We start from the raw sequence: 55,748 nt of genomic DNA on the forward strand, positions 1-55,748 counted from the left end.
GCGCTGGTCGCGCGTGACCACGGCTGTGCGTTTCCCGGCTGCAGTCGTCCGCCCAAGCATTGCGATGCCCACCACATCCACCACTGGGCCGATGGCGGTGACACCCGCATCGACAACGGCGTGTTGCTGTGCCGTCACCACCACACGCTGATCCACCGCAGCGGCTGGGAAGTCACGATCGAGCAGGGCGTGCCGGTCTTCTACGCGCCAACCTGGCTGGACCCGCTGCGAAAACCCAGACGCAACCAGCTCCACACCGCCGCCTGACCCCGACCAGCGAACGCGAGCGGCCCACCACGCCAACCGCCACGGCCGTGCAGCTTGACCACGGCCGTGGCACAGCCATGCCCACAACCCGGCCAGACACAGTCGGAAGCCGCGACAGCGCCAAGAGCGATCTCCCGAAGACAAGCACCGATCCCACTGCGGCTATACGGCACAAACCGCAAAGCCCTCGCCGCCACGCATTACCAACGGCGAAGCGGAGCTGGACAACACCTCATGCCACGCTGTTCAAGCGGTAATTCCCGGAACCCGACCGCCCAAAGCAACCACGCACGATTGCGATTGGGGCTTGACTTTGGGTGCGAGGTGCTACCGTGTTCGGATCGGCCGGGCTCCTTATGCCCGGCTTTTGAAGGCCGATCTGCGCCTCGCAAGGGCCCCGAAGTCAAGCCCCAATCGCAATCGTCGCGAAGCGGCGATGAAATGACCCGGCTCGGTAAAAACGCCCACGCAACCACCCACGCAAGGTGACATCACGCAAGCCAGGTGACCCCTCCGCTGGAACCAGCACTCACCCCGCCGAACCGGACCAGCGTGCTGCGGCGCATGTGAAAGGGCGGCGCCTCCCCCAGAGAACCAGGTCTGGAAGGCGCCGCCCCTCGGCGAACCCGTGGAGCTATTGCAGGGTCAGGTTCCAGGCGTTGATGTAGCCGGTGTCACCGGAGTACACGTCCTGGACCCGCAGCTTCCACGTGCCCGCCGCGACCTCGGACGAGGCGTTGACCGTGTAGGTCGCCACCACGTTGTCGGTGCTGTCCGACGAGGACGAGTTCTTCAGCCGGTAGGCGGTGCCGTCCGGGGCGATCAGGTCGATCACCAGGTCGCCGCGGTAGGTGTGGACGATGTCCACGCCGACCTTGACGGTGGAGGAGGCGTTGCCCGACGCGGAAGAGGTGATCGAGGAGACGCCCGTGCCGAGGTCAGGGATCGCGACGTCGGTCGTGTTCTCCAGGGCGCCGCCGCTGGGCGGGGGCGTCGTGGTGAGCGCGTTGACGGTCTTGGTCGCGTCCGCGAGGCCGGCGCCGCAGCCGCCGGAGCAGGTGCCGGGGAGCGGGCGGGCGTTGTTCTTGATCAGGGTCTTCACGTCGGCCGGCGTGATCGACGGCTTCTTGGCGACCAGCAGTGCCGCGAGGCCCGCGATGTGCGGGGCCGCCATCGATGTGCCCTGGTAGGGCTTGTAGGTCTCGGAGCCGGGGGTGGTGGCGCCGGTGTTCAGCGTCGAGTAGATGCCGTTCTCGGGCGTGGTGATCGTGCCAGGGGTGTCGGTGCCGCGGCGGGTTTCGCCGCCGGGCGCCGCGATGTCGATGCGGGAGCCGTAGTTCGAGTAGAACGCCTTGTTGCCCTCACGGCTGGTGGCCGCGACGGTGATCACGCCGGAGCAGTTGGCCGGGGTGAAGTTGGCGACGTTCATGTTCGAGTTGCCGGCCGCCACGACGACGGTGGTGCCGCGGTTGATCGCGCCGTTGATGGCGTTCTGGTAGGTCGTCGAGCAGGACGACTGACCGCCCAGCGACATGTTGATGACCTTGGCGGGCGTCGGGTTCGCGGGGACGCCGCTCACCGTGCCGCCGGACGCCCAGGTGATCGCGTCGGCGATGTCCGAGGTCGAGCCACCGCACTGCGCGAGGACGCGCAGCGGCTGGATCTTGGCGTCGTAGGCGATGCCCGCGATGCCCTTGCTGTTGTTGGTGGATGCGGCGATGGTGCCGGCCACGTGCGTGCCGTGCCAGGACGAGTTCTGGTCCTGCGCGGGCACCGGGTTGCCGTTGGCGTCGGTGCCGCAGTCGCCGGCCTTCATCCAGTCGCCTTCGTCGGCCGGGTTCGAGTCCCGGCCGCCGCCGTCACGAGCACGCGAGGCGTCGGACACGAAGTCGTAGCCCGCGACGATCCTGGCCGACAGGTCGCTGTGCGCGACGTAGCCGGTGTCGATCACGGCGACGGTCACGCCGGCGCCGGTGGAGCTGGACCACGCGCCGGGCACGTTCATGCCCGCGGTGGCCTCGAACAGGTCCCACTGCCGGGAGTAGTCGGTGTCGTTCGGGTCGGCCAGCGGCTGCATCAGCAGGTCCGGCTCGACGTAGGCGACATCGGGGTCGGCCTTGAAGGCCTGGATGGTCGAGTCGGCGTTCGAGGTCTTCGAGCCGAGGTCGACGACGACCGCACCACTGGCCATGCGGCGGTGCAGCGACTTGCCCTTCTGACGAACATCGTCCGAGGCAGCGGAGTCGGACGAGGCTTCGGCGGTGCCCGGCTTGTAGCCGACGATCAGCCGCTCGAAGGGGCGGTTCACCTGGGTCGAGTCCGGCTGGGACTGGACCGGGGACGGAGCGGCGTTGACTGGTGAGACAACGCTGAGCACGGCGGCGGAGACTGCCGCGGCGCACAGGCTCGTGCGTCGCAATCCGTTCACGAGACAGGGTCCTTCCACACAGGGCCTTCGCATGCCGTGGAGGGCGTCAGGGTTCTGAACCGGCTGCGGAGGTGACGAGGACCGTAAGTCGGGCCACACCTGCGAAAACAGGTCCAGCGGAGTCCGAATAACGACACTGGCGTGTTCACGACAGGAGCATTGCGCTGAATGGCGCACAATATGGCCGTGTTCGGACACCTGGGCGTCTCACCAGAGCTATCTGCCGTATACGAACTGCTGGTAACAGGAGGCAGCCGTACCACCGAAGAGATCGGCGTCGCGCCCGAGCTGCTCTCGCAGTTGCACGACCTCGGTGTCGTCCGTCACCTGCCCGGCGACGTGTGGCAGGCCGTCGCACCCGACCTCGCCGTGGAGGCGCTCATCGCGGCGCGCGAGGAGCAGAACCGCAGGGCCCGCGCCGACGTCGGCCCGCTGATGGAGCTCTACCTGCGCAACCGCGACGAGGAACAGGGAGACAACGCCTTCGTCGAGGTCGTGACCGGCGTCGGCGCGGTCCGCGAGCTGTGGAACACGCTGCTGAACGGCGCCCGCGAAGAGGTGTGCGTGCTCGACCAGCCACCGTACGTGACGCCGCTGGGCGAGCACGTCGCGCTGGAGGACGCGACCCGCCAGCGCGACGTGCAGTGGCGCGTCGTCTACGACAGGTCCGCGGTGGACCTGCCCGGCCGCGTCACCGAGATCATCGAACTGGTCGCGGCCGGCGAACGGGCCCGCGTCACGCCGACGCTGCCGTTCAAGCTCGCCGTGATCGACACGCACGCCGCCGTGCTGCCGGTCGCGAACGGCGACGTGGTCGACAAGGTGCTGCTGATCCGCCCCTCCGCGCTGCTGGACGTGCTGCGGTCGACGTTCGAGCTGTACTGGGACAAGGGAATCCCGTTCAGTCCGGGTGGGATCTACGCAGCGGCGGCCGATGTGGACCCGAACCTGCTCGGGCTGCTCGCGGCGGGACTGACCGACGAGTCGATCGCGCGGCAGCTGGGCCTGGCGCCGCGCACCGTGCAGCGGCGGGTGCGGCAGCTGATGGACCGGTGCGGCGCGCAGACCCGGTTCCAGGCCGGGGTTCAGGCCATGCGGCGAGGATGGCTCTAGACCGCGCAAAGTCGAGTGCAACCTTCGGTGATCTTGTGGCGTCTCCTGATGTGCAAGCAACAACTCGCCATTGGGGGATCAATGCGCAAGGTAATGGCGGCTGCCCTGACGGGCCTCGCTCTCGTCGGTCTCGCGGGCACCGCGTCCGCTCAGGCCGGCCAGGCCGACTACCCGTGGCCGCCGAAGGACGTCACGCCGGTCCACAAGACCAAGGCGGAACTGCAGAAGCAGGCCGACGGGTTCAGCGCACGGCAGGAGAAGACCTACCCGCGTGCCTTCCGGGGCGCGCAGAACGTCGAGCCGGGCCCGTGGGGCGGCGAGGCGGCGGGCGTGTTCGACGACATGCAGTACATGGGCAACACGGTGACGTTCACCTACCAGGGCCAGAACGTCATGACGTACACGCAGGTCAACGCGCCCGGTCAGCACGCGTGGTCGCCGAAGGAGTACTGCGAGAAGTACGCCGAGTGCACCGCCACCGTGAGCGACCACAAGGGTGGCGTGACCGTGTTCGCCAAGGACGAGCGGTACGGCATCGTGGAGGCGCGGAACTTCCGCCCGAACGGTGAGGTGGTCTGGGTCCAGAGCTGGACGCCGGGTACCGAGGCGCAGCTGGCGGTTCTCGCGACCGACCGCGCCTTCACCTTCACCAGGTAACACAAGCGGCACAACAGGAACGGGCGCTGCTGGTCATGGAGTCACCAGCAGCGCCCGTTTGTCAGCTGGCGACCTTGCGCGCGGCCACCAGCTGCCCGTCCGCGAACCCCTCGACGCGCACCTCGGTCCCGGTCGCGCTCAACGTCGCGGTGTGCGCGCCGTCGGTCACGTCCAGCGAGGTGGCCGGGCGGCCGTCGACGTAGATGTCCACCCGGTCGAGGTTCACGGTGTCCAGTGAGACGGTCGTCCCGGCGACCGCCACTCCCAGGCGCCGCACCGGCATCGCGGCGAGCAGCGAACCCGCACGAGCCAGCAGATCCACGTTGCCCTGCAACAGATCCGCCCGCGTGACCTTGTGCTGGTGCGTCGGCCGCACGCCCAGGTCCTCCACGGGCGTACCGGCGAGCTTGCCCACGCGCAAGGTGCGGCGGATCGACACGCGCATGTTCGCCTTGTTGGGCAACGGCTTGTACGGCGTCTCCGGGTCGCCCGGCGCCGGGATCTTCAGCAGCGTCGACAGCAGTCCGTGCGTCCACACGTTCGCGCCGCCCGCACCGGTGTTGTCGTCCACGCCGAGGATCGGGCCCAGCTCGTGGTCGGCCCAGCCCGCGGCGAAGATGTCGGTGGCGGAGTAGCACCGCGCGTCGGTGATCAGCACGACCGGGCCGTGATACGTCTGCCCCACCGCGTTCGCGCCGTCGACCGGCGTGATGGTGTGGGCGCAGGAGAACGCCTGCCCGGTCTCGGTCGACGAGTCGAGCGACGGGAACCACGGGCCGAGGTCGATCTGGTTGGTCGGGTTGTCCGCGTGCCTGCGGCAGATCCGCAGGTTCAGCGGCGTGCTCAGGAACTGCACGGGTTCCGGGTCGATGCGGCGCGGCGTCATCGTCTGCAGCAGGAACTCCGCGGCGAAGATGTGGCCGCCGCCGTTGTCGCGCACGTCGACGATGAGCCCGTTCTGCGGCAGCAGAGCCGCGAGCCGCACGAACTCCGCGAGGAACGCCTCGGGGTCGTCGACGCTGAACGTGAAGATCCGCAGGTGGCCGAACTCCCCGGACGGCGTGGTGACCGGACGCGCGCGGAACACGCCGGGCATGGTCGTCGGGACGTCCTGCGCCGCCATCGCGACGGCACCACCGGCCGCCTCCGCCTGCACGACCTTGGGCGCGTGCAACAACTTCTTGGCGCGGGCCTTCTCGTCGGAGTCGAGGTCGACGCCCTGCGCGGCCGCGGCGGGCGACAGCGAGTCGGCGTCGGTCATCGGCGGCAGGTTGTCGGTCACCTGCCAGTCGACGCGGATGTCGTGGGACTCACCGCTCTCGTCGCGGTAGCTGACGACGACCCAGTCCTCGTCGGGCGGGAGCTGGATCACCAAGGGGCGCAACGTGAGCGACTCGAGGCCGCGGGCGAGGTTCGCGGCGGTGTTGCTGCCCGCGAAGATCGCGCCGTTCAACGCGACGGCGCGGGCGATCGGCGTGCCGTTCCAGTGCGTGACCTCGGCGCCGACGGCGAGACCGTCGAAGCCCGCGACCGTGCGGGCCACGAGGTACTGCTCGGTGCCGTCCTGGGCGAAGCAGCGCTCCAGCTGGAACGGCAGGAAGGCGATCTTGCCCGCGAACGGTGCGGGCAGCAGGTAGTTCGTGTGCAGGTCGCGCACCGAGTGGAAGGTGCTCGACAGCTCGCGGTGGAACTGCCACTCGGGCTCGGCCGTGGCGTCGGTCTGCCGTTCGAGTCTGGCTCTCAGGACCCTGAGTCTTTGCACGGGGTTCACCGCGTGCATGGCGACTTTGAGCGGCAGGTGCGCGTAGTTCTGTTCCAGCAGGATCAGCGCCTGGTCGACGATGAGCTTGCGCTGGGCCAGGGTGAGACTGCCCGCGGTGGCGAGGAACTCGGCGAGTCCGACGGAGTTTGCGACGTTCGGGTGAGCGGTTGCGGTCATGGTGGGGCCTCCTTGCCAAGTAGAGGCTTTCCAGGCCGCCCGGATACACCTTTTTCACCCGTTCGGCCGCTAACCGGAGCAGTTTCCGCGACGACAACTGGAGTAAAGGGAGGCCGGCGATGAGTCCTCGCACCCTCGAACTGCGCATTCACGGGGTCAACAACACGCCCCCTGACGCCATGCTGGCCCTTCCCGACCACGCCGTCGAGCAGTTCCGCGGCGACCGGTTCGGCAGCTTCTGGCGGCCGAAGCCGGACAAGGCCGCCGAACTGCCACCGGACCACCCCGGACGCGTTCCCGATGACGTGCGGCGCGAGGCGTACTCGTGGGGCGGCATGGCGCGCAGCAGCCCCGGCGTGCCGGGCAGCGGGGTGCCGTCCACGTTCGCGAACGCGGTGGGGCGCATCGGATGGGCGTTGCTGCTGCCGTTCGGGCTCGCGAACGTCGCCTACTGGTCGCGCAGGCTCCCGGACGACTCGGTCCCGACCACGAAGCGGATGGTGTGGTGGAACGCCGGGCGCGGTGCGGCCAGCACGCGGCTGTTCGGGCTCGGGCTCACGGTGCTGCTGGTGCTCGCGGTGTGCGAGGTGGCGATCGACCTGTACGCGGTCCAGTGCTCGTTGCCGGGCACCACCTGCAAGCGGCTGCCGGAGTTCATGGACCTGCTCGGCGATCCCCCACGGCACGTCCGGGTGCTCGCCGCGTCGGCTGTCCCGGTGTTGCTGCTCCTGGGTCTGCTGGCGCTGACGTCGTTGTCCCGCAGCAGGTACGAGATGACGGCGATGCGCCGCCCGCCCGTGCGACGGCCCGGCGTGATGCTCAGCAGGTCGTCGATGTGGGAGGGCAGCCCGCGGATCCGCCGGCTCACCCGGCTGCACCTCGCGGCGGGGTGTTGCGTCGTGACACTGGTGACGAGCGCCCAGCAGTCGCAGCACGCGGTCTTCCTGACACTGACCGTGCTCGCCGGCGCTCTGCTGGCGGTCGTCATGGCCCGCGTGGTCGTGACGGCGACGGACTGCCCGGACGTGCCGTCGACCGAGAAGGGCGGCCTGTGGTCGTGGCTGCTGGTGGTCTCGGCGGTGCTCGTGCTGGTGGCGCACGGGTTCGCGCTCTATGCGATCGCGCCGGAGTTCACCGGGCCGCTGTGGCTGTCGTCGTGGGGCCCGCCGGTCGTCACGGTGGCGCTGCTCGGGTCCGTGCTGGCGGCGTGGTCGTGGCGGCGCAACGACGCCAAGGGCCCGCTGGTGTTCCTCGTGCTGTTCGTGGCGTTCATGGTTGCCACGTACTGGTTCTCGCTCGCCTGGATCGGCGCCGCGGTGGCGGGCGGTGCGCTCGGGTGGCGGGCGCGGCCGCGGCGCGGTGACGAGTGGCAGGCCTGGCGCGGAGCCGGACCCGGTGTGCTGCTGGGGTTGTCGCTGACCACGTCGGTGATGCTGTCGACGGTCCTGGTGCTGACGTTCCGCGGCTGGATCGGGACTGGACTGCGGGTGCCGTCGTTCTACCCGTGGTTCAGCGCGGCCTTCGCCGTGGCGCTGGTTCCGCTGGTGCTGCTGATCCTCGCGCAGGCCCTGACGTTGCTGAAGCGGCTGGTGAAACCCGCCGTTCTGGACGACGACGCCGAGGTTCTCGTCGTGCGGGTGCGGCACGTCGTGGCCGTCACGCACCGGGCCGAGAACGTGGTCGGCGTGCTGTCGACTCTCGGCGTGCTCGCGCTGGTGCTGACGTGCTACCTGACGTTCGCGGCGCCGTCGTGGTCCGGGTGGTCGGGCGTGACGTGGGTGGTGGGCAAGGGCGACTGGGTCACCGGGCTCGCCGGGGTCGCGGTGATCGGATCGTTCGTGGGCGCGGGCATGCTGACCAACCGCCGCCCGCTCGGTCTGCTGTGGGACCTGATGTGCTTCCTGCCGCGCACGGCCCACCCGTTCGCGCCGCCCTGCTACGCGGAGCGCGCGGTGCCGGAGATCGCCGACCGGACCCGCGAGTTCCTGGACTCCTCGCCGGAGCACCGGGTGGTGCTGTCGGCGCACAGCCTGGGCGCGGTGCTGGCCGTCGCGGCGCTGTACGCGTTGCCGGAAGGATATTTGCGCCGGGTGCAGCTGCTGACGTACGGCGTGCAGCTGCGGCCGTACTTCGGGCGGATCTTCCCCGAGCTGCTGGGTCCGGCGGTGCTCGGAACACCGGAAGTGCGTGCGGCAGCGATGTTCTCGTGCGACCCGTGGCGGCGAAAGCCTGGTACGACACCGGATCGCGGGCTGTCCGTCCTGCTGGGACCGAGCTGGATCAACCTGTGGCGCCGCACCGACTACCTCGGTTTTCCGGTGCACGGCTGGGAGTCCAACCCGCTCGACCGTCGCGCGGGCGAGACCAACGGTTCTCTGGACAACGTGCAGACCCACGGCGGCTATCACCTGTGCGCGGCTTACCAGGAGGCCTTCCGCGACCTCGTCTCAATTGATCTGAACCAGTCACCCGGTGGTGAACGTGGAGGGGGTGGGAACCTGGACCGCAGTTGACTTGAGGAGAACCATGCGCACGACCGTCGCGGCCCTCGTGGGTGCCGCACTGCTCACCGGACTGACCGCCTGTTCCGGCGAGGCCCCCGCACCGAAGGCACCCGAGATCAAGCCGGTGGCCGAGACCGAGGTCGCGGGCCCTGCCGCGACCGGCGACCAGCCGAAGGGCATCACCTACGACGTGCAGCGGATTCCGTTGGGCGCCAAGCTCTCCACCGGCTCGTCCGTCGCCAATGGACAGACGACGGTCGAGCTGAAGGTGTCCGGCCTGCTGCCGAACACGAAGTACGGCTCGCACGTGCACACCAAGCCGTGCGGCGCCAAGCCCGCCGACTCCGGTCCGCACTACCAGAACGAGAAGGACCCGGTCACGCCGAGCGTCGACCCCAAGTACGCCAACGCCGCGAACGAGATCTGGCTCGACTTCACCACCGACGCACAGGGTGCCGCGACCGGCACGGCGAGGGTGAACTGGGAGTTCCGCAAGGGCGAGGCGAACGCGGTCATCATCCACGCCGCGCACACCAGCACCGAGCACGGCAAGGCGGGCACCGCGGGCGACCGCCTCGCCTGCTTGACGGCCCGGTTCTAACAGGGCCAGGTCAGGGCCACACCCCCAGTGAGATGTGGCCCTGACACAGGCTCCAGGACCGCCGCGCGCACGAGGTTGAGCACCTCGTATCGGGGTCCCGCGCGGCGGACCAGCCCGCGCACGCTCAACGCGCGCACGGCGTCCTCGTCGTCCCACTCGCCCTGATCGGCCAGCCGCACCAGCGCGACGCGCTCCCGCAGGTCCAATGTGGACAGCGAGAGCCGCAGCGAGTCGCGCAGGTGCGCCGAGGTCGGGTCGAGCGGGGTGGACCGCAGCCGGTCCAGCAGGTGCTGCGGCGAGTAGACCATGAACCACCCTGCGGCGAACTCCAGCGCCGACGGCAGCCCGTCGAGCTCGTGCACCAGGCCGATCAGCGCGGCGTGGTTCGCGGGCTCCTGCCGGAACGCCGGCCGCACGCGGCGCACGTTCGTCACGAGCAGGCGCACCGCGGCGTCGTCGGCGAGCGGGGCCAGCGGGAAGACGTGCTCGCCCGGCGTCCCGGTGGGGGCGAGCGAGGTGACGATGATCCGCAGCCTCGGGTGGCTCTCCAGCAGCCGGGTGTCGGGGACGTGGTCGGTGACGAGCACGGTGTCCTGGTCGTCGTCGACGGCCGGAGTGCGCGTGGCCGGCAGCCACACCACCGACCAGCCGAGCCGGACGTGCAGCTCCCCCACCACCTCCAGCGCGAGCCGCGTCTTGCCCACTCCGCTGACACCGGTGATCGTCACCAGGCGCCTGCCGTCGGCGAACAGGTCGCCGAGCGCGGCGGTCTCGGGCTCGCGGCCCACGATCGCCGACGACGGCGCGGGCGGCGGCACCGACACCGGTCCCGCCGGCCGCCCACCCGCCTCCCGCAGGGTCGCGCGGCTGTCGTCGTCGAGCCGCAGCCCGTCCGCGAGCAACCGGATCGTCTCGGCGCGCGGCGATCGCGTGCGGCCGCACTCCAGGTCGCGGATGGCCCGCACGCTCACCATCGCGAAGTCGGCCAGCTGCTGCTGGGTGAGGCCGACGCGGATGCGGTACGTGCGCAGCAGTTCCCCGAACTCCCTCATGCCCGTTTCCCTCCCTCTCGCCACGAGTCTCTGACCGGCGGGGCGGCGGAACATGGGGGCTGGTCCCCCATATTCACGTCCCGGCGCAAAACTGGGGGCGAGGCCCCCATGTGCTCCGCGGGCGCACGTGCGAGGTTCTGCCGGTGACCTCACCGGCCAGGACCAGCACCGGCGAGAGCTGGACGGCCGCTTTCGCCCACGCGTTGCGCCCGCTGATCGACGCCGCCCGTGCCGAGATCGCGCCGCCGTTCGACGCCTCGTTCGCCGAGCAGCTCGGCAGGCGGCTGGTGGCGATCGCGGCGCGCACGCTCGTGCTGGAGATGCACAGGGCGCGCGGCACGCTGGCCGGCGACACGGGCGCGGAGCGGTTCACCTCGTTCACGCGGACGGTGGACCTGGAGGCGTTGTCCGCCCGCTACCCGGTGCTGGCCCGGCTGCTCGCGCAGGCCTGTGAGCAGGCCGTGTCCGCGCACCACGAGCTGTCGTCGCGGTTCACCCGCGACCGGGCGGAGATCGTGCGGACGATCTTCGACGGCCTCGATCCCGGTGCGCTGGTGTCCATCGAGACCGGTCGCGGGGATCCGCACCAGCAGGGCCGCACGGTCGCGGTGCTGACGTTCGCCTCGGGCGTCCGGCTGGTCTACCGGCCGCGCCCGGTCGAGTTGCACGTGCGCTTCGCCGCCCAGCTGGCATGGCTTTCCACGCGAACCGGAATCGGCTTCCGGTCACCGCGGCTGCTGGTCCGCGACGGGTACGGATGGCTCGAGTTCGTGAGCCACGAGCCGTGCGCGGACGTGGCCGGGGTCGCCGAGTTCTACCGGCGGCTGGGGGCGTTGCTGGCCCTGCTCTACGCGGTCGACGGCACGGACATGCACTACGAGAACCTCATCGCGTGCGGTGACCAGCCGGTGCTGGTCGACGTGGAGACGCTGTTCCACCCCACGCCGTCGTCGTCCGACGACCCGGCCGCGCTGGCGTTGGTGCGATCGGTGCACCGCACGGCGCTGCTCCCCCACGTGCTGCTGGGCGACAACGGGGCCGTGGACGTGTCCGGGGTGGGCGGTGATCACGGCGTGCCGTCGCCGCAGGACGCCGTCGACTGGGCCGATGCCGGGACGGACCGCATGCGGCTCGTGCGGCGGCCTCGCGAGTCGCCGGGGGCGTTCAACCGGCCGGTGCTGGGCGGGGTGCCGGCCGAGCCCGCCGACTACCAGGATTCGCTGCAGGCCGGGTTCCGCGCGGGCTACGACGCGATCATGGCTCATCGCGACGAACTGCTGCGACTGGTCCGTGCGTGCGCCGACGACGAGGTGCGGTTCGTGGCGCGCGCGACGCGTCAGTACGCCGTGCTGCTCGACGAGTCGACGCACCCGACGGTGCTCGTCAACGCGATGGACCGCGATCTGGCGTTCGGGGTGCTGGTCGCCGGTGACCCGTTGCTCGACCGGCTGGTGCCGTTCGAGGTCGCCGACCTGTGGCGCGGTGACGTGCCGCTGTTCACGTGCCGGCCGGGGTCGCGCGACGTGTGGACCACGTCCGGGCTCCGGCTGCCCGGCCTGCTGCCGGAGGCGGGACTGCACGCCGTCGAACGCAAGATCGCGGCGATGAGCGAGGTCGACCGGCACGACCAGCAGTGGGTCATCGCGGCGGCACTGGCGTCCCGGCCGCGGCCCGTCTCGCACCACAGCGGCGTCCCGTTGCCCGGCCACGTCGCCGCGGTAGATCCGGACCCGGCACGGCTGCTGGTGGCCGCGTGCGGGATCGCCGACCAGATCCTCGCGCACGCCGTGACGGGCAGGAACCGGGTGAACTGGCTCGGGCTCGAGCTGATCGACGACCGGCACTGGGCGGTGCAGCCGCTCGGCGCCGGTCTGACCACCGGCTACACGGGGGTCGCGCTGTTCCTGGCCGAGCTGGGCGCGTTGACCGGGGCGGCCAGGTACTTCGACTTCGCCAGGGACGCCGTCCGGCCGCTGCGGCCGTTGCTGGCGTCGTTCGAGTCCTCGCCGGAGCTGGTCGCGGCGGTGGGCGGCGGACTGCACGGGCTGGGCGGGATCTGCTACGGCCTGGCGCGCCTGACGCCGTTGCTCGGCCTCGACCCCGGCCTGCTCTCGACGGCCGTGGCGTTGATGCCGGTGGAGGACACGTCGTTCAGCGTCGTGGACGGTGTCGCCGGGTCGCTCGCCGCGATGCTGGCCGTCGGCACACCCGAGTCGCTGGCTCTGGCCGGCCACTACGCGACGGTCCTACGTGGTGCGATTTGCCGGACGAATGGCTTCGCCCGCGGCCATGCGGGAATCGGATGGGCTCTGCGGCGTTACGCGGCAGCGGTGCCGGACGAGTCATCAGATGTGGCAGGACGAGCGTTCCTGGAGAGCGACGTGATCGACCCGACCGACACCGGCTGGTGCTCCGGTCTGGCCGGCGTCGCCCTCGCCCGCGACGACGAGAGCCTGGGTGGCGTGCTCGCGTCCAGGGAACCGTTGCGGGACATGAGTCTGTGCCACGGCGAACTGGGCGTCGTCGAAGCGTTGTCCGCCCACCACCCCGGCGCCGCGACCCGCCGCACGGCGCTGTTGCTGGGAGCACTGGACGAGCACGGCGCCCGCTGCGCCACCCCTGGCGGTGTCCCGTCCCCCGGCCTGCTCACCGGGCTCGCCGGCATCGGTCACGGCCTGCTGCGCCAAGGCTTTCCGATCCCGTCGATCCTGCTGATGGAACCTGTCACCGACACCTGAGGAGTGCCCTAGATGAACGAGTCCCTGCACCGCCCGGCCGCCCTGCCGGAACCGGTCGAGCACGTGATCGGGGAGATGCAGCTCACCGGAAGATCGACGGCCGGCGCGAGAGCACGTGCCCTGGCGGGACTGACACTCGCGGTGGGTGCCTTCACGGCCATCACGCCCACGCTGGCGGAAACGACCGTCAGCGTGGTCTGAGCTTTTCCCAGCGGCGCGGGGGCCGGGCAATCGGCCCGGTCCCCGCGCCGAATACGCCTGAGCAGCCGACACGGACGACGTCACCTGCCGGTTAAGGTCCTGCCATGCAGACCCGAGCGCCCCACGTGGTCGGCCGCGATCGCGAGGTCACGGCTCTGGCGGGAGCACTCGGACGCATCCGCGACGGCAGGGGCGGCGCGATCTTCCTGACCGGTGAGGCCGGCATCGGCAAGTCGCGGCTCGCCCGGTACGCGGCGGGCCAGGCCTACGACAGGGGCATCAGGGTCCTGAAGGGGCGCGGCACGACCATCGGCCCGATGGTGCCGTTCCGCCCGATCGCGGAAGCCCTGCTCGCCCTGTTCCGCGGCGAACCGCCCGACGACGCCGCGCTGGGGCCCTACAAACCCGTGCTGGGCACGCTGATCCCCGAGTGGCACGACAGCCGCTCGACGACGGAATCGGTCGTGGTGCTGGCGGAAGCGGTGCTCCGGCTGCTCGCGAGCGTCGCGCGGAAGACCCCGTGCCTGCTCGTGCTGGAGGACCTGCACGACGCCGACGCCGAGACGCTCGCGGTGATCGAGTACCTGGCGGACAACCTCGAGGACCAGCCGGTCGGGCTGCTCGCCACGATCCGCACCGAGCCCGGCCACGCGCTGGAGCTCGTCCACCGGATCGTGCAGCGCGGCGCGGCCACCCGGCTCGACCTGCACCGCCTGACCCGGCAGGAGGTCCGGCAGATGACGGCCGCCTGCCTGGAGAGCGAGCAGATCCCGCAGGAACTGTGCGCTCGCTTGTGGACGGACAGCGCAGGAAACCCGTTCCTCATCGAGGAACTGCTGCACGGCATGGTGAGCAGCGGCCTGCTCGTCTCCGGCACGCGGGGCTGGCAGGTGGTCGGTGAGCTGAAGCTGCCGGTGCCGGCGGCGTTCGTGCGCAGCGTCGCGCACCGGACCGACCGGCTGGGGCCGCAGGGCAGGGAGGTGCTGTCCATCGCGGCGGTCCTGGGTCACCGGTTCCCGCTCTCCGTGGTGCAACGGGTCACCGGCACCGACGACCGCCAGCTGCTCAGCCATCTGCACGCCGGGGTGGCCGCACAGCTCGTGACGCCCGACGAGCCTGCGCCGGACTGGTACGCGTTCCGCCACCCGCTCACCGCGGACGCGTTGCTCGCCCAGCTGACGCCGGCCGAACGTGCGGATCTGTCCCGGCGCACCGCCGACGCGATCGAGGAGTTGCATCCCGGTCTCGCGGGCGACTGGTGCCCGCTCGTCGCGAAACTCAGGCTCGACGCCGGATCGCCCGACCGGGCGGGCCTGCTGTTCGCCGAGGCCGGCACGCGGGCCCTGGCGGGCGGCGCGGCGGGATCGGCCGTCACGGTGCTGGACCGGGCACAGCGGCTGCTCACCGGCGAGGCGCGCGCCGACGTCCTCGACGCCCTCATCCCGGCGCTGGCCGAGACGGGCGAGTTCGAACGCGCTTTCGAACTGGAGCGGGAGATCGCGGATCTCCGCGGACTGGACGGTGTGCGCCGCGCGAAGCTCCACATGCGACTCGCGCGCGTCGCCCACCTCGCGGGCCGGTTCACCGACGGTGTGGAGCAGGTGCGCGTCGCGCGCACGTTGCTCGGCCAGGACGCGCCGGACGAGCTGACCGCGCAGCTGGACGTCAACTCGGCGTACCTCACGCTGAACATCCCGAGCGCCGACCGGATCGAGTCGGCGGCCTGTCTCGCCCGGCGGGCGGCGGAAGCGGCGGCCAGGGCAGATCTCCCCGACGTCGCCTGCGAGGCGTGGCAGCTGCTCGGGATCATCGCGCGCGAACAGGACATCGACGAGGCCAACAGGTGCTTCGACTCCGCACGCGCACTCGCGGACGCGCACCAGCTGCCGATCCAGCGCATCTACGCGCTGGTCCGTCTGGCGGGCAACGACTGGCTCGCGTCGGGCGACACGGCTGCGCTGGGCCGGGTGCACGACGAGGCGTGCCGGGCGGGCGCGATCACCGTGGCGTACAACGTGAACGCCATCATGGCGCTGCAACACGTCCTGACGGGCGACTACGAGCGGGCGGAACGGGAGATCGACAGCTGCCTGGAGGCCACCGGGCGGCTGAAGTTCCACGTGCTGACCCGCTACCTGCTGATGGTGAAGGCGACGCTCGCCGGGCACCGCGGCAACCGGGCTGAAACCGATGACGCCACGAGGAAGTTCGAGGCGGTGGCGAAGGGCGGCGCGCAGGAAGTCCCGCTGTGCCACGGACTTGCGCGCGCGTTCTGCGCCCTGCTGGAGGAGGACCACGCGCTGGCGGTGCGGGAGCTCGACGTCGCCGAGGCGAAGGAGTCGCAGAACCCCACCACGTTCCACCTGTCCGGCACGCACGGCCTCCGGGTGCTGCTCGCGGTGCTGGACGGCCGCTTCGGCTGGTCGGAGTACACCGTGCTGGTGAAGTCGAGTGCCGCCGGGATGCGCTGGAACCGCCAGTTCGCCGACCTCGCCCACGCCGTCCTGCTCGGCCGCGACGGCCGCCGCGCCGAGGCGCTGGACGCGTTCGAACGCGCCCAGGACGCCGCCGCCCCCTACCCGATGGCCCGGCACCTGGGGCTGCGGCTGATCGCGCGGGAGGCCGCGGAGTGGGGCGATCCGGTGACGTGGCTGCGTGCCGCAGAGGAGCACTTCCACCAGGCGGGGATTCCCGCGGTGGCGTCGGCGTGCCGGGGACTGCTCCGGCAGGCGGGAGTGCCGGTGCAGCAGCGCCGCACGGGCACGGACCAGGTGCCGAAACAGCTGCGCGGGCACGGCGTGACGGTGCGGGAGTTCGAGGTCTTCGTGCTGCTCGCCGACCGGATGGGCAACAAGGCCATCGGCACCCGCCTGCACATCTCGCCGCGCACGGTGGAGAAGCACGTGGCGTCGCTGATCGCGAAGACCGGTCAGCCGGACCGGGAGTCCCTGTCGGCGTACGCGGCGGCACTGGGCCGCTGACGTTCCCGCTCCGGCCGGGCGCCATACCCTCCGCGGGTTTGGGTCCACCACCGCCGGGTAGCCGTCGATCGACCACGTTCACGACCAAAACACAGAGGTGAGTTCGATGGTCGACGTCACCACCCGCACGCGGGTCCAGCAAGCCGCACTCGTCGTCGCAGCGGTGTTCGCGCTGGTCGGCGTACTCGGCTTCATCCCGGGCATCACCACGGACTACGACCAGATGACCTTCGCGGGTCACGAGTCCGGTGCGATGCTGCTCGGTATTTTCATGGTGTCGATCCTGCACAACATCGTGCACCTGCTGTTCGGCGTCGTGGGCTTCCTGGCCGCACGCACGGCCGCCGGCGCACGGGCGTTCCTCATCGGCGGCGGCGCGATCTACCTCGTGCTGTGGCTGTACGGGCTGGTGATCGACAAGATGAGCAGCGCCAACTTCGTGCCGCTCAACAGCGCGGACGACTGGCTGCACTTCGTCCTCGGCCTCGGCATGATCGGACTGGGGGTCGCGCTTGGCAAGCGTGCCGCAGTGCGCTGACACCGTTGGCGTAGAAGAAGAGTTCCTGCTCGTCGACACGGCGTCCGGACGTACCTCGGTGCGAGCGGACGCCGTGCTGGCGCGCGTCGGGGACACCGACCTCACGAAGTTCCACGCGGAGCTGGCGGCCACGCAGGTGGAGGCCGCGACCGGGCCGTGCACGGGTGTCGCCGAGCTCGGCGAGGCGCTCCGGCAGGCCCGCGCCACGCTCGCGAAGGCGGCGGAGGAGATCGGTGTCGGGCTGATGTCCCGCGGCACACCGGTGAAACCGTCGCTGCAGCCCATCGTGTCTCCCGGCAACCCGCGGTTCCGCCGCGTTCTCGACACCTACTCGGGCGTCGTCGAGCACTACGAGGCCTGCGGGTGCCACGTCCACGTCGGCGTACCCGACCGGGAAACGGGTGTGCGCGTTCTCAACCACCTCCGGCCGTGGCTGCCGACGTTGCTGGCGCTGTCGGCGAACTCCCCCGACCACGGCTACGCGAGCTGGCGGATGGTGCAGCAGTCCCGCTTTCCCGGTTCCGGGGTCGCACCGGTGTTCGCGAACGCCGCCGACCACGACGCGCACGTGGCCCGCATGGTCGCGTGCGGAACCCTGGTGGACCGCGCGCAGTCGTTCTGGCTCGCCCGCCTGTCGCCGAGGTGGCCGACCGTCGAGTTCCGCGTGGCGGACGCGGCGGCCACCGTCGACGACGCGGTGCTGCAGGCGGCCCTGTCGCGCGCTCTCGTCCACACGGCGGCCGTGGCCGACGAATCACCCCCGGTGCGCGACGAAGTGTGCGCGGCAGCCGTCTGGACGGCTTCCCGGTACGGCCTGGACGGCGCCGGGGTCGATCCGTGGCGGGAGCGCCTGGTGCCCGCGACCGCGCTGCTCGACCGGCTGCTGGAGCACGTCACACCGGCGCTGACGGAACGCGGCGAGCTCTCGCTGGTGCATGACCTGCTCGACCGGCGGGTATGAGACCGTGGTGAAGCTTCCCTCGCCCCGCGGGCCGTTGTCCGAGACCGTCGTCGCCGCCCTGAGCGGTGAGCCGGACGGTCGCCCGATCCCGTTCACCGACGCCGACCCGTACGGCGAGGACCTCACCATCGCGCTGCACACGATGTACGAGCTGCACTACTGCGGCTTCGACGGCGTGCACCCGGCGTGGGAGTGGGATCCGGAGCTGCTGAAGCTGCGCGCTCACGCCGAAACGGCGTTCCTGGCCGCGCTGCGGTCCGATGTGGACGGCGGGGACGACCTGGCGGCGGCGCTGGAGGGGTTGCTGGTCGAGCACGTCCCCGGCAGCGGTGTGTCGCACCACCTGCGGGACAACGGGACCTGGGACGAGATGCGCGAGTACTTCGCGCATCGTTCGGTGTACCACCACAAGGAGGCCGACCCGCACGCCTGGGTCATCCCCCGGCTGCGCGGCAGCGCGAAGGCGGCTCTGGTCGCGGTGGAGTTCGACGAGTTCGGCGGCGGCCGGGCCGATCGCATGCACTCGCGCCTGTACGCCGACCTGCTCGACGGCGCCGGGATGTCCTCGGAGTACCTGCACTACCTCGACGACGTGCCCGCACCCGCCATCGCGATCGTCAACATGATGTCGCTGTTCGGCCTGCACCGGTCGTTGCGCGGCGCCCTGGTCGGCCACTTCGCCGCCGCCGAGATCACCACCGCCCCCAGTGCCCAGCGGATGGCCCAGGCGCTCCAGCGCCTCGGCGCCGACCCGCGCTGCGTCGAGTTCTACACCGAGCACATCGAGGCCGATGCCGTGCACGAGCAGATCATGCGCCGTGACGTCATCGGCTCACTGTTGGACCAGCACCCGGAACTGCGGGCGGACGTGGTGTTCGGCATCCAGGCGACGGAACTGCTCGAAGCCCGCCTCGCCGCTCACCTGCTGTCGTCGTGGGCTGCGGGCGAGTCGTCGCTGCGGACGCGCCTGCGGTGGCTGGTGTCGCAGAACGGGTAGCGCTTGCTGCGGCGGCACGCGCACACCGCGACCACGAACCGGTCGCTGGTGTGCGTCACGCCGTCGTCGGTGACGAGCTCGACCGGTCCCTCAACGAGCACCGGCCCGTTCGGCACCACCGTCACCCTGCGCCGGTTCTGGCCGGTCACCGCGGATCACCACCAGTTCCTCGTGTCGCTGACCGGGTTCGATCAGGCCGTGCCGTTCCAGGAAACCGATCCTGCCGTTCATGACGGGCCCGAAGGGCACATTGCGGCGTTGCACGATGGAGGCCTTCAGGCCGTTGTCCCGCAGCTGCCGCAACGTCGTGTCCACTCCGCACAGTGCTGAATGGACCATCAGCAGGACGCCACCCGGCACCAGGAGGTCGGACATCCTGGCGCACAGCGGGTCCAGCAGCTGCCGTCCGTCCAGTCCCGCGTCCCACGCCCGTGCGGACCCTCGCGCCGCGCACGGGCTGGCGGCCGGCACGTACGGCGGATTCGCGAGCACGAGGTCGAAACGCTCGTCCGCCACGACCTCCAGCGCGTTGCCCAGCCGCACGCGCAACGGCAACCGTTGCAGTGCCGCGTTGACCCGCGCGGTCCACACGGCGCGCCGCGACACGTCCACGCCGGTCACCTCGGCGGCTCCGGCGCGGATCGCCGCGATGGCCAGCGCTCCCGTGCCGGTGCCGATGTCCAGCACGCGCGCACCGGCCGGAATCGCCGCCGCGTGCATCGCCTCGACGAGAAGCGCGGTGTCGTCCTGGGGCGCGTACACGCCCGGAGCTCGAAGCAGCCTCACCACCGCAGAATCCCCCGCCGCAAGACCTTGAAACACGGCGTTTTCCCGCGGTTGCGGCGGGTACACCGGGATGTGCTGTCCACTGTCTTCCGCCTGCTCGCGAGGGCACGCCACGACCGCGCGCTGCATCCGCGCGGCGTCCAGATGACCGGTGAGCTGACCGGTTCCCCGCCGTTCCCCGCCCACGCCGGCGTGACCGTGCGCCTGTCCAAGGGCGCGGGCACCGGACCGGGAAAGCCCGACGTGCTCGGCATCGCGCTGCGCGTGCCCACCGAGCGGGGCGACTGGGACCTGCTGCTGTCGAGCACGGGCACGGGCGAGCACACGCGGTTGCTGCCGAAGTTCGTGCGGCACTGGCGGGACGCCCGGCTCGGCACCCTGGCGCCGTACCGGTACCGGGGCGAGCTGGTGTGGTTCATGGCCGTTCCGGACGACGGCGAGCTGCCCAGCCGCTTCACCATCCACCTGTCGGGCAAGGACGCCGACTGGCGTGAGGTGGCGGAGGTGACGCTGCACCCGCAGGAGCGCACGGCGACGCCCGTGGCGTTCGACCCGGTGCTCAACCGGCCGCCGGAGATGGAGCCGGCGCCGCGCTGGCTCGCCGCGCTGCGGGAGCAGGCCTACGAGGGGAGCAGGCGCGGCCGCCAGGAGTCATGACTTCAGCTTGTCGTACACCAGGTTCAGGGCATCCGACGCCGCCACGGCGGTGAGCGCGGTCGACACCAGCCGGGTGAGCCGCGGCGCGAACACGAGTCCGGCGGTCAGCCCGCTCGCGATCCACACCCCCGCGCAGAACGGGCACGTGACCAGCTCCCCGACCGCGTGCCGTGCCGCGCTGTCCGACCGGGGGCGCTCCTTGAGCTCCGCGTGCCCCGCCGGTTCCTCGTAGCGGGTGAACGGTGCCCTGAGCGGGCTCGTCACCGCCTCCTTGGTGAGCAACCGGCTCGCCTTGTGCGTCGCGACACCGACGAGTGCGGTGTCGCGCAGCGAGAACCGCTCCGGCAGCCGGACGCCGGTGAGGCGCCCGGCCACCGAGACGGCGCCGGCGAGAGCGGCGTAGGTGCCGATGGCCAGGAGGTATCCGGGCAGCGGCCTGCCCTCGCCGTACGACTGCCAGATCCGCCTCACGCCTTCGAAACCTCCGCGCTCACGGCGTTCGGCCCGTCGTACTGCCGGTCGGGAAGCTTTTCGAGCAGTTCCAGCACGTCGTCTCCCGCACCGTTGTCACGGGCCTTGTCGATCAGCTGCTGTTTGCTCACCGGGTAGTCCACGCCGGCGAGATTCTTCTGGATCTCAATGGGATTCGATTGGCTCATGGCGCGCGGTTACCCGTCACGACTCGGCTGAACCGGGTTCGGTCATCGTCCGCATCATCTTCGCCTTCACCGGATCCGGCGCCACCTTCCCGGCGATCGCCTGGACCTTGTTGCGCAGCGAGCCCGCGACCACGTGGTCGTCGCCCTTCATCAACGCCTCGAAGCCCTGCTGGGCGACCTGTGCGGGATCGTCCTTGTCACCCGTGGCGACCTTGGTGTCCTGCATGCCCGCGCGCTCGAAGAACTCGGTGTCGGTCGGTCCCGGCATCAGCGTCGTGACGCTGACGCCGGTGTCGCGCAGCTCCTCCCGCAGGCCCTGGCCGAACGACGCGAGGAACGCCTTCGACGCCGCGTAGACGGAGTGGAACGGGCCCGGTGCGGTCGCGGCGATCGAGGACGTGAAGAGCACCTTGCCCTCCTTGCGGTCCACCATGTCGCCGATCAGCCGGTGCGCGAGGTGCACCGACGAGCGGACGTTCAGGTCGACGATCTCCAGGTTGTCGGCGAGCGACGTGTCGCGCACGAAGTCACCGCCCACGCCGACACCCGCGTTCACCGCGAGCACGTCCACCGGACGGCCCAACGCGCGCACCCGCGCGACGAGGGATTCCACGCCGTCGTAGGTCCTCAGGTCGGTGCGCACCGGTTCGACGTGCACACCACCGCTGCGCAGCCGCAGTTGCGCGGCCGTGTCGTCGATCCTCTCGTCCTCGGCCGCGACGACGACGTCGAAGCCGTTGTCCGCGAGCACTTTCGCGAGTTCGTAACCTATTCCGCTGGAAGCGCCGGTTACCACGGCAAGCGCATTCACAGGTCTTCTCCTTCCGGTCAACACCCGGATACCCGTGGCCACCAGGTCGATGCGACATCGGCCGAAAGTCCGATGCAACCTCCCCGTCCCGTCCGGTGTCCTTATCGGTAGGTTGGTCGAAACGACATGGGGGACATTCGTGCGCAAAATTGTTCTCGCGCCGCTGTGCGCGCTGGTCACGGTCGCCGTGGCGGCGTGCAGTCCGTCAGGTCCGGAGAAGACCAACCCGGAGCTGGCCCCGCGCGGCACGACGATGACCAAGGTCAAGCCGACCAAGCAGGACCTCATCACGAAGCTCAGCATCTCGGGCAAGGTCGAGATGAACCCGACGTTCGGCCTCGTCGCGCCGGTCGCGGGTCAGGTGCGGTACTTCGACCTGCAGGCACCCAACGGCACGCCGACCAAGCCCACCAGGGTCGCGACGGTGTGGAAGGACGGGGCGCCGAACTACGTCGAGATCCCGGCCGGTGCGACGTTCGGCGGCAGGCTCGTCGACGACAAGGCGACCGTGACGGCGGGCATGCCGATCGCGTCGGCCAAGCACGTCGGCTACGCGATCGTCGGCGACATCGACGGCGCGCAGGCGTACAAGATCAGCGGCGCGCTCACGGACGTGACGGCGCAGATCAAGAACGGTCCCGGCCCGTTCCCGTGCACGGTGCTCGGCACCATCGCCGCGCTGCCGCAGGGCACGATCCCGGAGCGGCCCACGCAGACGCCGGACACCAAGACCCCGCCGGCGGGCCAGACGCAGCAACCGCAGCAGCCCAAGCAGCCCGACCAGCCGCAGCAGCCGAGCTCCTCGACGGGCCTGCGCATCGTGTGCACCGCGCCCGCGGACGTGCAGATGATCAACGGCGCCACCGCGTCGATCGAGGTCACCACCGGCAAGGCCACGCAGGCGCTGGTCGTTCCGGTCGAGGCGGTCGCCGGTCAGCAGGGCAAGGGCAAGGTCGACGTGCTCGGACCCGACGGCTCGCGCCGCACCACCGACGTGACGCTGGGTCTCACCGACGGCAAGGTCATCGAGGTCAAGTCGGGCCTCACCGGTGACGAGGAGCTCGCCGTGCCCGGCCCGAACCTGCCGGAGGGCCAGCAGCAGGGCGGCGACCAGCAGCAGAAGCCGACGGGACCGTGATGACGGCACCGGCGATTCAGGTTCAGGCACCGCTGATCCAGCTCAACGGCATCACGAAAGTCCTGAAGGGACAGGAGGAACCGCGCACGATCCTGTCCGGCGTGGACCTCACCGTCCACCCCGGACAGAGCGTCGCGATCCTCGGCCGGTCCGGCTCCGGCAAGTCGACGCTGCTGTCGCTGATCGGGCTGTTCGACCGTGCCGACGAAGGCCAGTACTTCCTGCACGGCAACGACATCACGAAGCTGCCCGAGCGCAAGGCCGCGGCGTTGCGCAGCGCGGAGTTCGGGTTCGTGTTCCAGCGCTTCTTCCTGCTCAAGCACCTCACCGCGGCGCAGAACGTGGCGATGGCGCTGGTGAACGGCCAGGGCTGGTCGTCGCGGCGCAAGCGCAAGCAGCAGGTGATGGAGGCGCTCGAGCAGGTCGGCATCGCGCACCTCGCGAAGTCCAAGCCCGCCAGGCTCTCCGGTGGCGAGCAGCAGCGCGTGGCGATCGCCCGCGCCCTCGTGCGGCAGCCGCGCGTGATCCTCGCCGACGAGCCGACGGGCGCGCTCGACACCGAGACCGGCAACCTCGTCGTCGAGGTGCTGCTCAACACGACCAGGCAGGGCTGCGGCCTCGTGCTGGTCACGCACGACCACGACCACGCGCGCAAGATGGGCCGCGTGCTGGAGCTGCGCGACGGGCGGTTCAACTGATGTTCTCCGGCAAGCTGCGGTCCGCCCTGGTGATCGGCGGACAGGGCATCCGCGCCCGCAAGCTGCGCACGTTCCTGTCGATGGTGTCGCTGTTCCTGGGCGTGCTCGCGGTCGTGACCGTGCAGGCGGGTGCCGAGATCGCCGAACGCGCGATGCTCACCGACGTCGAGCTCCAGGCCGGCAAGGACGGCACGGTGACGGGCTACATCCCCGGCGAGAAGGGCGCGCCGGGGATCGTCGAGGCCACGCTGAAGGGCCGTGCCGACGCGGTCGCGATGATCAGCTCGAAGGCGATCATCGGCGAGCCCGGCCTGCGGCCGATCAACGAGGGCGGCATGCCGTTCGAGTACGCCAACCGCGGCGGCGACTACCAGGGCCCGATGGTGTACTGCGACGCCGGCGGTGTCTGCCAGGAGCAGAAGCCGCAGGAGAAGAAGCCGGACGGCCAGGCGATCGAGGTCAGCATGGTCGCGCTGACCGGCGACATCCGCCCGTTCAAGCCGTTCCGCCCGGTGTCCGGCACCTGGCTCGACTTCGCCTCGGCCCCGTCGCTCGCCCCGCGGATCGTGCTGAACGAGGAGGCCGCGAAGGGCCTGCGGCAGTACCGCGTCCCCGGCGAGATGATGATCGACGGCGCCACCCACCACGTCACGCCGCAGATCGTCGGTGTCGTGGAGGACGGTTACCCGCAGCCGCGCGTCTACCTGCGCCTCGACGAGCTGCGCACGTGGATGCCCGCCGCGGCGGCCTCCAGCGAGCTCGACCGGTTCCGCGGCGGCGGCACCGGCCTCGAGGTGTACCTGCAGCCCGGTTCGCACGACCTGCAGCAGCTGCTCAAGGCCAAGCTCATCGGCGCGGGCGTCGACCAGAAACAGGTGGAGTTCCGGGTCGTGAACTCCAAGGAGCGCATGGAGTCCGAGCTCAAGATCATGCGGTTGATCTTCCTCGGCATGGCGTTCCTGGTGCTGCTGATCGGTGTCGCGGGCATCCTCAACGTCGGCCTCGCCACGGTCGGCGAACGCGTGGAGGAGTTCGCGCTGCGCCGCGCGGTGGGCATGTCCCGCATGCTGCTCGCGGGCATCGTGCTCGCCGAGACGTTGCTGACCGGCTTGCTGACCGCGGCGCTGGCGATCGGCGCGGGCGCGGCGGGGCTGCAGATCGCGCTCACGTTGTTCGGCCACCGCTTCCCGTCGTTGCAGGGCACCACCTTCCCGTGGGAGGCGGGCGTCGCCGGGGTGATCGCGGGTCTCGTCGCCGGTGTGCTCGGCGGTCTGATCCCGGCGATCAGGGCGGCGCGGATCCCGATCGCCACAGTCATGCGGGCCTAGGAGCAGGAGGCAGGTCCGTCGCCGGCGAAGCCCCGGTCCGCGAGAAGGCGGGCCGGGGCTTCGTATTTGCCGTCAGGCCTGGTTGAACTCGTCGGGGTTCGGGCCGATGCGGCCACCGCGGTCCAGAGTGGACAGAGCGGCCATCTCCTCCTCGGCCAGCTCGAAGTCGAACACCGCGATGTTCTCCCGGATGCGCGACGGCGTCACGGACTTCGGGATCACGATGTTGCCGAGCTGCAGGTGCCACCGCAGCACGACCTGGGCCGCGGACCGCTGGTGGCGCGCGGCGATCTCGGTGACGACCGGGTCGCCGAGCAGCTCGCCGCCCTGGCCGAGCGGCGACCAGGCCTCGGTCTGGATGCCGTGCTCGGCGTGGAACGCGCGCAGGTCGGCCTGCTGCAGGTACGGGTGCAGCTCGATCTGGTTGACCGCGGGCACGACACCGGTCTCGTCGATCAGCCGGCGCAGGTGCGCGGGCTGGAAGTTGGAGACGCCGATCGCGCGGACGCGGCCCTCCTTCTGCAGCTCCACGAACGCCTTCCACGTGTCCACGTAGAGGTCGCGGGCCGGCGTCGGCCAGTGGATCAGGTAGAGGTCGAGCACGTCGAGCCCGAGCTTGCGCAGCGACTCGTCGAACGCGCGCAGCGTCGCGTCGTACCCCTGCTCGGAGTTCCACAGCTTCGTCGTGACGAACAGCTCCTCGCGCGCCACGCCGGACTGGGCGACGGCCGCGCCGGTGCCCGCCTCGTTGCCGTAGATCGCGGCGGTGTCGATGCTGCGGTAGCCCGCCCTGATCGCCTCGCTGACCGCGGGCGTGGCCTCGGCGTCGGGCACCTGCCAGACACCGAAACCGAGCTGGGGCATCTCGACGCCGTTGTTGAGCTTCACGATGTTCACAAGCGATCTTCCTTTTCTGACTTACGGGATCAGCGTCGGCGCGGTGCCGCCGTCGACGCGCAACGCGGCTCCGGTCGTCGCGGACGACAGGTCCGACGCGACGTAGGTGATGAGGTTCGCGACCTCGTGCGGGCGGATCAGGCGGCCCAGCAACAGGGTCGGGCGCTCGGTGCGGACGAACTCCGCCTCGCCGCCGTCGCCGACGCGGTCGCGGATGAACTCCTCGACGCCCGGCGTGAGCGTCGGGCCGGGCAGCACCGAGTTCACCGTGACCCCGGTGCCCTGGACGGCCTGCGCCATGCCGCGCGCGATGGCGAGCTGGGCGGTCTTCGTCATGCCGTAATGGACCATCTCGGTGGGGGTGAAGACGGACGACTCGCTGCTCACGAAGATCACCCGGCCCCAGCCGCGCTCGACCATCCGCGGCGTGTAGTGCCGCGAGAGCCGCACACCGGACATGACGTTGGTGTCGAAGAACCGCTGCCACTCGGCGTCGTCGATCTCGAACACCGGCTGCGCGCCGTAGATCCCCATGTTGTTGACCAGCACGTCCACGTCGGGCACCTGCTCGATCAGCTCGGCCGCACCCTGCGCGGTCGCGAGGTCGGCCGCGATGCCGCGCACGTCTCCGTCCAGCTTCGCCAGGGCCTCGTCCACCCGCTCCTGGCTGCGGCCGTTGACCACGACCGTCGCGCCCGCCTTGAGCAGCGCTTCCGCCGTCGCGAAGCCGATGCCGGAGGTGGAGCCCGTCACAAGCGCCGTGCGTCCTGACAGATCCATGTCTCTCCCCGGTAGACTTGTTGAAGACGATAACAAGCGTACGCAATAGTTGCACACGCTGTCTATTCGAGAAGGGTTGACCCATGTCACTGGACGACGACGCCGTCCAGGCGCGCGCTCAGGGCTGGCGCACGCTCGCGGCGTTGCACGCGCGCATCGAGGACCGCCTCGAGAGAGCCCTGCAGAAGGCACACGAACTCTCCGTCAGCGAGTACACCGTTCTCGACGTCCTCAACCGCCAGGACGGCTTCCACCTGCGGATGAACCAGCTGTCCAACGCCGTGGTGCTCAGCCAGTCGGCCACCACGCGCCTGGTCACCCGCCTGGAGGACCGCGGCCTGCTCGCCCGCTACCTCTGCCCCACCGACCGCCGCGGCATCTACACCGAGGTCACCGAGAAGGGCCACGCACTGCTCGCCCTCGCCCGCCCGACCCACGACCAGGCGTTGTCGGAGTCTCTGGCGGAAGCCGAGGGCATCCCGGAGCTCAAGCCACTCGTTGAGGCGCTCGCCAAGCTGTAGCCGGCTCGGAAAGATCGCGCGCATGGATCTCCACGACCTGATCCGCGCCGAAGCACCGTTGGCCGAGCGACAACGCGCCCTCACCGAGCCGGTACTGGCCGCGCTCGTCGACCGGGGCCTGCACCGGATACTCCTGCCGCAGCGCCACGGCGGCGCGGAGCTGGGCCTGCCCGAGTGGAGCCGCGAGGTCCAGGAGCTGTCGCGCTCGGACGCCTCGACGGGCTGGACCGTGATGACGACCACCATCTCGTCGTCGCTCGCCTGGTTCCTGCCGGTGGCCGCCGCGGACGAGATCTTCGGCGACCCGCGCACGCTGATCGCGGGCACGGCCGCGCCGATCGGGCGTGGCGAGGCCGCGGAAGGCGGCTACCGCGTGTCCGGCCGGTGGGGCTGGGGCAGCGCCGTCCCGTACAGCCAGTGGGTCATCGGCGGAACCCTCACACCGGACGGCCCGCGTCTGGCCGTGTACCCGCGTTCGGACGTGACGATCCACGACACCTGGTACGTCTCCGGCCTGTGCGCGACCGGTTCGCACGAGTTCTCCGTCACCGACGCTTTCGTCCCGGCCGCCCGGACCGCGCTGCCGGGAGTGACCACCCCCGGCACCAACAGCCCGCTGGCCCGTTTCCCGTTCTTCTGCTTCCTCGCCGCCGGTGTCGCCTCGGTGGGCCTGGGCATCGCGCAGCGGGCGATCGACGAGATCGTGACGCTCGCGGTCGAGAAGACGCCGCAGCACGCGACGAAACGCCTCGCCGAGCAGACCGGCGCCCAGATCGACGTGGCCCTGATGGAAGCGCGGCTCTCGGCGGCCCGCGCGTTCCTGGCCGGCGAGCTGGACGCGGTCTGGGAGCTGGCGTGGGCCGGTTCGGACATACCGGACGGCGTGAAGGGCCGGCTGCGGCTGGCCTGCACGTTCGCCTCCGCCGAAGCCACCGAGGTGACGCAGAAGGCGTTCGCGCTGGGCGGCGGCACGTCGGTGTTCGAGTCGTCCGCCCTGCAGCGCTGCCTGCGTGACGCGCACGTCGCGAACCAGCACACGATCGTGTCGCGCCGGCTGCTGGAGACCTACTCGATGGTGCGCTTCGGCCTTGGGCCGGACACCGCGCGCTTCTAGATTAGGCTCACCCTTATGGCCGACACGCAGTACGAAGACCTGCTCCGGCACGTCCTGAAAGAGGGTGTGCACAAGGAAGACCGCACCGGCACCGGCACGCGGTCGATCTTCGGCCACCAGCTGCGCTACCCGCTCGCCGCGGGTTTCCCGCTGATCACCACCAAGAAGGTCCACTTCAAGTCGATCGCCTACGAGCTGCTGTGGTTCCTGCGCGGCGACAGCAACGTGAAGTGGCTGCAGGACCACGGCGTGACGATCTGGGACGAGTGGGCGCCCGAGAGCGGCGAGCTCGGCCCGATCTACGGCGTGCAGTGGCGCTCGTGGCCGACCCCGGACGGCGGCCACGTCGACCAGATCGCCGAAGTGCTGAAGACGCTGAAGACGAACCCGGACTCGCGGCGGATCATCGTGTCCGCCTGGAACGTCGGCGAGATCGCGCAGATGGCCCTGCCGCCGTGCCACGCGTTCTTCCAGTTCTACGTCGCCGACGGCAAGCTGTCCTGCCAGCTCTACCAGCGCAGCGCGGACCTGTTCCTCGGCGTGCCGTTCAACATCGCCTCCTACGCCCTGCTGACCCACATGATCGCCGCCCAGACGGGGCTCGGCGTCGGCGACTTCATCTGGACCGGCGGCGACTGCCACATCTACGACAACCACGTCGAGCAGGTCGAGCTGCAGCTGAGCCGCGAGGCCCGGCCGTTCCCGACGCTAAAGCTCGCACCGGCGCCGTCGTTGTTCGACTACACCTACGAGGACTTCACGATCGAAGGCTACGACCCGCACCCCGGCATCAAGGCTCCGGTGGCGGTGTGATCGGCCTGATCTGGGCGCAGGCGCCGAACGGCGTCATCGGCCGCGACAACGCCATTCCGTGGCACATCCCGGAGGACCTGAAGCACTTCCGGGAGATCACCGCGGGCGCCGCCGTGCTGATGGGCCGCCTCACCTGGGAGTCCCTGCCGCCGCGCTTCCGGCCGCTGCCGGGCCGCCGCAACCTGGTGCTGTCCCGCACGCCGCAGGAGGGCGCCGAGACGTTCGACAGCCTCGAGAAGGCGCTCGCGGACGTCAGCGGCGACCTGTGGGTGATGGGAGGCTCGGCGGTCTACGCGGCGACACTGCCGCTCGCGGACCGCATCGAGGTGACCGAGGTCCGCGAGCCGTTCGAGGGCGACACGTACGCGCCGAAGATCGACCGCGAGCCCGTCAGCGTCGGCAAGTGGCAGGAGTCCAGTTCGGGCCTGCACTACCGGTTCGTGAGCTACTAGCGGCGGCCTCCGAACTCCCACTCGTGGACCTCGACGGCGTCGTACCGGTCGCCGGTCAGCACCGATGCCGGGTCCGCGGACCTGACCAGCGCCGCCGTGCCGAGCCAGGCCGTGCCGTCGTCGGACAGCAACGGCCCGTACGCGATCAGCTCGTCCGTGCGCGCCGGAACGAGGTCCACGGCCTCCCCCGACCCGAACCCGAGCACGAGGTGGCCGCCGCCCTCCCTGCCGCCGGGGAAGTCCCACATGGTCCGCCCGAGCACGTTGCGCCACCGGCGCACCAGCACGTCGCGGTACGCACCGGCCTGATAGCAGGGTTCCGCGAACGCGAACGCACGAGCCGCCGCGGCATCCGGCACGTCGACGACGTGCACGCTGCCGGTCAGCACATCGCCGGCGAAGGTGGGGCCGCGGGCGATCAGGTCGAACCGGTCCATGTAGGACCAGTGCTCCTCGATCAGCTTCTCGCGCAACGGCACCGAACCGGGCCGATCCCGGTGGTAGCAGAGGAACTCCACTACCGGCGCCTCGCCCGCGCGTGCCACGCCTCGACGATCAGCTCTTCCAGCTCCCCCACCTCGATGTGCTCCAGCCGCACCAGGATCGCCGGATATCCCTGGAAGTGCGGTGTGGTGAAGTAGACCGACCCGTCGGAGGCGAGCAACGCCTCCTTGGCGCCCAGGTCCGGCACCCGTGCGGCCAGGATCGGCCCGGACGGCGCCGACGCCCCCAAAGCCGCGATGTCCGTTTTGCGCAGCGGCCGTTCCCACACGAAGAGCTTGTCCTTGACCCTCCAGTCGACGACGCCCTCCCGCACCCGCTCCGTCACGTCGGGCATGGAGGTGGCGATCCGGCGCACGTCGTTCCAGGTGGCCATCACAAGCTCCTACAGGTGGTCCGGCGGACGCTGCTGCTCGGCCAGGAACCGTTCGAACTCGGCCCCCAGTTCGTCCGCGCTGGGGAGGTCGGTGTTCCCGACAGTCTGGATGAAGGCGTCGTACTGCCGCTCGAGCGCTTCCACCACCTGGGCTACTTCTTCCGACTCCGCCACCTGGCGGTGGATCTCGGCGTCGGCCGCCTGGGCCGCGTCGATCAGCGAGCCGATCGGCAACGCGAGCCCGGTCGAGCGCGCGACGGCGTCCAGCAGCGTCACGGCGGCGGTCGGGTACTGGGACTGCGCCAGGTAGTGCGGCACCTGGGCGGCGAAGCCCATCGCGTCGTGGCCCGCCTGGCCGAGCCGGAACTCGAGCAGGCCGGACACGTTGCCCGGCACCTGCACGCGATTGAAGAACGGCTGGTACTCCGACACGAGCTCGGGCCTGGTCGCGTGGCCGATCACGTTCAGCGGACGCGTGTGCGGCACGCCCATCGGGATGCCGTGGAATCCGACGGTCAGGCGCACACCCCACCGGTCGATCAGCGACCGCACGGCGAGCACGAACGCCTCCCAGCCGCGATCCGGCTCGGGACCCGTGAGCAGCAGGAACGGGTGGCCCGCGCTGTCCCACAGCAGGTGCACGACGAGCTGCGGGGTGGCGTAGTCCTCCCAGTGGTCCGTCGCGTAGGTCATCAGCGGGCGGCGCGAGCGGTAGTCGATCAGGCTGTCGACGTCGAAGCGGGCGACGACACGGCTCTCGAGCGTTTCGAGCAGGTGCTCGGCGAGCAGGCGGCCCGCGGCACCGGCGTCCATGAAGCCCTCGAAGTGGTGCAGCAACACCGCACCTGTCAGGTCCGGCACCTCCGAGTCGACCTCGTACAGGTTCTCCGGGTCCAGCACCGCACGCCTCCAAAACCGTCGTTTCAGTCTCGTCCAAAGCCAACCAGATGGACGCGGGACTGATTCCGCACGGGTCGATTAGCCCATACGGACCGTGTGAGCGCATCACCTCACGGGTAGTCCAACGCTGTGGACAGGCGTTGGGTGACGCGTGGAGCTCTGGTCGCAGCCGTCTTCATTCTCCTCGGCGCGGCGGTGTACGTCTTCGGGCAGTTCAAGCCCATCGGCGAGGAGTCGATCGACCGCAGCCAGCCCGCGATGCTCAAGTCGGTGCGGGACCTGAGCCAGTACCACGCCGCGTCCGGCGAGTTCCAGGTCGTGCTGGACATCGAGAACGACGTGAAGTGGGTGCCCTCGGCGCTGGCCGGCGAACGCACGCTGTTCGTCGCCGCCGGGTCGGTCAACGCCTACGTCGATCTCGGCTCGATCAAGGACGACGGGCTGGTCGTGTCACCCGACCGCAAGACCGTCGAGCTGCGACTGCCCAAGGCGCGGCTGGACAAGCCGAACCTCCACCACGACCGCTCGTACGTCTTCAGCCAGCAACGCGGCCTGATCAACGATCTGCAGGCGCTGGCGGGACCTCCCGACCAGCAACGGTTCTACGTCGCCGCCGAGGCCAAGCTCGCGGAGGCGGCGAAGCAGTCGGAGTTGCTCCGGCGCGCCGACGACAACACCAGGGTGATGCTCACGGGAATGCTGCAGTCGCTGGGATTCCAGGTGAAGGTGCTGCAGGACTGAACCCTTTCCCCGGCTGCGCCGAACGTCGAAGTGAGCCGGCCGCAGCGGGATAGGATTCGTTGGTGGAAGACGATCTGATGGCCTGGGCGCCCGCCGCGGGTGCCGCGCCCGCACCTGCGATCGCGTTACCCGGCTACAGCGGTTTCCGCGTGATCGCGCAGGGCGGCGAGGGCACGATCTACCGGGCGCGGCAGGACGGTCTGGGCCGCGACGTCGCGGTGAAGGTCCTGCAGGTCACCGACCCCGCGACGCTGACCAGGTTCCGCCGCGAGCTGGCCATCACCGTCGAACTCGGCCGCCAGCACCCGCACATCGTCACGGTGCTGGACACCGGCACGCTGCCGGACGGCCGCCCGTGCATCGTCATGGAGTACTACGAACGCGGCTCGCTGCACGACCGTTTGCGCGCCATGGGCCCGTTGCCGGTGCCGGACGTCATCGCCGCCGGCATCGCGGTGGCCGACGCGCTGGCGTTCGCGCACGGCCAGGGCATCCTGCACCGCGACGTGAAGCCGCAGAACGTCCTCGTGCTCCCCACCTCCTACGTCCTCGCCGACTTCGGCATCGCCCGCGGCGCCGACGCGGGCCACTCGGCGTCGCTGCAGATGGTCAGCTACCGCCACGCGGCCCCGCAGATGCTGGAGGGTGGCACGCCGTCGTTCGCCGACGACATCTGGTCGCTCGGCTCGACGCTCTTCACGCTGCTGGAGGGCAAGCCGCCGTTCGCCTCGGACAACCCGGACGAGGACACGCTGCTCTCCTACGTCGGCCGCGTCACCCGCTCCGAACCCCGTGCCCTGACCCGCTTCGACGTCCCGGCCTCGCTGATCGCCGTGATCAACCGGTGTCTGCGCAAGGACCGCGCCGAACGCTTCGCCTCGGCGCTGGAGCTGCGCGACGCGCTGATGGCGGTGAACGCGGGCACGCCGACCGCACCGTCAGTGTCCATTGTGGACCCCGACTCGACGATGATGCTCGGCGAGCGCACCGCGGTCTTCCCGGACGGCCCCACCGAGGCGCCCGGCTTCGGCCCGCGCCCCCGCGTGGAGGAGGAAAAGCCCGCCGAGGAACCGGAAGAGGAGCCGGACAACTCGTGGCAGGGCCGGCTCGCCGACCTGACGTACCGGCAGCAGGACATCGTCGTGCCGCCGCCACCGCGCCCGGTGGCCGTGCTGCCGACCCTCGACGTGCCCCCGGTCGAACCGATGACGGCCCCGGTCCGCAAGAGCAAGCGCGGCGGCCTGCTGGCGTTGCTGGCCGTGGTGGCGGTGACCGGTGGTGTCCTCGCGGGCCTGCTGCTGAACCGCCCCGGCACCCAGCAGACCCAGCAGCCGGTGACGACGACCACGACGATTCCGGTGCCGACCTCCGAGTCCGTCGACGCCGGCCCGCCGCCCAACGCCGACCCGAAGTTCGTGCCGGTGCTCAAGCGCGCCGAGTACAAGGGCAAGGCGATCGAGCTGGAGTGGTCCGATCCGAGCAAAGGCCAGGCCGAGTTCGTGGTGATCGACGTGACCGGTGCCAAACCGCAGGCCGTGACCAGGGTGACCGGCGGTGGCACCAAGTACGTCATCGAGGACGGCGGCGGCATCCGCCGGTGCTTCCAGATCGCGGCGTTCGGCTACAACGGTGAACGAGGCAGCTCGGCCAAGGTCTGCGCGGCCAAGAACTAACGCCGGAACAGCGGCCGCGGGTCGACCGCCCACAGCACCCTGCGCCACCAGGAAGCCTTGCGCCGCACGGCTTTCCTGATGTGCCGGGCCAGGCGCCAGCCGTTCTCCTGCCGCACCGGTTGTGGCGCGAACGCGGCCTGGTCGACCAGCACCGCCAGCCGCACGCCGGCCTCTCCCCACTCGCGCCCGATGTCGGGCACCGTGCGGCTCGGTTTCGGCCGCAACCCGGCCAGCAGCAACGAGTCCAGCACCTCGTTCCACGCCCCGACCGGCCCGGCCGCCCGCCACCGCAGGCGCCGCGACGTCCGCGCCACGTACAGCACGACCAGCAGCAACACCGGCGCGAACACCCAGAACGGGAACCCCTTCCGCGCTTCGGGAGCAGCCACCGCGTCGGGCTTCACGGCCGTCGGCTGCACCAGCGGCGGCACCGAGGGCAACGACGTCGGCGTCGGCTTCGCGGTCGTGGACGCGAGGCGGTTCAGCACCTCCCGCTTCGACGCCGCGCTGGGCCCGCTCCCGTTGCCGGACACGGGATCGAACGCCACCCAGCCCCACCCGCTGAAGTACACCTCGGGCCAGGCGGTGGCATCCGCGGCCCGCACGATCCGTTCCCCGTCCTGCTCGGGCACCGGCTGGAACCCGACCACGACCCGCGTCGGCAACCCGACCGCCCGCGCAAGCACCGCGTAGGCCGACGCGAACTGCTCGGCCGTGCCCGCCCCGGCCCCGGCCTCACCGGCGGCCCCGAACAGGAACGTCTCGAGCCGCGCGTACGACGACCCGACCGGCGCCTCGGCGTCCGGCCGCCGGCCCAGCCGCACGACCTGCTCCAGCGCCACGGCCTTCTCGTACGGCGTGCGGGCGTTCGCCGTCGCCTGCCGCGCGTACTCCGCCAACGTGAACGGCAACCGCGGCAACGCCGTGTACCGCGTGGCGTCGGCGGGCACCGAGGCCTCGGCCAGGTCCGCGTCGGCGGGTGTCTCGACCACACCGCGAACCGTGTAGCTCAGTCCCGTTTTGAGCCCGTCGGCGACCACCAGCGACCCGCTGTCCGGATCCACCATGGCGTCGCTCAACGACACCGCCTGCGGCTTCCCGACGCCCGGCAGCCACTCACCCTGCAACCCGGTGATCCGCAGATCAACGCTGGCGTCCTGGAACTTCCGGCCCGTGGGCAGATCCGGCGCCTCCACCACACCGAGCGGCCCGTACGTCGCGGCCGCCTCCCACGACGCACCGGTGTACCGGCTGAGCGTCACCAGCCGCACGGGCACCTCGGGCCCGCGCATCCGGAAGAGCTCGGCGTCCCCCTGCGCGGCCCACGCGGCGAGCTGGGGCAAGGGGTTCGCGATGTCCACGTTGGTGACCGGCGGCGTGACGAGCTTGCGCGGCTCAAAACCGTTGGTGGGCAACACCACCGTCAGCAACGTCAACGCCGCCAACGCCGTCGCCACCACCGCGGGCGGCACCACGGGCCCGCGCCGGTCGATGATCAGCCAGCCCAACGCCAGCACCACGACCAGCACCAACGCCACCAGCCCGTACCGATCGGCCCGCCCCGTGGTGAGCAGCGCCGCCGCCACGTACAGCACCGCCGCCCCCAACGCGGGCACGAACAACGCGGTCCCCCGCCTCGTCACCGACAGCACACTCGCAGTGGAGACACCGATGATCAGCAACAGCCCGGGCACCAGCAACTCGGGCGTCGCGGGCGCCGGACGGGCAGCCGTGAGCAGCCGCGGCACGGTGTCGAGCAGCACCCACGCCGGGTCGCGTTCGGGGGACGCGCCACGGGCCGCGAAGAACCCGGCCGCCATCGCCACGACCATGACGGCGAGAGCGGCCAATCCCGCCGGCACGAGACGTTTCAGCAGCAACGCCAGGAAACCCGCGAAGGACGCCAGTCCGAAGTAGACGAACGCGCCGTCCCAGGCCTGGGCCAGCTGGAGGGAGGCGACGAGGAGGACGGCGGCAACCCAGGCGAACTTCATGGCGCCACCGCCGCTTTTCTGGCCCGCACGGGCCCCACCGCTGAGTCCGCGAACACCGCGCGAGGCCTCATCCCGCCACCACCGCATCCCCGGACCCGCGCGGATCCCACCGCCGAATCCGCAAACACCAGGCGAGGCTTCATCGCGCCACCACCGAACTCCACGCCCCGCGCCGCCACCGCATCCCGGACCCGCGCGAACCCCACTGCCGAATCCGCAAACACCACGCGAAGCCTCACCGCGCCACCACCGAACTCCACGCGCCCGCACCAGGAACCGCAGTCTCGAACGTGCACCTCACCGCGCCGCCACCCAGCCGCACGCCCCAGCGACCCGACTCCGCAGCCCACGCCACGGCGCCCCGATCCACAGCCACGCCCGCACGTCCCATCGCGCCGCCACCCCCGAGGCACCGCGCCACCGCGGCCCACGCCCCGCGCTGCCACCGCATCCCGGATCCGCGCGAACCCACCGCCGAACCCGCAAACACCGCGCGAGGCCTCATCGCGCCACCACCGAACTCCACGCCACGGCGCCCCGACCCCCAGCCGCGACCGCACATCCCGCCGCGCCGCCATCCCAGCACCGCGACCACGCGGCCCACGCGCCGCACCTCATCGGGCCACCACCGCGTTCCACGAGTCGACCAGGTCCTCCGCGCGGGCGCCGGTGATCACCAGCACCGATCCGATGGCCCCCACCGGGCGCTGCTCGTCCACCACCAGGACGGTGCCGAACGCGGCTCGGCCCGCCTCCAGGACCAGGGCGGGCACGACCGCGCCGCTGATCACGGCGACCACGTCGAGGTCGCGCACCGGCACGGTCGGGCGGCCTTCGACGGGCTGCAGTTGCAGGTCTGCCAAGGCTGCCAGGATCGGGGCCGAGTCCTGGGTCTCCTCCAGGTCGGTGCCGCCGGAGGACGTCAGCAGGCGCACCGGGTGGCCCTGCTCCAGTGCCGAGGTGACCAGGGACGCCGCCACCTCCACCGCCTCCTCGAAGCGCTGGTCCTGGTCGTACGAGGCGGCGTTGTCGTCGAGCAGCACGGCCAGGTGCGGGCGGGCGGGGTCGGCGTCCTCGCGGATCATCAGCGTGCCGGTGCGTGCGGAGGTTGCCCAGTGCAGGCGGCGCAGGTCGTCGCCCGGGACGTATTCGCGCAGGCCCACCAGGTCCGTGCCGCCGCGTTCCACCCGTTCGTCGGCGCCCACCTGGCCTCGGCGCGCGCCGGAGGGCAGGCCGCGCACCGGCAGGACGCGGGGCACGACGCGCACCTGCACCACCTCGCCGAGCACCGTGCGGGCCTGCGCCAGGCCGGCCAGGCCCTTGCGGCGCAACGTCAGCGGGCCCACGTCGAACACGCCGCGGCGCTGGGTCGGGATCGTGTAGTCGACGGTTTCGGTCGCGCCCGGCTTGAGCAGCGGCACGGCCACGGTGGACGGCGCGCCCGCCACCATGTCGACGGCGTCCAGCGCCACCGGCCACCTGCCCGTCGCGGACAGCTCCAGGCGGCCGCTGCATCGTGCCAGGCGTGGCACGGTGCGCGGGCGGACGGTGCGCGACACCGTCAGCGGCGACGCGACCAGCACCGAGACCATCGAGGCGAGCACCAGGGCGGTCAGGGCGAGGCCGAACGCCGCCATGCCCGCGTAGCGCCACCACAGCCCGACGCCGAGCATCAGCACGCCCAGCACCGCGGTGCCGGTGCCGCGCAGGGTGAGTCTCATTGGGCCGCGGGCTTGGGCACCGGCACGCGCGCGAGCACGTCGGCCAGCACCTCGGACGTCGTCACGCCCGCCAGCACGCTCTCCCGCGTCAGCACCAGGCGGTGAGCCAGCACCGGGTCCGCGATGTCCTGGACGTCCTGCGGCACCACGAAATGCCTGCCCTTCGACGCCGCGTACACCTGCGCGCACCGCACCAGCGTCCGCAGACCGCGCGTCGACGTGCCGAGCCGCAGCCGCTCGTCCGACCGCGTCCCCGTGCCGAGCGCGGAGATGTACTGCAGGATCGGATCCGCCACGTGCAGCAACGACAACCGCCCGCTGAACGCGCTCACCTCGCGCGGCGACGTCACCGTCCGCACGTCGGCGATCCGGCCCGCCCCGCTGCCGGGACGCAACACGTCCAGCTCGTCGTCCACCGACGGATAGCCGATCGACGTCCGCAGCATGAACCTGTCCAGCTGCGCCTCCGGCAACCGGTACGTGCCGTCGAGGTCGATCGGGTTCTGCGTCGCCACCACCAGGAACGGGTCGGGCACCGCGTGCCCGACGCCGTCGATCGTGACCGTCCGCTCCTCCATGACCTCCAGCAACGCCGACTGCGTCTTCGCCGCCGCGCGGTTGATCTCGTCCGCCAGCACGATGTTCGCGAACACCGGCCCCGGCCGGAACCGGATCTGCCCGGTCTGAGGGTCGTAGACCGAGGTGCCCGTGACGTCGGACGGCAGCAGGTCCGGCGTGAACTGCACGCGCCGCGACAGGCCGCCCAGCGCGCCCGCCACCGCGCGCGCCAGCGTCGTCTTCCCGGTGCCGGGCACGTCCTCCAGCAGCACGTGGCCGCCCGCGAACATCGCCACCAGCACCAGGTCGATCACGTCGCGCTTGCCGCGCACCGCGCTCTCGACGGCGTCACCGAGCCGGGTGTGGAGGTCGCGGAAGGCCGAGACCTCTGCGGTGTCGATCACTTGTCCTCTTCTCTGCGAACACCGATGCGCAGCAGGAACGCCGCTGCCAGCAAGCCAAGGCCACCCGCACCCATCGGCGCGGTTCCCGCGCCCGCCGGGGCCGAGCGCGGGATGCAGCTCGGCTTGCCCGCGCACTCGTCGTAGGTGAAGAGCGTGTTCCTCGCCGCCGAGTCGACCTGCCCTGCGCCCGAAGCCGCATAAGCGCGCACGACGATCGCGTTGCTGCCCTCGTCCACCTCGATCGTCGCCGACGTCGCGTTGCACGGGATGCCGACCGAGAACCCGTACGTCTTGTTCACGACCTCGCAGCGCCCGTTGTGGTTCGCCCAGTCGGCGGGCGGCGACATCGTCACCCGGCGCGTCGGGTTCGTGCGCGTGCCGCTGAGACCCGTGATCACCGTGGCACCCGCCGACGGCAACGACGGCGGCGGAGGCGGCGGAGGCGGCGTGGTCGTCGTGGTCGTGGGCGTCGGGTTGGGCGGGGGCGGGTTGGGCGGAGGGTTGTTCGGCGGCGGCGTCGTGGTCGTCGGCTGCGGCGGTGGCGGGTTGTTGGGCGCCGTCACCGTGAACGCAGCCATGCCCGCGGCACCGGCCTGTGTCGCCGTCGACGCGCGCACCGTGACGTCCAGCCTGCCGTTCGTGCAGAACGTGGAACCCGTGCACGGCACCGACAAATCAGCGGACGTGCCGGCCGACTGGGCCGACACCGAGCCACCGCTGAACGAGCCGGACCCCGTCACGGTGTAGCCCACGATCGGATCCGTCGAGGACACCGCGCTCCAGCTCACCGTCACGACCACGGCCGAGGCGCTGCGCGACTTCTCCCGCACCGTCACGCCGGAGGGAGCGGCGGGCGCCGATCCGCCGGAGCCGGAAGGCGGTGTGGACGACGACGGCGGCGGCGGCACCTCCGACGTCGGGCCGTTGTTGCCGTTGTTGCCGGGATTGCGCGGCGGCTTCACCGGCTCGTTCGGGTTCGGCGGCGGGGGCGGCGGCACGGACGGCGGCGGCGAGCGGTCCGGGTCCTTCACCGGCAGCTCGGGGCTGCGGATCGTCAACGACCGCGTCGCACCGTCCGCGTCGACCAGCACACCGGTCGAGGAACCCGGCACGTTCACGAACAACCGGCCGTCGTCGAACACCAGCTCGGGGTCGGCCCCGCCGGACGTCCGCACGTCGTCACCGCCGCGGCTGCCACCGCGGTCGAGGATGATGACCTTGCCGGATCCCTTGCAGGGCACGTAGACCTTGTCGCGGAACACCGCGGGCCTGCCGGGCTTCGGGCAGCCCATCGCACCGACGTCGACGCGCAGCACCTGCCCGTCGACGACGAGCACGACCACGGACGAGTCGGGCACCGACGCGGGCACGAGGTCCGTCGGCGCGGTCTGCGCGGCGATCACCTCGGCATCGGTGCGGTCGGTGGACCTCGACACGTCCTCACCCGTGCCGTCGCGCACCACTACACCGCCGTCGAGGCCGATCAGCGTGACGCCCTGGTCGTGCGGCACCAGCACGGTGCGCGGCCCGGCACCGCTGATCTGGCGCTGCGACCGCTCGCGGAACCGCTCCTCGTCGTCGGACCAGTCGAGCGACCGCAGCGTGCCGCCGTGATCGACCAGCCACAGCACGCCGCGCTCGTCGACGACGGCGTCGGCCAGCGGCTGACCGGCCTCCCACGTCTGCCCGACGTCGGCCAGCGTCAGCGGATCGGCGGTGTGGACCGTGCCGGACGCGCGGTCGACGACGAACACCATCCCGTTCGCCACCAGCACCTTGCTCGACGCACCGGGCGGCGCCTGCCGCCTGCCGGACGCGAGCAGCGTCGCCAGGTCGATGACGGTGATCTCGCCCGTGCGCCGGTTCAGCACGATCAGGCGGCCGTCCTCCTGCGCGATCTCCAGCTGCGAGTCGGGACCGCTGATCTGCAGGCGCGTCTGCGGTTTGCCCGACACCGGGTTGATCTGCACGACCTCGCCGCGCTGGTCGTCGCCCAGCCAGGTGAGCCCGTCGGAGACCGCGACCGACGTCCGGGAGATGCCCTGCCCCAGCGCGGCACCCGCCAGCACGAGAACACCCAGCAGTGCCGCGACGAAACTCGCCGATTCCCGCCCTCCACCGGAGATGATGCGTCTGATCCGGTGCCACCAAGCCATGTGCGCCTCCCTCGCCCGCCGGGGATGCTAACCCTCGACTCTGACAACTTCGGACGGTGCACGGTTCCCGGATCGCCCGGTCAGCCGACTGGCCGACATCAAGGAATGTAATGACGGGGTCTGACACTTCCGGATTCCGAATGGCGCTACCCCGAACCGATCAACACATAGGGCAAAGTGGTCGTATGGAGATCCCCGGCATGGGACTGGCCAAGCAGGCGCTCAGCACCGCGATCGAGACGACCGCGACGGCAGCCGCACTGCCCGGCCGCGTGCTGAACCTCATCGGCGAGGTCGAGCAGCTCGTCCGCAAGGTCAGCGGCACGGTCGACGCCATCGACGGCATCGTGCGCAAGGCCGACGAGCTGGTCGAGCGCACCGGGCACGTCGTGGCGGACGCGGAGAAGGCCGTCGACGAGGTCCGCGCGATCACGGCGAGCGCAGGCGACGTCGCGGAACGGGCCGCGCAGGTCGTCACGACGGCCGGGCAGACCGCGCACACGGCCAACGAGCTGATGGGCGTCTACGAGCCGATCGCCAGGCAGGCGCAGCCGCTCGCGAAGCGGTTCGTGGAGGAGCTCTCGCCGCACGAGGTCGAGGCCGCGATCAAGCTCGTCGACGAGCTGCCGGTGCTGACCGAGCACCTGACGAACGACATCCTGCCGATCCTCGCGACGCTGGACAGGGTCGGCCCGGAGGTGCACCAGCTGCTGGAGGTCACGAGCGACATGCGCCAGGCGATCCTCGGCATCCCCGGCTTCGGGTTCATGCGCCGCCGCGGCGAGAAAAAAGAGGAAGAAGTAGGTGTGAGGGAGCTCGAAAAGGGGTAACCCGGCCCTCATGACCTCCCGTGCACACGAAGATCACCTGACGTGGTGGCTGCTCAGCGCCGTTTTCGGACTGCTCGCCATGATCAACATCGGTCTCGCCGTGACCGAACGCGCGTCGTGGCCCTACGTGCTCGCGGCGTTACTGCTCGCCGCGAGCACGTGGAGCGCCAGACACGCGCTCAGACCTTCCCCGTCTTCTGATGCGTCAGGTTCGACGGTGATCCGAACCGGAAGGGCCGCACGCGATACGTCGCGGTTTTCTCGTCTGGGAGTGTGATCAGCCCGAACGAGGTGACATCCGGATCGAGCTGGGCCGCGACGCGGTAGTCGGCCGCGCCGGCGGGCTTGAGCTCGATCAGGTACCCCTCCTCGTCGGACGCGTGGTCCTCCCACGTGAACAGGATCCCGTTGGCGTGCTTCACCTCCGCCTTCAGGTTCCCCGGCACCGCCTCCGGTGACGACACCGGGTGCGTGCCCGCACCGCCCTTGCGCGGTTCCGCCCACTCGTGCCCGTCGGCCTCCGGCACCTCGTCACCGGGTGGCAGCGTGAGGTCCACGGTCGCCGAAGCGGGCCCGGTGAACGGCCGGACCCGGTAGTAGAACGGCGTTTCCGGGATCAGGTCCGGATGCCGGTAGGAGTTCCTGCCCGGCGGGACGAACTCCAGGGCCACGTACTCGCCGTCGGCAGCGTTCGCGTACTCGACGACCTGCCCGGCAGCCCCCGCCTCCGGACGCCAGTGCAGCGTCACGTCGGTGGGCGAGGTCAGCTCGGACGTCAGCGCGGGGTCCCGCTGTTCCTGGCCGCAGGCAGCCAGGAACAGCAGTCCCACCAACCCGAGCCTGGAGATCACTTGCGCCAGAACCGGATGTTGCTCCAGACGACCGTCGCCGGTCCCTGGCCGCTCGCGGTCCGGTACGCGCCGAACTTGTCGTAGAAGTTCCCGCCAGAGCTCGACACCGAGTGCTTCTGCGAGCCGTTGATGTAGGTCCGATGCGTGCTGCCCACGACGTGCACGGTATTCACGCGCACGGTCGTGCCGACGGTCGCTCCGGTGGCGATGGTGGTGCCACCGTGCACGGCGTACAACCGGCCGCCGCGTTCCACGGCGAGCATGAAGTACGGACCCGCGCCGGGGTCGTCCTTGAACGTCTGCTTGAGACTGATGCGGGTGCCGCCGAGACTCGTGATCCGGAAGCTGCCCTCGAACTGCCGCGTGCCGCCGGTGTACGTGGCGTACCGGCGCTCGGCACGCTGATCTCCGCTCGCGGTCGAGCAGGTGAGCCGGAACGTGAGGTCGCTGACCGTGCCGCAGCCGCGTTGCTGAACGCTGAACGACGGCGAGTAGCTGGTCCACGGGCCTGATTCCACCTGCGCGAGTGCGGGAGAACCCGCCACGAGCAGACCGGTCGCCAGAGCGATCCCCGCGACGGTGCGGAGTCGTGTGGACATACCGATACCTCCTCAAAACGCGCTGAAGACAGCACGTGTTCTCAGGGGGCGGTAACGGCACTGTATCCGATAATGATCTGATGTTCGACCTCCATCGCCTGCGGCTGCTGCGCGAGCTTTCCCAGCGGGGCACGCTCGCCGCCGTCGCCCAGGCGCTGAACTACAGCCCGTCGTCGGTCTCGCAGCAGCTGTCGTTGCTGGAGACCGAGGTGGGCGTACCGCTGCTGGAGCCGGTCGGCAGGCGGGTGAAGCTCACCCCGCAGGCCGAGATCCTGGTGCGGCACACCGAGGAGGTGCTCGCCAGGCTCGAACTGGCGGAGTCGGAGGTCGCGGCGTCACTGCACGAGATCACCGGGACGCTGCGGGTCGCGACGTTCCAGACCGCGGCACTGGCGCTGATCCCGGCGACGTTCGCCCGCATGCGAGACGAGCACCCGTCACTGCGGATCGAGTTCCAGGTCCTCGACCCGGCGGAAGCGCTTTCCGGCCTGAACGCCAGGGACTTCGACCTCGTCTTCGGTGAGGAGTGGCCGGACCAGCCGGAGGCGCGCTTCGCCGGGCTCGAGTACCGGGAGCTGTGCCGGGACCCGATCCGGCTGGCCGTGCCACGTGGACTGTCGATCACCGAGACCGGCTCGTTCCCGTGGATCATGGAACCACCCGGCTACCCGCAGCGGACGTTCAACGTGAACTGGTGCCGCCACCACGGTTACGAGCCGGACGTGCGCTTCTCCTCGACCGACGTGCTGGTGAAGTTGCGGTTCGTGGAACGAGGCCTCGCGGTCGCGCTGCTGCCGGACCTGATCTGGTACGACCGCGAGGTCACCGTCGACCTGCACGAGCTGCCGGTGCCGCAGTCGCGGCTGCTGTTCACTGCGGCACGGGCAGGACGAGGTCAGCATCCCGCCGTGCGGGCGTTTCGCGAGGCGCTGGCTCTTTCCGTAGCGCCGCTCCAACCCCGGCGGTGATGACCAACGCGATGGCGCACAACGAGATCAGGCTCAGGTGCTGCCCCAGCAGCACCGCGCCGGCGAGCGCGGCGGCGGCCGGTTCCAGCGCCAGCACGACCCCGAACGTGCTGGCCTGCAACGTCTTGAGCGCCCTGATCTCCAGCGTGTAAGGAATCGCGGACGCCATCAGCGCCACGAGCGTGCCGAGCACGAGGATCTTCGGCTCGAACAGCGTCGCACCGGCCGTCGAGAGCCCGTACGGCAACGTCAGCGCCGCCGCGATCAGGCTCGCCCCCGCCAGACCACCGGTGCCGAGCCCTTCCGTCGCGAGCCTGCGTCCCGCCAGCACGTAACAGGCCCAGAACACCGCCGCGAACAACGCGAGCACCACACCGATCAGGTCCAGCCGCGCGCCGGTGTACTCGCGCACCCCCAGGATCACCACGCCGACGAGCGCCAGCCCGACCCACACGAAGTCCCTGGCTCTGCGGCTCAGCACCGCCGCGAGCCCCAACGGCCCGAGGAACTCGATCGTCACCGCCACCCCGAGCGGAATCCGGTCGAGCGCCAGGTAGAACGTGCCGTTCATGCCGGCCATCGTCAGCCCGAGCACGAGCGTCTCCTGCCGGAACTTCGGCCTCGCCACCACCGCCAGCATCAACGCCGCGATGCCGAGCCGCAGCGCCGTCGCGCCGGGCGCGCCGATCTGGCCGAAGAGCTGACTCGCGAACGCCGCGCCGAACTGCAGTGAGATGACCGAACCGAGGACCAGGAAAACCGCCATGCGCCCAGCCTCGCTGACCAGCTCTCTTCGGTAAAGCGAATGTTTTCGAGCGATATCGTTCGGTTTTGTCGACCATTTAGACTGGCTGGTGCGATGAGACGCAAACCCTCCTCCCCGCTCCCCCAGCGCAACGGCCTGGACGCCGCACGGCTGAAGCTGCCCGCCGACGGCCCCTGGTCGTCCCTGCGCGACCACCTCGTGGAGCGCCTGCCGCGGGTGGCTCCGGCACGGATCGAGGAGATGCTGCGCGAGGAGCGCATCTGGGCCGTCTCGGGCCCGCTCGGCATCGACGCGCCGTTCGTGCCCGACAGCTACATCTGGTTCCACCGCGACCTGCCCGTCGAGGTGCCCGTACCGTTCGACGTGACCGTCGTGCACCAGGACGACGACATCGTCGTGGCCGACAAGCCCCACTTCCTGGCCACCATCCCGCGCGGCCGGCACATCATGCAGACCGCGCTGGTCAAGCTGCGCGACTCGCTCGGGCTGCCCGACCTCTCCCCCGCGCACCGGCTCGACCGGGTCACCGCCGGGCTGGTGCTGTTCGTGGTGCGCCGCGAACTGCGCGGCAAATACCAGACGATGTTCCGCGACCGGTTGGTCACCAAGGAGTACGAGGCGATCGCCCCGCACTCCCCGTCGTTGACGCTCCCCACCGTCGTCCGCTCCCGGATCGTCAAGGAGCGCGGCGTCATCACGGCCTTCGAAGTGGACGGCGAGCCGAACGCCGAGACGCACGTGTCCCTTGTGGAGCATCGCAACGGCTTGGGCCGCTACCACCTCAAGCCCCTGACCGGCCGCACCCACCAGCTGCGCCTGCACATGTCCGGCCTCGGCGTGCCGATCGTGAACGACGACTTCTACCCCGTGCTCCGGGAACGCCCGCTGGACGACTTCTCCTCACCCCTGCAGCTCCTCGCCCGCACGTTGTCCTTTGTGGACCCGATCTCGGGCGAGGAACGTTCCTTCACCTCAGGGCTAAAGCTGTCCGCCTGGTCATGAGATGTGCGTGCGCCGGGTCGCGATCGGCTGCGGCTCCCAGATCCGGTTCATCCGCTCCAGCAACCGCTGGGCGAGCGCGCTCATCGCGGGGTGGGTCTCGGTGAACCCCGCCACCACCCGCGCCCGGAACATCAACCGGCCGCGCGCGGTCGTGCTGTACCAGAACCAGTCCTCGTCCACGACCCTGGCGAGGTGGTCGGTGCCGTCCCGCTCCGCCCGCTGCACCAGCGCGTCACCCTGCACGAACCACCGCACGCAGGCGTCCTCCAGCGGCTCGGGGGCACGGCCGCGCTCCTCGAAGTAGGCCAGCTCGGCGGCCTCTCGCAGCGCTTTCGGCGTCTCGGACACGGTCGCGCAGGTCGGGAAGCCGATCCGCAGGTACACGAGCTCGGTGAGCCCGTCGCCGAGCATCGCGCCTTCCAGGTCGACGAACCGGGCTCCGCGTTCGGTGTACATGTCGTTGCCGGGACACGGATCGCCGTGCAGGAGGTCGAACCTGCCGGTGTCGGTGAAGGCGAGCTCGGTCTCCGCGTCCCCGGCCTCGACCTCCAGCGCGCGCACGAACCGCAGGAACGGCTCCGGGTCGGGAACCTCCTGGCGCGGCAGGACTCCCGCGTGCTCGGGTCCCGTGGCCTGGTGCAGCCGGGCGAGCCCGCGGGCGTAGTCGATCACCCAGTCCTCGCCGAACGGATGGGACGGCAGCCGCTCCAGCACGACCGTCCTGGTGTCCGGGTCGACGTCGAGAACGCGCGGCACCACGCCGGTGTGCCCGGCCAGCCGCAGCGCGGTGACCTCGCGGGTGAAGGCGGCCGCATCGCCGATGACCTGCTTGACGATGCGGTCGCCGTCGGCCCACACGCGGGACCGCACACCACTTTTCAGTCGTTCCATCAGGCCAGTGTGAGCGCGTACAGCTCCACTCGCGGGTCGTTCGGCAAAGTCACCGAGCGGACCGTCTTGGCCGCGTCCAGCCGCAACGACTGCCCGAACAGCCGGACCGGCGGCCCGTCGACGCCCTGCCCTGCCTTGATCCGGTGCGGCATCTCCAGCACGACCGGCCCACCGCCGGCCCAGTCCGGCACCGTGGCCGCCACCTCGGCCGAGGTGCCGTCGGTGTACCAGACCGTGAACGCCGTCGACACCGGCCCGTTGTGCGACGCGCCCACCACGTGCAACCAGGAGAACTTCCCTGCGGGCAACAACAATCCTTGCCCCCGTGCCTCGACGAAGTTCGGAGCGGTTCCGGTGGGGTCTGGTGCCTGGTACGTGATCCCGCCCCACGTGACAGGACCGGCGGCAGGCAGCAGCGCGGCGTCGTAGCTCCAGCCCCCACCGTCGAAGTTGCCGGAGGTGGAGTCAGCCACCGTCGCCGTGCCGTCGTGGTTGCGTTCCGGCCCGACGTCCACCGAACACGTCGAGAACGCGCACACCGCGGCAGGTTTGACCTCGACGACGGCCTTCACCGTCACGGACTCGACCTTCACCGAGACCGAGTACGCGCCAGGAGCCGTCCCAGCAGGCACCGACACCGTCAGCGGCACCGTCTTCTGCACAGGCAGATGCCGCGACACGAGCACAACCGGCCGGGCACCGCTGACCGTCCACCCCGCGGGCGCGGTGACGACAGGCCGGACGGTCGTCCCGGACGGCGACTGCGCCAGCACGTCGAGCTGCAACGTCAGCGACTGCGCGGAATCCGACGCCGGCATCACGATCTCGCTGTTCCGCAGCGACGCGGACACCGCACGCCGCGGGTCGAGGTTGCCGTCGTTCAGCGACGGCGGCTCGTCCGCACGCCCGGTGCCCCACGACGAAGGCCGCGACGACACCTCGTACGCCAACTTCCCGCCGCGCTCCAGCGAAGACCACGAAAGCCACGTCTTGCGGACATCGCGGCCGTTCAACGAAGCACTGCGCACGTACCGCACCGAATCCGAGACGTCCGGCGCGGTCACCGTCAGCGTGCCGCCCTGCGCGCCGTACTGTCCGATTCGGACGGTCGCGGACGGGAACTGCGGCGAGGACAGCGCCAGGAAGTCACCTCCGTTGAAGGTCGGGTACATCCCCAGCGACGAGAAGACGTACCAGGCCGACATCGTGCCCAGGTCGTCGTTGCCGGTCATGCCGTCGGGGCCGGTCGTGAACAGCGTCATCGCCGCGCGCACGACCGTCGCTGCCTTCCACGGGGTGCCCGTCCACAGGTACATGTAGGGCGCGAGCAGGTCGGGCTCGTTGTTCGGGTTGTAGGTCGGTTTGCCGTAGTAGTCGTACGGTTCGGTGATCCAGTCGTGCCGCGCGGTGCCGGCGGGGTCGGCCAGCAGCTTCTCGTAGGCGAAGAACGCGTCGAGGCGTTTCTCGGCCTCGCGGCGGCCGCCCATCAGCGACACCAGACCGGCCGGGTCCTGGGGGACCAGCCACTGGTACTGGTAGGCGCCGCCCTCGTGGAACTGGTGCGACGCGTCCACCGGGTTGTACGGCGTCAGCCAGGTGCCCGCGACGGTCCGGGGCCGGAACTGGCCGATCGAGGAGTCCCACAGGTTGCGGTACCACTGGCCGCGATCGGCGAACAGGCGGGCGTCGTCGCGATGGCCGAGGCCGCGGGCCATCAACGCGAGGGAGGCGTCTGCCGCCGAGTACTCCAGGGTCGCCGAAGCCGGGTGCACGCAGTCGTTGTCGCCGCCCTTGTGCGCGCAGTCCGTGCCCAGCTTCAGGCCGGACGGGATGTAGCCGCGGTCCGAGTAGTACTGGACGCCGGACCGTCCGTTGTAGGGCGAGCTCGCGGGAGGAAGCGACAGGGCGTTGGTGCGCAACAGCTGGTACGTCTCCTCCTCGTACCCGCGCAGCAAACCCTTCGACCAGGCCTCGACCAGGAACGGCGTCACGGGGTCACCGGTCATGATGTTGGTCTCGGACGACGCCAGGGCCCAGCGCGGCAGCCATCCTCCGTCACGTCCACTGGCCACAACGGACAGTGCGACGTCGCGTGCCACCCGCGGTTCCAGGATCTGCAGCAGCTGGTTCTGCGGTCTGTAGGTGTCCCACAGCGAGAAGTTCTGGTACGGGGTGTAGCCGGACGCGGTGCGCACGCGGCCGTCGAAGCCCATGTACTTGCCGTCGACGTCACCGGCGAGGTTCGGGTGCAGCACCGAGTGGTACAGCGCGGTGTAGAAGGCGACCTGCCGGTCCCGCGACCCGCCGGACACCCGCACGGCGTCCAGCTGCTTCTTCCACACGTCGCGAGCCGCGGCCACCACACCGTCGAAGTCGTAGGAAGGAGCCTCCGCCGCGAGGTTCTTCCGCGCGCCCTCCAGACCGGTGTAGGACAGGCCGATCTTCAGCACCACGTCGCGGTCGGCCGTGGCGTCGAACGTGACCCAGGCGCCGTTGCCGCCGGTTCCGGCCGCGTCGCGAACGCCCGGCGTGGGAACGCTCCCCCGCCACGCGCCGAAGGACGCGAACGGACGGTCGAACGACGCGGTGAAGTAGACGGTGTGCTCGTCCTTGCCCGCGCAGAACCGGCCGTTGCGCACCCGGCCCTCGATGGTCCGGTCACCGACGACGTGGATCTCGGAGTCGAGCACCGTCTGGTTCGACCGTCCGGTGTTGAACAGGACGTTGGCCGCGCCCGACGAGGGGAACGTGTAGCGCTGCCACCCGGTCCGCTGAGTGGAACCGAGCTCGGCGTTGATCCCGTAGCGCGACAGCCCGACGCGGTAGTAGCCGGGCCGGGCTGTCTCGTCCGAATGGCTGAACGCCGACTTGTAGGCGTTGATGTCAACGTTGTCAACGGACCCGACTGTCGGCATCACCGGCAGCTCGCCCATGACGCCGCAGCCCACGCCGGACAGGTGCGTCTGCGAGAACCCGTAGATGGAGGTGGCCTTGTAGTCGTATCCGCCCTGACCTCCCGTATCAGGGCTGACCTGCACCATTCCGAACGGCACCGAGGCGCCGGGAAAGGTGTTGCCGAAGTTCTGCGTTCCCACGAAGGGATTGACGAGCGACGAAGGGTCTGCGTCTGTTTGTGCCTGTGCAGGGACTGCTAGACCCAGTAACAGCCCGGCTACAACCAGTGTCCGCATGAACGCAGTATTGTCTGATCGTCGCCGCCCCGACACCCATCGGAGGTCGGCGATGCGCGCACTGGCCGCAACGCTGCTGCTTCTCGTCGCGTTCGCGCTACCGGTTCAAGCCGCCACCGCGCTCGACACGGTCACGACGGCGAGCGTCTACGGATGTCTTCGCACCAACGGCGCTGGCGTGTACGACGCGACGGTCAACAAGACGTTCGTGACGTACTCGGGCACACGGCACGACATCTACGTGAAGGCGTTCGACCACACCACGGCCACGTGGTCGGCGGCGGTCAAGGTCGCCGCGCTGAACCTGACGCACGACAACGCCTACCACGACTACCCGGTGCTCACGCAGCTCGGCGACGGCAGGCTCGCCGTCTTCCGCGCCACGCACACGAGCTCGATGCAGCTCTACACCGCGCCCACGCCGCGTTCGATCACCGGCACGTGGACCGCGCGGACGATCAGCACCGACAGGAACACCTACCCCGAGCCGGTCGTCACCGGGAACACGATCCATCTGTTCTACAGCCACAACACGGATCTGTCGCACCCGTACCGCACGTACAAGATGATCAAGTCGACGGACAACGGCAAGACCTGGTCCGCGCCGCGCATGATCATCGACTCCGGCCGCACGACCGACAGGTACGCCGAGGTGTACGCGTTCGGCGTGACGCAGCGCGGCGGCCGGATCTACCTGACCTGGTCGATGCACGGCGGACCCAAGGGCCACAACGGCGGCGGCAAGAACATCCACGTCGCCTACTTCGACACGGCTTCGAGCACGCTGTCCACCGCCGGCGGCGCCACGCTCGGGAACACCGTCGACGCGGCGGACCTCGACAAGACCCGTGTCGTGACGACGAACCCGCTCGACCTCCCCGCCGGCAAGGATCTGCCGGAGGAGAACCCGGTGACCGTGCCGCTGACCGACGGCTCGCTCGTGCTGGGTTACGGCGTGCACACCAGCACGAGCGCCAAGATCGTGCTCGCCAGGTTCGCGAACAACGCCTGGACGTCCACGACGGTCGACACCTCGACGTCGTTGTTCAAGGACCTCGTCGCGACCGGCACCGGCGTCGACTTCTCCTACGCCAGCGCGGACCGCAAGCGGCTCATCGTGAAGTCGTGGACGCCTGGCGGGAGCGCGAAGACCAAACACGACCTCGTCGTGCCGTACTCGGCCGGCGCCGACACGACGTTCTACGCGAACTTCGTGGAGAACCGGCCGAGCGACCTGATCGCGAACACCATCGACCACGAGACCCGCAAGACCAACCACACGGGCAAGTGGCCGGTGTTCTCGCTGCGCGGCTAGCTAGCAGCGCTTGCTGGATTCCGCGGTGTAGTTGTCGCCCATCTGGATGGAGACCATGCCGTAGCCGGTGGTGCAGACGTTCAGGGTGTTGGCGGGCTTGCCCCACAACTCCTTGAGGCTGTACTGGGTGCTGTTGCCACCCTTGATGGCGTTGGGCTCCGAGTCGGACGCGCTGCTGTAGGTCAGCACGCCGACCTGGAGGCTCCAGCCCCTGCCCTCGGCCGCCTGCGCGGCGCGGAAGCTCTCCCAGGTGTAGACGTACCCGTAGTTGTGCCCGCAGCCGGCGAACTGCTTCACCGAGGCGATCTTGTCACCGCGGTACTTCACGTACCCGGTCGAGCCGATCTGCGCGGCACTCGCGCAGCCGGGCACTGTCTCGGCGTTGGCGATGCCGGGGAAGACGAAGCCCAGCAGCACGAACGCGGTGGCGATGATTGCCCTCTTCATGAGCCGATCATCGCCACCCGCGCTGACAACTCCCTGACACGCGAGTAAGCAGGAACCATGCCCGTACAGCTCAACCACACGATCGTCCACGCCACCGACCAGGAGCGCTCGGCACGGTTCCTCACCGAGCTCCTCGGCCTGCCGGAGCCGGTCCGCTTCGGCCCGTTCCTCGTCGTCGAGGTCGCGAACGGCGTCTCGCTCGACTACCTGACCAGCCCGGGGCCGATCACCGGGCAGCACTACGCGTTCCTGGTGACCGAGGAGGAGTTCGACCAGATCTTCGGGCGCATCCGGGAACGCGGACTCGACCACTGGGCCGACCCGTTCCACAACCAGCCGAACCAGATCAACCGCAACGACGGCGGTCGCGGCGTGTACTGGGACGACCCGGACGGTCACGCGCTGGAGATCATCACCCGGCCCTACGGCTCCGGTTCCTGAAGCAGGAGCTCGCGGCGTTCCTCGCCAATGTCTCGCACGAGACCGGCGGGCTCGTGCACATCCGGTAGATCAACCAGAGCGGTGACTACGGGCAGCAACCTGTACTGCTGAATAGGTCTAGACCCTTGACTGGTCTGAACCACTGGTGCCAATCTCAGCCTAGTTCACATCCTTGATTCCTCGGGCGCGCAGACTCCAGGAGTGGGTGACCCTTGCTGAGAAAACGCATCTTGGCGTCTATCGCGGCAGGTGTGATGGCGGCGGCGTTCGCCGTCATCGCGCCGGCCGCATCCGCACAGGCGGAAGTGACCGCGCAGGCGTGTACGTACACCGACTGGGTGCAGGGTCAGTGGTACACGGCAGGCTCGATCGTGAGATTCGAAGGCAACTTCTACATCGCCGAGCACGACAATCCCGGTTACAGCCCAACGGTTTCCACGTGGTACTGGGAACCGACGAGCTGTGACGGCGGCGGCGGAGGTGGCGGCACCTGCACGTACACCGACTGGGTGCAGGGCCAGTGGTACACCGCGGGCTCCATCGTCCGGTTCGAAGGCAGCTTCTACATCGCCGAGCACGACAACCCCGGCTACAGCCCAACGGTTTCCACCTGGTACTGGGATCCGTACAACTGCAACGGCGGTGGCGGCGGAGGTGGCGGCGGCAGCTTCGTCGTCAGCGAGGCCCAGTTCAACCAGATGTTCCCGTCCCGCAACAGCTTCTACACCTACAGCGGCCTCGTGGCGGCGATGAGCGCGTACCCCGCGTTCGCGACGACGGGCAGCGACACGGTGAAGAAGCAGGAAGCGGCGGCGTTCCTCGCGAACGTCTCGCACGAGACCGGCGGCCTCGTGCACATCCGCGAGATCACGCCGGGAACCTACTGCGACACCAGCAAGCCCTACGGCTGCCCCGCCGGTGCGCAGAACTACTACGGCCGCGGCCCGATCCAGCTGTCGTGGAACTTCAACTACAAGAGCGCCGGCGACGCGCTGGGCCTGCCCCTGCTGACCAACCCGTGGCTGGTGGAGCAGGACGCGGCCGTCGCGTGGAAGACGGGCCTCTGGTACTGGAACACGCAGACCGGACCCGGCTGGACCACCGGCCACAACGCCATGGTCAACGGCAACGGGTTCGGCGAGACGATCCGCAGCATCAACGGATCACTGGAGTGCAACGGCGGCAACCCCGCCCAGGTCCAGAGCCGCGTCTCGAAGTACCAGCAGTTCGTCAGCATTCTCGGCGTGCCCGCTGGAGCGAACCTGTACTGCTAGGACGCGAGCTCGCCCTGGGCGGAGTGCTCAAGCACCTCTCCCAGGGCGAGCGCGCCTGCACGACCGCCCAGCTCCACTCGGACTAGGCCGCCAGCTGTTCCTTGACCTGGGCCAGCGACGGGTTGGTGAGCGCGGAACCGTTCGGGAAGTGGACGGTCGGCACCGTGCGGTTGCCGCCGTTCACGCTCATCACGAAGTCGGCCGCGCCGGGCGTCTCCTCGATGTTGATCTCGACGTACTCGATGCCCTCGCGGTCGAGCTGGTTCTTCAGGATCCGGCAGTAGCCGCACCACGAGGTCGAGTAGACGGTCAGCTGGTCGGGAGCCATCAGAGGCACTCCTCATCGAGGTCGGAAGAAGTCATGAGTATCAACGCACGACGAGGAGGGATTCATCCCGGGGGTGCGGCAGCTCACTTGTGCCGCAACAGCTTCGAACCCGGCTTCTGCGACTCGAAGTCGAGCTTCGCCCAGTTCCTGTCCTTGGGCACGGACAGGATGCGCGCCTCGTCCAGCAGGCCGTCGAACGAGCGCTTGCGGTTGTTGCTTCCGGGCGTCTTCTCGTTGTTGCCGATCGTCACGGGCTCGGTGCCGGTGGTCTTCCACGCGTTGGTGTCGGTCTTGCCGACCTCGAGCTTGCCGTTGATGTAGTAGTAGGCGTTCGGCTTGTCGATGACGAAGACGAAGTGGTACCAGGTGTTGTTCTTGACCTTCGTGTAGGCGCCGGACGGCAGCGGGCACCAGTCGTAGTTCGCGACGTCGATGCACGGCTCGGTCTGGTCGCCCTCGCCGAAGTAGTGGATGCGGAAGCCCGTCTCCCCCTTGGCGAACATCGCGATGTACGCGGCCGGGTGCGTCCTCGCGTTCGACCAGATCGAGAACGTGCCCTTCGACGGCAGCGGGTTGAACAGGCCGCTCGACTCACTGCCGGGCAGCAGCACGTACTCGCCGCGGGCCCTGGTCAGCGACAGCGCGTTGCCGACCACGCCGGTGCCGGTCGCGTCGCCGGTGATGCCGACGCCCTTGCCGTCGAGGTTGCCCACCGAGTCGCGATAACCGGCGGCCGCGCCCTTCTCGGCGAGGTGGTGGGCGGTGATCCAGCCGTCGGCCTTCGGGAAGACCGCGGCGCCGTTGCTCTCGGACGACGCCGCGGGGTTGCCCCACTTCAGCGTCACGGACTGGGTGGCGTTGTTGCCCTTGACGTCGGTCCGCACCCAGATCGCCGCCCGTTTGGCGGCCGCGTCCCACTTCTCGATCTCGTACGGCAGCGGCCTGCCAGCCGCGTCGTCGAACCGGATGTCCGCGCCGTCCGGCTTGGCCTGGCCGAAGTCGAAGTTGCCCGCGTCGAGCCTGACCGGCACGGGGAAGCCCCTGACGTCGCCCGCGACGTTCGCGCCCGAGGCAGAGGTGTCGATGGTGATCTTGCGCTGGTGTGCCCAGCCCGCCCGCGCCTCCGATGCCGCCACGGGCACCAGGAGGGCCGCGAGCACCGCGGCGGAGAGGGTGAGAGTGCGCCCTGTCTTCTGCATGTGGTCCCTTTTGTCCGGGGCGGCGGACAACTGAGGTTTACTGGAAACCTTATTGCCTGTCAGCCCCGCGTCACCCGAACGGACCAGCCACGCGAGATCGTCAGGCAATCGTCAGGTCAATTCGCCACCTCGTGGGTGAGCATGGTTCGCGCACGGCACCGAAATTTCGGCCGTGCAATTAGCTCTGCCTTCGCCAACGTATTACCGTGCAATTCAGTCACCCATTCGGCGGCCCTTTCTCGACAAGGGTATCCGATATCGTCTGACTTCCGCCGCCGGTAACACACACCGGAAAGAAAGGCTGGCCATGCTGAAAATGGTGGCGGCTGCTGCCCTAGTGGTCTCCGCGGTTCTCACCGCGCCCGCCGCGCACGCAGTTCCCGACGTTCCCGATTTCGTCACGATCGACGTGGTCACCGTGAACGGTTCCGGCTGTCCCGCCGGCACCGCCGCGGTCGCGGCCGCCGACGACCGCACGGCGTTCACGGTCACCTACAGCGATTACCTCGCCCAGGCCGGACAGGGTTCGTCGCCGACAGACTTCCGCAAGAACTGCCAGCTCAACATCAGAGTCACCTATCCACAGGGCTTCACGTTCGGCATCGCCCAGGCGGACTACCGCGGGTTCGTGCACCTGCAGGCAGGCGCGACGAGCACCGAGAAGGGGAACTACTACTTCCAGGGCATGTCCCAGGGCGCGAGCCGTTCGCACAACTTCTCCGGCCCGAAGAGCGACAACTGGCAGGCGACCGACCGCGCCCAGGTGTCGGAAATCGTTTACGCGCCGTGTGGCGAAGTCCGGCACCTGAACATCAACACCGAACTCCGGGTGAACGCGGGCTCGTCGAAGGCCGCGAGCTTCATGACCATGGATTCGACCGACAGCAGTGTGAGCACGAAGTACCAGTTCTCCTGGAAGCGCTGCTGATCCAGGCACCCATTGCCGCCGCCCGTTCATTTTGTTGAACCTCAGACGGAAAGGTGCCCCATG

Annotated in this window: 55 protein-coding genes (1 of these 55 running past the window's edge); 29 read left to right on the plus strand and 26 right to left on the minus strand. The window is 70.1% G+C overall.

Annotated elements, in window-relative coordinates:
• Positions 1-267: HNH endonuclease signature motif containing protein (locus IEZ09_RS11845; RefSeq protein WP_189253699.1), on the plus strand; the 267-nt coding region annotated here is incomplete at its 5' end.
• A 634-nt stretch (positions 268-901) separates the two neighbouring features.
• Here IEZ09_RS11845 and IEZ09_RS11850 read toward each other — a convergent pair.
• Positions 902-2,695, minus strand: coding sequence for a S8 family peptidase (locus IEZ09_RS11850; RefSeq protein ID WP_229812468.1), 1,794 nt, complete (start codon positions 2,693-2,695; stop codon positions 902-904).
• Positions 2,696-2,881: 186 nt separating this feature from the next.
• Between IEZ09_RS11850 and IEZ09_RS11855 the strand changes: the two genes are divergently transcribed.
• A complete protein-coding gene (locus tag IEZ09_RS11855; RefSeq protein ID WP_189253701.1) occupies positions 2,882-3,808 on the plus strand; it encodes a LuxR C-terminal-related transcriptional regulator in 927 nt (308 codons plus the stop codon).
• Positions 3,809-3,889: 81 nt separating this feature from the next.
• Complete coding sequence (locus IEZ09_RS11860) at positions 3,890-4,465, plus strand: hypothetical protein (RefSeq protein ID WP_189253702.1); 576 nt, start codon at positions 3,890-3,892, stop codon at positions 4,463-4,465.
• Positions 4,466-4,526: 61 nt separating this feature from the next.
• Here the strand turns inward: IEZ09_RS11860 and IEZ09_RS11865 are convergent, their stop codons facing one another.
• Positions 4,527-6,404, minus strand: a complete 1,878-nt coding sequence (locus IEZ09_RS11865; protein WP_189253703.1) for a S41 family peptidase — start codon at positions 6,402-6,404, stop codon at positions 4,527-4,529.
• A 119-nt stretch (positions 6,405-6,523) separates the two neighbouring features.
• Here IEZ09_RS11865 and IEZ09_RS11870 point away from each other — a divergent pair, with 119 nt between their 5' ends.
• Positions 6,524-8,917, plus strand: a complete 2,394-nt coding sequence (locus tag IEZ09_RS11870; protein WP_189253704.1) for a hypothetical protein — start codon at positions 6,524-6,526, stop codon at positions 8,915-8,917.
• Between the two features lie 13 nt (positions 8,918-8,930).
• Positions 8,931-9,509 (plus strand): superoxide dismutase family protein, encoded by a 579-nt coding sequence (locus IEZ09_RS11875; RefSeq protein WP_189253705.1) that lies wholly within the window; start codon positions 8,931-8,933, stop codon positions 9,507-9,509.
• Here the strand turns inward: IEZ09_RS11875 and IEZ09_RS11880 are convergent.
• The gene (locus IEZ09_RS11880) at positions 9,506-10,561 is read right to left on the minus strand and encodes a helix-turn-helix domain-containing protein (RefSeq protein ID WP_189253706.1); all 1,056 of its coding nucleotides are present in this window, start codon (positions 10,559-10,561) and stop codon (positions 9,506-9,508) included. The two genes, IEZ09_RS11875 and IEZ09_RS11880, sit on opposite strands and share 4 nt — an antisense overlap.
• 143 nt (positions 10,562-10,704) lie before the next feature.
• On the opposite strand from IEZ09_RS11880, the gene IEZ09_RS11885 reads away from it, so the two are divergent.
• The 6 genes from IEZ09_RS11885 to IEZ09_RS11910 all read left to right on the plus strand — a co-directional run bounded on the left by IEZ09_RS11885 (position 10,705) and on the right by IEZ09_RS11910 (position 18,977).
• On the plus strand, positions 10,705-13,299 hold the full coding sequence (locus IEZ09_RS11885; protein ID WP_229812469.1) for a type 2 lanthipeptide synthetase LanM family protein: 2,595 nt from the start codon (positions 10,705-10,707) through the stop codon (positions 13,297-13,299).
• Between the two features lie 12 nt (positions 13,300-13,311).
• Positions 13,312-13,500 (plus strand): hypothetical protein, encoded by a 189-nt coding sequence (locus tag IEZ09_RS11890; RefSeq protein WP_189253707.1) that lies wholly within the window; start codon positions 13,312-13,314, stop codon positions 13,498-13,500.
• A gap of 104 nt (positions 13,501-13,604) precedes the next feature.
• Entirely contained in the window at positions 13,605-16,481 is a 2,877-nt protein-coding gene (locus IEZ09_RS11895; RefSeq protein WP_189253708.1) for a helix-turn-helix transcriptional regulator, read from the plus strand.
• A gap of 106 nt (positions 16,482-16,587) precedes the next feature.
• Positions 16,588-17,019, plus strand: a complete 432-nt coding sequence (locus IEZ09_RS11900) for a DUF4383 domain-containing protein (protein ID WP_189253709.1) — start codon at positions 16,588-16,590, stop codon at positions 17,017-17,019.
• The gene (locus IEZ09_RS11905; RefSeq protein ID WP_189253710.1) at positions 17,003-17,980 is read left to right on the plus strand and encodes a carboxylate-amine ligase; all 978 of its coding nucleotides are present in this window, start codon (positions 17,003-17,005) and stop codon (positions 17,978-17,980) included. The genes IEZ09_RS11900 and IEZ09_RS11905 overlap by 17 nt, the downstream gene beginning before the upstream one ends.
• Positions 17,955-18,977, plus strand: coding sequence for an iron-containing redox enzyme family protein (locus IEZ09_RS11910; RefSeq protein WP_189253711.1), 1,023 nt, complete (start codon positions 17,955-17,957; stop codon positions 18,975-18,977). Before IEZ09_RS11905 ends, IEZ09_RS11910 begins: the two co-directional genes overlap by 26 nt.
• On the opposite strand, the gene IEZ09_RS11915 is transcribed toward IEZ09_RS11910, so the two are convergent.
• Together IEZ09_RS11915 and IEZ09_RS11920 are read right to left on the minus strand one after the other, a co-directional pair.
• A complete protein-coding gene (locus tag IEZ09_RS11915; RefSeq protein WP_189253712.1) occupies positions 18,899-19,126 on the minus strand; it encodes a CDGSH iron-sulfur domain-containing protein in 228 nt (75 codons plus the stop codon). The genes IEZ09_RS11910 and IEZ09_RS11915 overlap by 79 nt on opposite strands.
• Complete coding sequence (locus IEZ09_RS11920; protein WP_229812471.1) at positions 19,068-19,763, minus strand: HemK2/MTQ2 family protein methyltransferase; 696 nt, start codon at positions 19,761-19,763, stop codon at positions 19,068-19,070. The genes IEZ09_RS11915 and IEZ09_RS11920 overlap by 59 nt, the downstream gene beginning before the upstream one ends.
• A gap of 72 nt (positions 19,764-19,835) precedes the next feature.
• Between IEZ09_RS11920 and IEZ09_RS11925 the strand changes: the two genes are divergently transcribed.
• Complete coding sequence (locus IEZ09_RS11925) at positions 19,836-20,420, plus strand: hypothetical protein (protein WP_189253828.1); 585 nt, start codon at positions 19,836-19,838, stop codon at positions 20,418-20,420.
• Here IEZ09_RS11925 and IEZ09_RS11930 read toward each other — a convergent pair.
• From IEZ09_RS11930 to IEZ09_RS11940, 3 genes are read right to left on the minus strand one after another with little or no spacing between them, the layout of a single operon-like run.
• Positions 20,415-20,891 (minus strand): DUF1360 domain-containing protein, encoded by a 477-nt coding sequence (locus IEZ09_RS11930; protein ID WP_189253714.1) that lies wholly within the window; start codon positions 20,889-20,891, stop codon positions 20,415-20,417. The genes IEZ09_RS11925 and IEZ09_RS11930 overlap by 6 nt on opposite strands.
• A complete protein-coding gene (locus IEZ09_RS11935) occupies positions 20,888-21,079 on the minus strand; it encodes a DUF2795 domain-containing protein (RefSeq protein ID WP_189253715.1) in 192 nt (63 codons plus the stop codon). The genes IEZ09_RS11930 and IEZ09_RS11935 overlap by 4 nt, the downstream gene beginning before the upstream one ends.
• 16 nt (positions 21,080-21,095) lie before the next feature.
• Entirely contained in the window at positions 21,096-21,890 is a 795-nt protein-coding gene (locus tag IEZ09_RS11940) for an SDR family NAD(P)-dependent oxidoreductase (protein ID WP_229812472.1), read from the minus strand.
• A 139-nt stretch (positions 21,891-22,029) separates the two neighbouring features.
• Here IEZ09_RS11940 and IEZ09_RS11945 point away from each other — a divergent pair, with 139 nt between their 5' ends.
• Genes IEZ09_RS11945 through IEZ09_RS11955 form a run of 3 tightly spaced genes read left to right on the plus strand, consistent with a single transcriptional unit; the run spans position 22,030 to position 25,054 of the window.
• Entirely contained in the window at positions 22,030-23,028 is a 999-nt protein-coding gene (locus tag IEZ09_RS11945; protein WP_189253717.1) for an efflux RND transporter periplasmic adaptor subunit, read from the plus strand.
• Positions 23,028-23,726: an ABC transporter ATP-binding protein gene (locus IEZ09_RS11950; RefSeq protein WP_189253718.1), complete on the plus strand. Its 699-nt coding sequence runs from the start codon at positions 23,028-23,030 to the stop codon at positions 23,724-23,726. Before IEZ09_RS11945 ends, IEZ09_RS11950 begins: the two co-directional genes overlap by 1 nt.
• Complete coding sequence (locus tag IEZ09_RS11955; RefSeq protein WP_189253719.1) at positions 23,726-25,054, plus strand: ABC transporter permease; 1,329 nt, start codon at positions 23,726-23,728, stop codon at positions 25,052-25,054. Before IEZ09_RS11950 ends, IEZ09_RS11955 begins: the two co-directional genes overlap by 1 nt.
• A gap of 72 nt (positions 25,055-25,126) precedes the next feature.
• Here the strand turns inward: IEZ09_RS11955 and IEZ09_RS11960 are convergent, their stop codons facing one another.
• Both IEZ09_RS11960 and IEZ09_RS11965 read right to left on the minus strand, forming a co-directional pair.
• Positions 25,127-25,918, minus strand: a complete 792-nt coding sequence (locus IEZ09_RS11960) for an aldo/keto reductase (protein WP_189253814.1) — start codon at positions 25,916-25,918, stop codon at positions 25,127-25,129.
• 54 nt (positions 25,919-25,972) lie between these two features.
• The gene (locus IEZ09_RS11965; protein WP_189253720.1) at positions 25,973-26,731 is read right to left on the minus strand and encodes an SDR family NAD(P)-dependent oxidoreductase; all 759 of its coding nucleotides are present in this window, start codon (positions 26,729-26,731) and stop codon (positions 25,973-25,975) included.
• A gap of 83 nt (positions 26,732-26,814) precedes the next feature.
• On the opposite strand from IEZ09_RS11965, the gene IEZ09_RS11970 reads away from it, so the two are divergent.
• Genes IEZ09_RS11970 through IEZ09_RS11985 form a run of 4 tightly spaced genes read left to right on the plus strand, consistent with a single transcriptional unit; the run spans position 26,815 to position 29,631 of the window.
• Positions 26,815-27,252 (plus strand): MarR family winged helix-turn-helix transcriptional regulator, encoded by a 438-nt coding sequence (locus tag IEZ09_RS11970; protein ID WP_189253721.1) that lies wholly within the window; start codon positions 26,815-26,817, stop codon positions 27,250-27,252.
• Between the two features lie 22 nt (positions 27,253-27,274).
• On the plus strand, positions 27,275-28,366 hold the full coding sequence (locus tag IEZ09_RS11975; RefSeq protein WP_189253722.1) for an acyl-CoA dehydrogenase family protein: 1,092 nt from the start codon (positions 27,275-27,277) through the stop codon (positions 28,364-28,366).
• A gap of 15 nt (positions 28,367-28,381) precedes the next feature.
• Positions 28,382-29,179: a thymidylate synthase gene (locus IEZ09_RS11980; RefSeq protein WP_189253723.1), complete on the plus strand. Its 798-nt coding sequence runs from the start codon at positions 28,382-28,384 to the stop codon at positions 29,177-29,179.
• The gene (locus IEZ09_RS11985) at positions 29,176-29,631 is read left to right on the plus strand and encodes a dihydrofolate reductase (protein ID WP_189253724.1); all 456 of its coding nucleotides are present in this window, start codon (positions 29,176-29,178) and stop codon (positions 29,629-29,631) included. The genes IEZ09_RS11980 and IEZ09_RS11985 overlap by 4 nt, the downstream gene beginning before the upstream one ends.
• Here the strand turns inward: IEZ09_RS11985 and IEZ09_RS11990 are convergent.
• From IEZ09_RS11990 to IEZ09_RS12000, 3 genes are read right to left on the minus strand one after another with little or no spacing between them, the layout of a single operon-like run.
• The gene (locus IEZ09_RS11990; protein WP_370467703.1) at positions 29,628-30,176 is read right to left on the minus strand and encodes a YciI family protein; all 549 of its coding nucleotides are present in this window, start codon (positions 30,174-30,176) and stop codon (positions 29,628-29,630) included. The genes IEZ09_RS11985 and IEZ09_RS11990 overlap by 4 nt on opposite strands.
• On the minus strand, positions 30,149-30,508 hold the full coding sequence (locus IEZ09_RS11995) for an MmcQ/YjbR family DNA-binding protein (RefSeq protein WP_189253725.1): 360 nt from the start codon (positions 30,506-30,508) through the stop codon (positions 30,149-30,151). Before IEZ09_RS11995 ends, IEZ09_RS11990 begins: the two co-directional genes overlap by 28 nt.
• Before the next feature lie 9 nt (positions 30,509-30,517).
• Positions 30,518-31,408, minus strand: coding sequence for a proteasome assembly chaperone family protein (locus tag IEZ09_RS12000; RefSeq protein WP_229812473.1), 891 nt, complete (start codon positions 31,406-31,408; stop codon positions 30,518-30,520).
• Between the two features lie 144 nt (positions 31,409-31,552).
• Between IEZ09_RS12000 and IEZ09_RS12005 the strand changes: the two genes are divergently transcribed.
• Complete coding sequence (locus IEZ09_RS12005) at positions 31,553-32,149, plus strand: DUF4230 domain-containing protein (RefSeq protein WP_229812474.1); 597 nt, start codon at positions 31,553-31,555, stop codon at positions 32,147-32,149.
• Positions 32,150-32,211: 62 nt separating this feature from the next.
• Positions 32,212-33,822, plus strand: coding sequence for a serine/threonine-protein kinase (locus IEZ09_RS12010; protein ID WP_189253727.1), 1,611 nt, complete (start codon positions 32,212-32,214; stop codon positions 33,820-33,822).
• Here IEZ09_RS12010 and IEZ09_RS12015 read toward each other — a convergent pair.
• The 5 genes from IEZ09_RS12015 to IEZ09_RS12035 form a co-directional block, all read right to left on the minus strand.
• The gene (locus IEZ09_RS12015; RefSeq protein WP_189253728.1) at positions 33,819-35,816 is read right to left on the minus strand and encodes a transglutaminase TgpA family protein; all 1,998 of its coding nucleotides are present in this window, start codon (positions 35,814-35,816) and stop codon (positions 33,819-33,821) included. The genes IEZ09_RS12010 and IEZ09_RS12015 overlap by 4 nt on opposite strands.
• Positions 35,817-36,051: 235 nt before the next feature.
• Positions 36,052-36,420, minus strand: a complete 369-nt coding sequence (locus IEZ09_RS12020) for a hypothetical protein (RefSeq protein ID WP_189253729.1) — start codon at positions 36,418-36,420, stop codon at positions 36,052-36,054.
• A 10-nt stretch (positions 36,421-36,430) separates the two neighbouring features.
• Entirely contained in the window at positions 36,431-37,537 is a 1,107-nt protein-coding gene (locus IEZ09_RS12025) for a DUF58 domain-containing protein (protein WP_229812475.1), read from the minus strand.
• Positions 37,534-38,499: an AAA family ATPase gene (locus tag IEZ09_RS12030; RefSeq protein ID WP_189253730.1), complete on the minus strand. Its 966-nt coding sequence runs from the start codon at positions 38,497-38,499 to the stop codon at positions 37,534-37,536. The genes IEZ09_RS12025 and IEZ09_RS12030 overlap by 4 nt, the downstream gene beginning before the upstream one ends.
• Complete coding sequence (locus tag IEZ09_RS12035; RefSeq protein ID WP_189253731.1) at positions 38,496-40,655, minus strand: NHL repeat-containing protein; 2,160 nt, start codon at positions 40,653-40,655, stop codon at positions 38,496-38,498. The genes IEZ09_RS12030 and IEZ09_RS12035 overlap by 4 nt, the downstream gene beginning before the upstream one ends.
• Positions 40,656-40,840: 185 nt before the next feature.
• Here IEZ09_RS12035 and IEZ09_RS12040 point away from each other — a divergent pair, with 185 nt between their 5' ends.
• A complete protein-coding gene (locus tag IEZ09_RS12040) occupies positions 40,841-41,485 on the plus strand; it encodes a hypothetical protein (protein ID WP_229812476.1) in 645 nt (214 codons plus the stop codon).
• A 179-nt stretch (positions 41,486-41,664) separates the two neighbouring features.
• Here the strand turns inward: IEZ09_RS12040 and IEZ09_RS12045 are convergent, their stop codons facing one another.
• On the minus strand, positions 41,665-42,315 hold the full coding sequence (locus IEZ09_RS12045) for a fibronectin type III domain-containing protein (protein WP_229812477.1): 651 nt from the start codon (positions 42,313-42,315) through the stop codon (positions 41,665-41,667).
• Positions 42,316-42,332: 17 nt separating this feature from the next.
• Positions 42,333-42,935: a polysaccharide lyase family protein gene (locus IEZ09_RS12050; protein ID WP_189253732.1), complete on the minus strand. Its 603-nt coding sequence runs from the start codon at positions 42,933-42,935 to the stop codon at positions 42,333-42,335.
• 80 nt (positions 42,936-43,015) lie between these two features.
• Between IEZ09_RS12050 and IEZ09_RS12055 the strand changes: the two genes are divergently transcribed.
• On the plus strand, positions 43,016-43,903 hold the full coding sequence (locus tag IEZ09_RS12055) for a LysR family transcriptional regulator (RefSeq protein WP_189253733.1): 888 nt from the start codon (positions 43,016-43,018) through the stop codon (positions 43,901-43,903).
• Here IEZ09_RS12055 and IEZ09_RS12060 read toward each other — a convergent pair.
• Positions 43,806-44,669 carry an EamA family transporter gene (locus IEZ09_RS12060; protein WP_189253734.1) on the minus strand — a complete coding sequence of 288 codons (864 nt, stop codon included), beginning with the start codon at positions 44,667-44,669 and terminating at the stop codon, positions 43,806-43,808. The genes IEZ09_RS12055 and IEZ09_RS12060 overlap by 98 nt on opposite strands.
• A gap of 93 nt (positions 44,670-44,762) precedes the next feature.
• Here IEZ09_RS12060 and IEZ09_RS12065 point away from each other — a divergent pair, with 93 nt between their 5' ends.
• Positions 44,763-45,671, plus strand: coding sequence for an RluA family pseudouridine synthase (locus tag IEZ09_RS12065; protein WP_189253735.1), 909 nt, complete (start codon positions 44,763-44,765; stop codon positions 45,669-45,671).
• On the opposite strand, the gene IEZ09_RS12070 is transcribed toward IEZ09_RS12065, so the two are convergent.
• Together IEZ09_RS12070 and IEZ09_RS12075 are read right to left on the minus strand one after the other, a co-directional pair.
• Complete coding sequence (locus tag IEZ09_RS12070) at positions 45,666-46,562, minus strand: phosphotransferase family protein (protein ID WP_189253736.1); 897 nt, start codon at positions 46,560-46,562, stop codon at positions 45,666-45,668. The two genes, IEZ09_RS12065 and IEZ09_RS12070, sit on opposite strands and share 6 nt — an antisense overlap.
• Complete coding sequence (locus tag IEZ09_RS12075) at positions 46,562-49,753, minus strand: GH92 family glycosyl hydrolase (RefSeq protein WP_189253737.1); 3,192 nt, start codon at positions 49,751-49,753, stop codon at positions 46,562-46,564. Before IEZ09_RS12075 ends, IEZ09_RS12070 begins: the two co-directional genes overlap by 1 nt.
• A 52-nt stretch (positions 49,754-49,805) precedes the next feature.
• Between IEZ09_RS12075 and IEZ09_RS12080 the strand changes: the two genes are divergently transcribed.
• A complete protein-coding gene (locus IEZ09_RS12080) occupies positions 49,806-51,068 on the plus strand; it encodes a BNR-4 repeat-containing protein (protein WP_189253738.1) in 1,263 nt (420 codons plus the stop codon).
• On the opposite strand, the gene IEZ09_RS12085 is transcribed toward IEZ09_RS12080, so the two are convergent.
• Positions 51,069-51,515 (minus strand): hypothetical protein, encoded by a 447-nt coding sequence (locus IEZ09_RS12085; protein ID WP_189253739.1) that lies wholly within the window; start codon positions 51,513-51,515, stop codon positions 51,069-51,071.
• 57 nt (positions 51,516-51,572) lie between these two features.
• Between IEZ09_RS12085 and IEZ09_RS12090 the strand changes: the two genes are divergently transcribed.
• The gene (locus tag IEZ09_RS12090) at positions 51,573-51,956 is read left to right on the plus strand and encodes a VOC family protein (RefSeq protein WP_189253740.1); all 384 of its coding nucleotides are present in this window, start codon (positions 51,573-51,575) and stop codon (positions 51,954-51,956) included.
• 254 nt (positions 51,957-52,210) lie between these two features.
• The gene (locus tag IEZ09_RS12095; RefSeq protein WP_189253741.1) at positions 52,211-53,230 is read left to right on the plus strand and encodes a chitinase; all 1,020 of its coding nucleotides are present in this window, start codon (positions 52,211-52,213) and stop codon (positions 53,228-53,230) included.
• Between the two features lie 82 nt (positions 53,231-53,312).
• Here IEZ09_RS12095 and IEZ09_RS12100 read toward each other — a convergent pair whose 3' ends face one another.
• Both IEZ09_RS12100 and IEZ09_RS12105 read right to left on the minus strand, forming a co-directional pair.
• Positions 53,313-53,558 carry a mycoredoxin gene (locus IEZ09_RS12100; RefSeq protein WP_189253742.1) on the minus strand — a complete coding sequence of 82 codons (246 nt, stop codon included), beginning with the start codon at positions 53,556-53,558 and terminating at the stop codon, positions 53,313-53,315.
• A gap of 83 nt (positions 53,559-53,641) precedes the next feature.
• Positions 53,642-54,757, minus strand: coding sequence for a DUF2341 domain-containing protein (locus tag IEZ09_RS12105; RefSeq protein WP_189253743.1), 1,116 nt, complete (start codon positions 54,755-54,757; stop codon positions 53,642-53,644).
• Between the two features lie 307 nt (positions 54,758-55,064).
• Here IEZ09_RS12105 and IEZ09_RS12110 point away from each other — a divergent pair, with 307 nt between their 5' ends.
• Positions 55,065-55,685 (plus strand): DUF4360 domain-containing protein, encoded by a 621-nt coding sequence (locus IEZ09_RS12110; RefSeq protein WP_189253744.1) that lies wholly within the window; start codon positions 55,065-55,067, stop codon positions 55,683-55,685.
• A 60-nt stretch (positions 55,686-55,745) separates the two neighbouring features.
• Positions 55,746-55,748 carry the beginning of a DUF4360 domain-containing protein gene (locus IEZ09_RS12115; protein WP_189253745.1) on the plus strand. It continues 642 nt past the right edge of the window, so the window shows 3 of its 645 coding nt (coding positions 1-3); its start codon is at positions 55,746-55,748; the stop codon falls past the right edge of the window.

The organism is Lentzea flava (genome assembly GCF_014648475.1).
In the GTDB taxonomy this organism is placed as follows: Bacteria; Actinomycetota; Actinomycetes; order Mycobacteriales; family Pseudonocardiaceae; genus Lentzea; species Lentzea flava.

What these genes read in the sequence shown, in the direction of transcription:
- IEZ09_RS11860 (WP_189253702.1), top strand. Translation starts at nt 3,890, where the DNA reads ATGCGCAAGGTAATGGCGGCTGCCCTGACGGGCCTCGCTCTCGTCGGT.
- IEZ09_RS11865 (WP_189253703.1), bottom strand. Translation starts at nt 6,404, where the DNA reads ATGACCGCAACCGCTCACCCGAACGTCGCAAACTCCGTCGGACTCGCC.
- IEZ09_RS11870 (WP_189253704.1), top strand. Translation starts at nt 6,524, where the DNA reads ATGAGTCCTCGCACCCTCGAACTGCGCATTCACGGGGTCAACAACACG.
- IEZ09_RS11875 (WP_189253705.1), top strand. Translation starts at nt 8,931, where the DNA reads ATGCGCACGACCGTCGCGGCCCTCGTGGGTGCCGCACTGCTCACCGGA.
- IEZ09_RS11880 (WP_189253706.1), bottom strand. Translation starts at nt 10,561, where the DNA reads ATGAGGGAGTTCGGGGAACTGCTGCGCACGTACCGCATCCGCGTCGGC.
- IEZ09_RS11890 (WP_189253707.1), top strand. Translation starts at nt 13,312, where the DNA reads ATGAACGAGTCCCTGCACCGCCCGGCCGCCCTGCCGGAACCGGTCGAG.
- IEZ09_RS11895 (WP_189253708.1), top strand. Translation starts at nt 13,605, where the DNA reads ATGCAGACCCGAGCGCCCCACGTGGTCGGCCGCGATCGCGAGGTCACG.
- IEZ09_RS11900 (WP_189253709.1), top strand. Translation starts at nt 16,588, where the DNA reads ATGGTCGACGTCACCACCCGCACGCGGGTCCAGCAAGCCGCACTCGTC.
- IEZ09_RS11910 (WP_189253711.1), top strand. Translation starts at nt 17,955, where the DNA reads ATGACCTGCTCGACCGGCGGGTATGAGACCGTGGTGAAGCTTCCCTCG.
- IEZ09_RS11935 (WP_189253715.1), bottom strand. Translation starts at nt 21,079, where the DNA reads ATGAGCCAATCGAATCCCATTGAGATCCAGAAGAATCTCGCCGGCGTG.
- IEZ09_RS11950 (WP_189253718.1), top strand. Translation starts at nt 23,028, where the DNA reads ATGACGGCACCGGCGATTCAGGTTCAGGCACCGCTGATCCAGCTCAAC.
- IEZ09_RS11955 (WP_189253719.1), top strand. Translation starts at nt 23,726, where the DNA reads ATGTTCTCCGGCAAGCTGCGGTCCGCCCTGGTGATCGGCGGACAGGGC.
- IEZ09_RS11960 (WP_189253814.1), bottom strand. Translation starts at nt 25,918, where the DNA reads ATGCCCCAGCTCGGTTTCGGTGTCTGGCAGGTGCCCGACGCCGAGGCC.
- IEZ09_RS11965 (WP_189253720.1), bottom strand. Translation starts at nt 26,731, where the DNA reads ATGGATCTGTCAGGACGCACGGCGCTTGTGACGGGCTCCACCTCCGGC.
- IEZ09_RS11970 (WP_189253721.1), top strand. Translation starts at nt 26,815, where the DNA reads ATGTCACTGGACGACGACGCCGTCCAGGCGCGCGCTCAGGGCTGGCGC.
- IEZ09_RS11975 (WP_189253722.1), top strand. Translation starts at nt 27,275, where the DNA reads ATGGATCTCCACGACCTGATCCGCGCCGAAGCACCGTTGGCCGAGCGA.
- IEZ09_RS11980 (WP_189253723.1), top strand. Translation starts at nt 28,382, where the DNA reads ATGGCCGACACGCAGTACGAAGACCTGCTCCGGCACGTCCTGAAAGAG.
- IEZ09_RS11995 (WP_189253725.1), bottom strand. Translation starts at nt 30,508, where the DNA reads ATGGCCACCTGGAACGACGTGCGCCGGATCGCCACCTCCATGCCCGAC.
- IEZ09_RS12015 (WP_189253728.1), bottom strand. Translation starts at nt 35,816, where the DNA reads ATGAAGTTCGCCTGGGTTGCCGCCGTCCTCCTCGTCGCCTCCCTCCAG.
- IEZ09_RS12025 (WP_229812475.1), bottom strand. Translation starts at nt 37,537, where the DNA reads ATGAGACTCACCCTGCGCGGCACCGGCACCGCGGTGCTGGGCGTGCTG.
- IEZ09_RS12035 (WP_189253731.1), bottom strand. Translation starts at nt 40,655, where the DNA reads ATGGCTTGGTGGCACCGGATCAGACGCATCATCTCCGGTGGAGGGCGG.
- IEZ09_RS12040 (WP_229812476.1), top strand. Translation starts at nt 40,841, where the DNA reads ATGGAGATCCCCGGCATGGGACTGGCCAAGCAGGCGCTCAGCACCGCG.
- IEZ09_RS12050 (WP_189253732.1), bottom strand. Translation starts at nt 42,935, where the DNA reads ATGTCCACACGACTCCGCACCGTCGCGGGGATCGCTCTGGCGACCGGT.
- IEZ09_RS12055 (WP_189253733.1), top strand. Translation starts at nt 43,016, where the DNA reads ATGTTCGACCTCCATCGCCTGCGGCTGCTGCGCGAGCTTTCCCAGCGG.
- IEZ09_RS12060 (WP_189253734.1), bottom strand. Translation starts at nt 44,669, where the DNA reads ATGGCGGTTTTCCTGGTCCTCGGTTCGGTCATCTCACTGCAGTTCGGC.
- IEZ09_RS12065 (WP_189253735.1), top strand. Translation starts at nt 44,763, where the DNA reads ATGAGACGCAAACCCTCCTCCCCGCTCCCCCAGCGCAACGGCCTGGAC.
- IEZ09_RS12070 (WP_189253736.1), bottom strand. Translation starts at nt 46,562, where the DNA reads ATGGAACGACTGAAAAGTGGTGTGCGGTCCCGCGTGTGGGCCGACGGC.
- IEZ09_RS12075 (WP_189253737.1), bottom strand. Translation starts at nt 49,753, where the DNA reads ATGCGGACACTGGTTGTAGCCGGGCTGTTACTGGGTCTAGCAGTCCCT.
- IEZ09_RS12080 (WP_189253738.1), top strand. Translation starts at nt 49,806, where the DNA reads ATGCGCGCACTGGCCGCAACGCTGCTGCTTCTCGTCGCGTTCGCGCTA.
- IEZ09_RS12085 (WP_189253739.1), bottom strand. Translation starts at nt 51,515, where the DNA reads ATGAAGAGGGCAATCATCGCCACCGCGTTCGTGCTGCTGGGCTTCGTC.
- IEZ09_RS12090 (WP_189253740.1), top strand. Translation starts at nt 51,573, where the DNA reads ATGCCCGTACAGCTCAACCACACGATCGTCCACGCCACCGACCAGGAG.
- IEZ09_RS12095 (WP_189253741.1), top strand. Translation starts at nt 52,211, where the DNA reads ATGGCGGCGGCGTTCGCCGTCATCGCGCCGGCCGCATCCGCACAGGCG.
- IEZ09_RS12100 (WP_189253742.1), bottom strand. Translation starts at nt 53,558, where the DNA reads ATGGCTCCCGACCAGCTGACCGTCTACTCGACCTCGTGGTGCGGCTAC.
- IEZ09_RS12105 (WP_189253743.1), bottom strand. Translation starts at nt 54,757, where the DNA reads ATGCAGAAGACAGGGCGCACTCTCACCCTCTCCGCCGCGGTGCTCGCG.
- IEZ09_RS12110 (WP_189253744.1), top strand. Translation starts at nt 55,065, where the DNA reads ATGCTGAAAATGGTGGCGGCTGCTGCCCTAGTGGTCTCCGCGGTTCTC.